Below are 49,315 nucleotides of genomic sequence, written 5' to 3' on the forward strand. Positions count from 1 at the left end.
TCTTCACCTTCGATAAAGGGCATATGCGCTCATCTCCTTAAATACAGAGATTCGACAAAGGTCTTCCATTTTCATGCCCGAAAACGAGGATCTTTAATAATTGTTAGACAGACTGACGTGAGGTTTTCCCTCATACGGCTTTCCGATGTTCGTCATTCATGTGCATGCAGATTACAAAAGCGTTTTGAGTCCACACTGTTTGGCCATAAACTTAACCTCGCCGATGGAACTCATCCATCGCGAGCGTTGCCGTTTCTTTGCATACCATCTCGCAAGCCTCTGTAGGATGTACCAGTCCAGCTTCGCCATCTTCCGCTGGCTGTAAGCGGTGTAGTAATAATTCCGCCAGCCATGTATTTTTGGGGTTCAACCAGTCTACATGTTCAAGAATTGACTTGTGTCGCATACTTGGCGGTGCCAGGCGATCCCTCACAACTTCCCGGATGCGTTCTTCCGCTTTCCGGGTCAGCCATTGCTGAGTGGTGTAGTACACTTTTCCTTTGGAGGTTTCAGCTTTCGTTTTGCGATGATGCATACCGAGAAAGTCGAAGCCTTCTTCCCCTGTCCATAGTCCGACGATGCGCGTTTTGGTCGGGTGCAAGGTGAGTTCCAGGCGCTCCATGATCGAACGAATGAGCTCGTACGCTCGGTCTGCTTCCTTCCTCGTCTTGCATACGACCACGAAGTCATCCGCGTAACGCGTCAGTTCCCCGTGTCCGCTGCCATGCCGTTCCCACAGGATATCGAAGTAGTTTAGGTAAATGTTCGCAAGTAACGGAGAAATAACCCCGCCCTGCGGCGTTCCCAAATCTGAGCGCCTTACCGTTCCTTCTTCCATCACTCCCGCTCGTAACCACTTCCGAACTAGCTTCAAGATACGTCTGTCGCTGATCCGCATTTCAACCAGCTTCATGAGTTTCTCTTGGTTAATGTTGTCGAAGTAGCCTTGGATATCGACGTCGATCACCCAATTCCCTTTGCGGTTGCATGCCTTCCGGATTCGGTCGAGTGCCCCCTTCGCGCTTCGCCTCGGACGGAATCCAAACGAGGATTCCTGAAAATCTGCTTCAAAGATCGGTTCCATGACCAGTTTTGTTGCCATCTGTATGACGCGATCTCGGACGGTTGGTATGCCAAGCGGTCGTTGCTTCCCGTCTTTCTTCGGGATGTAGTGCCGCCGAACAGGCTGTGGGTGATAGCGCCCCTCTTTTAGAAGCCGATGACATTCAAGCAAGAAGAGGTATTCCCCTTGTTTCTCAATGTCCGACAGCGTTTCGCCGTCGATGCCAGCCGAACCTTTATTTGCTCGCACCCTGCGCCATGCTTCCCACAAGATGTCCATCCGGTAGACCTTGTCATACAGGGCGTGGAATCTACGTTTCTTGCTTTCCTTGGCCGCATGACCTAGTTTCTCTTGGAGTTGTTGAACGTTTTCCTTTGGTGTTGTTAGCCGATTGGCATTCACTGACTCGTACCTCCTTAAGAAACGTGAACAAAGCAGGGCTCCTTCCCTCCCGCAGGTTATGTTGTCCTGCGGTTCCTCGGTACTATGAGCCCCTCGGACTCCCTTCCTGCAGACGATTCATTTCACCTTTGGGCTTATAGAACGTCTCGTTACGAAAAAAAAATCTCGTGCAGGGGAGGGTCTCCCCAGTTCACTGCATCCTCTCTCATGCTATGCCGATCCCTCTACGCCGGAGGATTCTTCGCTGTCGCTCCAAGTTCCAAACAGCTTCCTTGGCCTTCGTCCATGTGTGCGGGACTCGGCATCCTCTCTTCCCTTTTGCAAGGCCTTTTTGACGACGCGGCAGGATTCACTTGATGTTACGGCCTGGCATGTTGCTCGCCCTGTCTCTGACAGGTACTTTTGTCGATACGCTTCTACGCACAGATTTCGCCATACGCAGGTATCCTAGCTACGCGGGGGCTTGGCCCCTCCCGCGACCGATCTTTCATCGGCTAGAAGATGCGTGCCTCTGGGCACGCCAAACACAAAAGACGGCCGGGAGGCCGTCTTTTCATCATCTTAGGCACTCCGTCTGTGAATGACGAAACGCTCCCTTTAATTAACGGTTGCATCTTTCAAAGATCCGGAAACGATTGCTCCTCCGGTTAAAACCGCCACGCGCTTCGCCCGTCTCGCAACCGCTTCCGCGGAACAGCTTGCCTGCACGAATACGACGTTGGCTTCATCGCCGACGGCCGGCCATACTCTTTTCCCTTCTCGATTCAGGACGGTTCGGCCGCCTGTAATGAAGCCGAGCGCTTGGGCTAATGGTAATTCGTCAATATAACGGTACAGTTCCGCTAACCATCCGGCCTTCTCCAAATTGTCGCCGATGCCGAACGGCGACCAGTGGTCGGTGATGCTGTCATTGCCGAGCTCGACTTTGACACCTTTCTCGCGCAGCATCGGAATTGGCATCTGAACCGCGCCCATCGGAACGGTGGATGTAATCGAAATGCCGAGTGCGGCAAACCGCTCCGCAAGCTCGGCGGCCGCTCCCGCAGGGGCCCCTGCAAAACCGAAGGCGTGGCTCACCGTCACTCTCCCTTGCCAGCCGGCTTCCTCCGTCAGATCGGCGAGTCTGTTCATTGTAAATATGCCCAAATGATCCCGGTCGTGAATATGGACATCGATCCTTGCATTCGCCTCGACGGCGATGTCCATGATCGTCTGCAGCGATTTTTCGATGTTCTCGTCTATGGTTGCCGGGTCGACGCCGCCCACGAAGGAGGCGCCTTGATGCATCGCTTGCCTAACGAGATCAACGGACTGGGAACGCAGCAGTCCGTGCTGCGGGAACGCGACGACTTCGGAAGACATTTTACCGGAGAACGACTCCAGCGCCCGCATCGTCGCTTCCAGGTTTTTCAGACCGATCACAGGGTCGATGTTGCAGTGGGTACTGACATGCGTGGAACCAAATCCGAGCAGCAGATCGAGCATTTTTTCGGCTCTTTCCTGCGCCGTAGGCAGCAGCTTCGGAAGGAGTTCCCTCTCTTCTTCAATCCGCCCGAATATGCCTGCTACCGGTCTGACAGCTCTCCATGGTCCGCCATAATACGTTTTGTCGATGTGAATATGCATCTCTTTAAACGACGGCAGCATCAAATGCTGCTTTGCATCTATGATCGGCAGGTTGCCCCCATGCGGAGGCGCTTCGGATGCGATTTCCGCGATTTTTCCGTCCTCAATCCGAATATGGCAAACTTCCGTCTCCGTACCCGTCACTCTGCCGTTCTCGTATTGATATCCGCTCTCCAACCGTACATTTGTCAGCCAATAAGACAAGCTCATGATTCCATATCATCCTCTCACAAATCTTGGTTTTATCCGGGTAACTATCGAAGGCTCGTCAGACAAGGGTCCCTGAAACAACCATCCCCTTGTACATAACAGCTGGCCGATTCGCCCTTCTGGCTACCGCTTCGGCGGAGCAGCTTGCTTCGGCGAACACCATGCTCGCCTCGTCCCCAACCTTCGGCCATATACGCTGTCCTTCTGTATTCAGCGGCGTTATACCGCCTGTAATGAATCCCAGCGATTGCGATAAAGAAAGCTCGTCAACCCAGCAGTAACGCTGGGACAGTCGCTGCGCTTTCTCCAAAACATCGCCATTGCCGAAAGGAGCCCAGGAATCATAGAACCCGTCGCAGCCTAAAGCGACTTGGACTCCCCTTTCCCTAAGCAGCGGAACCGGGGGGATCAGCCTGTTAATGGGAGCCGTGGACATGACGGAAATGCCCAATTCCGCAAATATGCGAGCCATTTCGTCCGAACGCTCATGCGGCACTTCACCGAGGGCGAATGCATGGCTGACCGCCACTCTGCCTTGCCAGCCGGACTCTCGCGTCAGCTCGGATAATTTTTTCATCGTATACCATCCCAGATGGCCCGGATCGTGCAGATGCATATCGATATCCGCTCCGCTCTCGACCGCAATGTTCATCATTTGATCCAAAGACGCTTCGATTTGGCCGTCGACTCCAGCGGGATCAAGCCCGCCAACCAGAGTGGCCCCTTCCCGCATCGCTTCCTTCATTAAACGAACCACCTGGTTGCGCAACAATCCATGCTGCGGGAAAGCGACGATCTCGTAGGTGAGCTTATCCTCGAATTGTTCCAATGCCTGCCGCACAGACTCCAAGTTTTTTAGGCCGATGTACGGATCTATGTTGACATGCGTGCGCACATGGGTCACTCCCGATTGAACAAATAGAGTAAGAAGCAGCTCCGCTCTTTCTTTCATGGTCTTTACTAAACTTGGAAGCTCCTTAGCCTCCAGCTCCAATCGTTCGACCAAATTTTTTACGGGCGTACACGATTTCCAGGGTCCTCCCAAATACGTCTTATCCAAGTGGTTGTGCATTTCTTTAAAAGGCGGGAGTCCCAAAAGGCCTCTTGCATCTTGATTGGGAAAATCCGTTTCTACATCTTGCGCAGCGGGCACGATGCGGGCAATGACTCCGTCCTCAACCCGAAGATGGCAAATCTCGCTCTCCGTCCCCGTGACGATGCCGTTTTCGAACCGATACCCGCTTTCCAGGCGAACATTCGTTAACCAATATCCAACAGGCTTCATGCGGTATATAGCCTCCTTTTGCTGAACAGAACGATCTTCGTTCAAGGTGAAACGGGTTGCGCTATGTTATCGTTCAAGCGAACCGGCAACAATCTTTCCTTTATACATGACGGCGGGCCGATTCGACCTTCTGGCCACCGCTTCGGCGGAGCAGCTTGCTTCGGCGAACACCATGCTCGCCGAGTCTCCAACTTTCGGCCAGACACGCTGTCCTTCTGTATTAAGCGGCGTTATGCCGCCGGTAATGAAACCCAGCGTCTCGGCCAGCGCCCGTTCCGTGCCTCTTCCGAAACGATCCGCCAAACGGCCCGCACGCTCCAAAATATCGCCGTTCCCGAAAGGAGACCACGAATCGAAAATGTTATCGCACCCTGCCGCCACCGCCACCTTCTTCTCGTGAAGGAAGTTTACCGGAGGAATCGTTCTGCCGATCGGCACGCTCGTAATGATCGTCATTCCGAGATCGGCAAGCATTTGCGCCACTTCATCGGCTTCCTGCCCTGCCATATCCCCTAAAGCGAAAGCGTGGCTCACTGAGACTCTGCCCTGCCAGCCCGCTTCTTCCGTGAGCGCTGCCAGCCGCTTGATAGTCGCAAGCCCCAGCGCGCCCCCATCATGCAGATGCAAATCGACATCCGCATTCGCTTCCACAGCCAGTTCCATCATCTTCTGCAGCGATTTTTCCATATCGCCGTCCACGGTTGCCGGATCTACGCCGCCGATCAACCCGCAACCGCTGCTCAGTGCCTCCTTGACAAGTCCAGCGGATGGCGTCCGGAGAAGTCCGTGCTGCGGAAAGGCGACGATCTCGTAAGACAATTTGCCTTCAAAGGCGGCGAGCGCTTCCTGTACGGCCTCCAAGTGACGAAGCCCGACTTCCGGGTAAATGTCGACATGCGTGCGAACATGAGTCGAACCGGCTCGCAGCAAGATGCCGAGCAGCGTTTCGGCTCGTTCCTTCATCGTTGTTGCCAGCTTGGGCAGCGTGTTCTTCTCGATCTCGAATCGTTCAAATATTGTAGCCGCCGGATGAACCGGCCGCCAACGATCGCCAAGCAGCGTTTTGTCCAAATGGCAATGCTTCTCCACGAATGAAGGCAGCGCGAGCAAGCCGCGCGCATCTATAACGGGCCGCGCCCTATTTGATTTCGCATCATCGTGATCTGCTTCATCCGGCGTATCACTTGCGAGCGCGATTTCCGCAATCGTGCCGTTATCGATCCGCAGATGATATAAATCCGTCGTCGTTCCTGTAATGGAACCGCTTTCTTTTAAATGCCCGTTTTCCAAACGAACATTCCTCAACCAATAATCCTCATTCATCTCCTTCGCCTCCCAGTGAGCGTCGCTCCTTTTTCCCTTCATACAATTATGCTAACATGAAGAAAACTATATGAAAAATATATAAACAATAAGTTTTACTTAAGTTTTTCATATACAAAATGGAGGAGTGTTTTCGGCGATGGACATCAGACAACTGCGCTATTTTATAGCGATTGTAGAGGAAAGGAAAATTTCCGCAGCCGCGAAGAGACTCCATATCTCTCAACCTCCATTAAGCCAGCTTTTAAAAGCAATGGAAGAGGAGCTCGGCTCAACATTAGTGGAGAGAAGCGGAAAATTTTTAGAGGTAACGGAAGCAGGAAAAGCTTTGTATAAATATGCTTTGCAAATAAACCAATTGATGGAAGAAGCCAAAATGGAAGTGAAGGAAGTCGGTAACGGGGCAAACGGCAGGCTAAAGATTGGCATCAATACGTTTTCGGTTGCTGAGCTGCCTGAACTCCTCCATCGATTTCGCAGCCAATACCCAAAGGTAACCTTTCAAATTCAGCAAAATGAATCGGCTCATCTTTGTAACTTAGTGAGAGAACGGGTAATCGAACTGGCAATAATTCGCATGCCACTTGAACTAAGTCACTTTTCAGTTCTTCACCTGTACACCGAGCCGTTTTACTTCATTACATCCAAGAATCAGAAACGGTTTGACCGTGAAGTGTCGCTTGCAGACATTCACAACCATCCGCTCATCTTGCCAAGCACCCAAGGATTGGGCGTGCATTATTTAATTTTGGAGGCTTTTTCCAGGCTCCATCTGCAGCCCAATATGATCGGCGAATGTTCCGACATTATGCTTTTGATGGATTTAGTTTCATCTGACTTTTGTGCATCGATCGTTCCGGAAACACTGCTTAAACGGCATAAAGGGTATTCTATGCATGTGCACAAAATTTCCAACGCTGCAGAGCTGTCTTCCCCTGTCGGATTCATATGGCTAAAGGATCATTGCTTATCCAAGGCTGCCAACAACTTTATCGATTTGTTCAAAGAAGAAGGGAATTATGAAGCAATTGACGACGATTTTCCTCCTAACCGTCTAACCGATACGAAGCTGCACACAAGCAGCACGAATGCGCCGAACAGATAAGGCAAATCGATATGGATGTCGTATAGAATACCTGCCAGCATCGGTCCAAAAATCGTCCCTAGGCTTGCATAGGCATTGTTCATTCCTGCTACAAATCCTTGCTCCTCCCCCGCCTCTTTGGACAGCAGGGTATTGATCGTTGGCCGCAAAATATTATTGAACGTAAAGAATAACATCGTTACGAACATGACATAAAGGAAATGGCCCGAGAAAAGCAAGAACACGAGGGATATAGCCGATAACAAAAGCATGGCGCCGATAACTTTCTTTTCCCCGAATCGTTGCGATATCCGATCCGTCAGTACAACCTGATTAAACGTGCCAATTAACGAACATACGGTAAGCAGAATCGCGATTTCACGTGTAGTGAATCCGTAGCCTTGCACGACAAATAGCGGAAAAATCGCCTCAAAATGCGTCAAACCGAACGTACTGGCGAAAACAATAAGCAACAGCATGAAGTAGCGAGATCGAATGGAAAGCGCGATTTGATGAAAAACATTCGGCTTCTTCTCCTTCGTTTGCCGGCGCATCAAGCGAATTTCCGGCGACAGCGATTCAGGCAGCATCCACAAGCTGCATACCATGGCCAGTAAACCCACAAATGCGGATGCATAAAATGGCGCTTTGATCCCTAACTCGGCAAGCAATCCGCCTACTCCCGGCCCGATAATAAAACCCGATGTCATCGATGCGCCTAACCACGACATCGCCTTGCTTCGCTGATCATCTGCCGTAATATCGGCAATATAAGCGACAATGGCTGGGATCAAAGCCGCAGAGCCGATTCCGCCAATTAATCGCGACACAAACAATAAAGTTAAATCGCCTGCTAAAGCAGCCAATAAGTTGGAGATCGCGAACAAGATCAGTCCAGCTATAATCATCGGTTTGCGACCGTATTGATCAGACAAATTGCCTGCAATGGGCGAGAAAAGAAACTGTGTCAGACCGAAGCAGGATACCAAATATCCCGCCGCTTGACCACCTGCCCCAAACTCCTTGAGAAGTTCGGGTAATATCGGAATGACAAGACCCATGCTTAAATTAGCGAGAAACATGTTCAATAGCAATAACGGAAACGACGACTTGGATAGCATCAGTGATCTCCTCTGTGGACAAATAAAAATAAGACTTTCCGAATCTTGTTTATGTTAACATGCGGTTGTTCCGTAAAGATAATATGTAAAAACTTAAAAATACGAATATATTTCATATACAAAGAAGCCGAATTCGATGAATTCGGCTTCTTTTGCGCTTGTTCGTTTAAGGAGTCCAAACGCGCAGTTCGTTGAGCGCTATATTGCCCCATTGACGGTTTCCGTTATTGACCTTAAGCCTTATTTTGGTGCCGGTGACCGGACTAAAGAAAATATCTCTTGTTTCGACCGTGCTATTGTTTAACGACCAAGTTATGGGCACATTCGTTAATGCCGTCACCCAGTTGGAACCATTGAAATACTCCACGTCGATGTTCGTAATGCCTTGCCCTATCCCAAAGTGGGTCAATAAACTGATCTTATTCGCGGTAATGGCAGTGCTTCCGAAATCGAGCGTAATATATTGCGGGAAGGTTATCGATGCGGCGCTAGCCCAAGACGTCGATTTTCTATCGTCGTTGACCGCTGCGATTGCTCCTGCATTTCCTAGTGGAAACGTAGTGCTTGCCGCCGCGGCTGGCGCAATATTGGCTGGCGCGCTCACCGGAGAATTGTACAATTCTAGCTCATTCACAGCGATATTGCCCCATTGACGATTTCCGTTGTTCACTTTCAGCCTTATCTTCGAAAATGTCGTTTCCGCAAAAGCGATGGTCTTGATTTCTTCCTCGGCTGTATTGGAATTCCAGCTCAGATTAACTCCCGTTTGAATAGGCAGCCACGACGTTCCGTCAAAATATTCGATATCGAAGCTCGTAATTCCCTGTCCTTGGCCGAATCTCGTATTCAACTTCAACGTATCGGCGGTTACGGGGGATGAGCCGAAATCGAGTGTGATATAGTTCGGGAAGGTCGTAGTCGAATGACTTGACCATGCGTAATCGTAATTTCCATCATTAATATTTTGAATATCGGCAGTCGTTTGGTTCAAAGAAACAAATGATGTGCTTGCTTTGGCCGCCGATGCAAGATTGGATGCCGGAGATTGAGGCGCGAGTATATAGGGAACGGAAGCCCTATTCCCTGCGGGAGCTACCGCGCCTGCATATTCATGCGCTCCTATGTCAGGGTTGCCATTGTACAGAGGATTGCCAAAGTAGTCGCGCCCTCCATGATCTGTAATGGGAATACCTGCACCGATCAGCGGCGAGCTCACTTGCAGCTGATAACCGGTAACCGTGTTCATTCCAATTCCCCCGCTTCCGGGATTAATAAATTTCGGATCAGCCGTCACCTTGTGTGGATCCGAGCCTACCACCGTGTTCCCCCCGAAATAGGCATTGTAGTCGAACGTTTGCCCGGTCAAGTTCCAGCCTCGATCTCCAACGCTGTAGTAAGCGTTATTATAATTTCTTATATTATGCGGTGAACCGGAAGCCTTCGTGAAATAATCGCTCATGACCGGATTTCCGGATGCGGCTCCGACATAAACCGTGTTGTTGTGGTTCGTCACATTGTTTATCGATCCGCTGTACCGGAAGATGCTTTTTCTATCATTTTGGCTAATGTTATACCTGACAATCGTATTGGTCGTGTAATAGGTGTCGTTCACAAACAGCATGAAGCCGCCCGCATTATTATGACTGTAGTTAAACTGGACGATCGAACCGATATTCCCCGCGTCCACGTCAAATCCGTGGCCGTCCTCGGCCCCGTTAACGCTCTCGAATGATTCGTTGAATTGAACGAGGTTGTTGTCCGCATAAGCCCACCATATCGAAGCGTTGGTAGCCAGATAAGTCGCTTGCTGCACCGTGTTATGCTCGACAATGGCGCCATCGGTTACGTTCCACGCAATCCCGCCCGTTGCCGCCCTGATGACTGAATTGTTGGAAATTGTCACGTCGGTGGAAGGGGTCCACGGTCCGTACGGCTTCTGTACCCAAGGCCATAGGTCTCCCATTCCGTAGCGCAGAATACAGTTGGAACCGATGTAAATGCCATAAGCGTCAACATCCGTCAGCGTATTGCCGTCAATAAGAATGCCGTCGAACGCGCTTGGAGTGACCGAGCCGACGGAATCGAATATGATGCCTCCGGAGCGAGTCGTATAAGAGCCGTCAACATCATGAATCGTTAAGTTTTTCACTTGGATATGATGCAGGATGCCGGCTTCTTCATTCAAAATGTAGACACCCCGGCGCTGACCGCGAGGATTTTGCCAATCGCGGTCAAAAGGCAAGGATGACCGGTTTGTGACTTCCAAATTGTTGATTTCCCAGTACTCTTGGTTTTTCAAAAATACCGCTTCCAATTGAGATGTTACGCCGGCGATCAGAGGTTTGCCGCCGGAGCCGTATTGGTCTATGACGATTGGACTTCCGCTGGCTCCCGAGCCTTTGGGCCAAAGCCTGCCGTTCCAGCTTCCCCCTGCTTTGAACAAAATTTTGTCGCCTGGAGCGAATGTTGTAGCATTCACTTTGTCGAGCGATTGCCAGGCGCTGCCGGGACTTGTCCCGTTATTGCCGTCATCTCCGCCGATATTATCGATGTAGTAGGTTGTTCCGGCTGCATGGGCCTTCGATGGCGCCGTTATTTCAAAACTGCAAACCATGGAAAGTATGGCCAATATTGCAATGAGTTTCTTTGATGTTCTATTCATCACTATAATCCTCCTCATTTTGTAGCGATTCCGCATCGCGGAGCAAGTATTGGGCAGCATTGGCGGAAATGTGCTTGCCTGCCTGTGCTTTTACTTGATGAATAAAGCTTTTCAAATTTTGTTTTTCCAATTTGGACAATAAACTGTTGGAAATCCCTTTATTGTCAATCCAGCCTTTGTTTGCAAAAGATTTGACCAATTGTTTCAGCGCATGGAGACTCGTTTTCACCTGAAAGGTAATGGATTGACTGGTCGTATTGCCTGCTAAATCGCTGGCTGTAATGATGAGGGTATGTGTTCCAAGCTCTAATGTGTATAGTGGAATCGAATCTCCGTTCATGACAACATGGCCATCCAGCGTCATGACTGTTTTCGTATAGTCGACTCCCGACAACTCATCAATAACCGTAAACTGCGGCTTGAAATCCCCTGTATTGTCTTCTGTCGTCGCGACCGATTCAACCGTAATCACCGGGGCGTTCCGATCGACAACCGCATTGTTCTCCAGAATCAGTTCATTAAGCGCGATGTTCCCCCATTGCCGGTTAGCATCGTTGACCTTCAGTCTGATTTTGCTTGCCGTAACGGTTGGAAACTCAATGGACTGACGCTCTTTGGTACTGTCGTTTAGCTTCCAATCAATTGAGGCATTGGATAAAGCCGTTACCCATTCGGCGCCATCGTAGTATTCCACATCGACATTGGTAATGCCTTGGCCTATTCCGAAATGCGTGACCAAGGTGATCTTGTTGACCGTAACGGGGTTGTTTCCGTAGTCTAGGGTGAAATAGCCCGGGAAAGTAATGTTGGTAGAGCTGCCCCACGTTGACGAGACGTTGTTGTCAATGATATCGGCAATCTTTCCTCCCCCCGTAGGAAATGTTGTGCTGGCGATATCGGTTGCCTCGAAGTACAGCTCCAGTTCTTTTAGCGCAATATTGCCCCGTTGCAGGTTTCCATCGTTTATCTTTAATCTGATTTTTTTGAACATCGTAGTAGGGAATTTCACCGTTTGGATCTCGTCTGCACCGGTATCCGAATTCCATGTCACACGGATACCAGATTGAATGGGAATCCAAACTGAACCATTGAAATATTCGAGGTCGAAGTCCGTAATCCCCCGGCTTTTTCCGAATGATGTGTTAAGTTTCAAAATATTGGCAGTCACTTGGCTTGAGCCGAAATCGAGAGTTATGTAGTTGGGGAATGCGGGCGACATTTCGCTCAACCAAGCGGTTTCGTAAAAATTATCGTTGATGCTTGCAATAGTCGAATCTGTCTGGAACGTCGTGCTTGCGGTCGCCTTTGGCGCCAAATTGCTGTTCGGCGTGCTTGGCAAGTGAATCGTCGTAACGACGATTGGATCCGGCATATCGCCAGCCGGAGGCACGCTGCCCGCATATTCATGGGCGCCGATGTCGGGAGCGCCGTTGTATAACGGATTGCCGAAATAATCTCGTCCCCCGTTATCCGTCATGCGAATGCCCGCGCCAATCAACGGGGAGTCCGATTGCAATTGGTATCCTCCGACTGTATTCATCCCTTTGCCGCCGCTTCCGGGATTTACAAATTTCGGATAGCCGGTTACCTTATGGGCGTCACCCTGCACCAGCGTATTCCCGCCGAAATAGCCGTTGTAATCGAACGTTTGTCCGGTTAAGTCCCATCCTCGATCTCCGACACTGTAGAAAGCGTTGTTGTAGTTCTTAATGTTGATCGGGGATCCCGAAGCCTTCGTGAAATAATCGCTCATGACCGGATTTCCGGACGCTTCTCCCACATAAACCGAATTATTGTAGTTATAGACCGTATCAATCGATCCGCTGTATCGAAAGATGCTTTTCCTGTCGTTTTGGCTAATGTTATATCTGACTATCGTGTTGATCGTGTAGTAAGTGTCATTCACAAACAGCATGAAGCCGCCCGCATTATCATGGCTATAGTTATACTGGACGATCGAACCGAGGTTTCCTGCGTCCACGTCAAATCCGTGGCCGTCCTCAGCCCCGTTAACGCTCTCGAATGACTCGTTGAATTGAACGAGGTTGTTGTCCGCATAAGCCCACCATATCGAAGCGTTGGTAGCCAGATAAGTAGCTTGTTGAACCGTGTTATGCTCGACAATGGCGCCATCGGTTACGTTCCACGCAATCCCGCCCGTTGCCGCCCTGATGACTGAATTGTTGGAAATTTTCACGTCGGTGGAAGGGGTCCACGGTCCGTACGGTTTCTGCACCCACGGCCATAAGTCTCCCATTCCGTAGCGCAGAATACAGTTGGAACCGATGTAAATGCCATAAGCGTCTACATCCGTCAGCGTATTGCCGTCAATAAGAATGCCATCGAACGCGCTTGGAGTGACCGATCCGACGGAATCGAATATGATGCCTCCGGAGCGAGTCGTGTAAGATCCGTCAACATCATGGATCGTTAAGTTTTTCACTTGTATGTGATGTAGGATGCCAGCTTCTTCATTCAAAATGTAAACACCCCGACGCTGACCGCGAGGATTTTGCCAATCGCGGTCAAAAGGCAAGGATGACCGGTTTGTGACTTCCAAATTGTTGATTTCCCAGTACTCCTGGTTTTTCAAAAATACCGCTTCCAATTCGGATGTCACGCCGGCGATCAGAGGTTTGTCGCCGGAGCCGAATTGGTCTATGACGATTGGACTTCCGCTGGCCCCCGAGCCTTTGGGCCAAAGCCTGCCGTTCCAGCTTCCCCCTGCCTTGAACAAAATTTTGTCGCCGGGAGCGAATGTTGTGGCATTGACTTTGTCGAGCGATTGCCAGGCGTTTCCGGGACTTGTCCCGTTATTGCCGTCATCTCCGCCAATATTATCGATGTAGTAGGTAGTTCCAGTTGTAGTTTCAGCTGCATTGACGACAGGCGGGGCTGCCATGACCATGCTGCAAAGCATGGCTATGACAGACACGATTGCGATGAGTCTTTTTGATAGCCGATTGACCACTTTCATCATCCTTTACATGGATTTATGTCAGGCTTCAATCGGGCCCTGATTGAAGCGTTAACATCAATATGTTTGGAAACTCCCTCTTACATCTTTTGATAAGCGCGATACTCGGTCTCGTTCCATAAGATTTGCGCTTCTGAAACGCGTTTATTGACATACTCCTCATATTTGAAGTCGGCATAATCTTTGAGTACTTGATCTTTGACGCTATCGAAATCCAAGAAGCCAGATCCCTCTTTTTGGTTCTCCATACATTTGATCAGATAGAGACGCCCGTTCTCTTCAATAATGCCGCTTATTTCATTCATCGAAAGCTTTTCGGCGGCCTGTGCGACAGGACTTCTGGCATTGCTCCTGACGTTGCTCGAGTTAAACTCCTTCTCCATCATTTGGACGTCCGTATCGAATGCCTTCGGTATATGTTCAAAATCGGTCCCGGAAGCCGCCATGGACAGCGCCTTTTCCATCTGTTTCTTGGCATCCTCCTTGAGCGCTTCGTCAACGCTCTGATTGGAATCCAGAAACGATATCGAAATAAGCTTTACTTTCACCAACCCGTGCGACAGGTACAATTGATTTTTCCGCAGGTCGTAAAACCATTTTAATTGTTGGTCATCCGGCTTCCATTGTTCCTCCATCAGCTGACCTTTGACTAAGCGGGTCGTATTGCTCAAAACATATTCGAAATAGGCGTTTTCCTCGTATTGGCGAGGTCCGTAGATGACCTCACGGTTACGGATGGCCCTTTGCCTTCTCTTGTTTTCCTCATTTAACTGCCGTAAAAAACCTTCATAACTGATGTCCTGCAACATACCCTGTTCCCTAGCAATCAGCTGCCGAATTTTGATCTTAACGCTTTCTTCCAGCGCCTTATTCATAATGGATTCCGCTGGAATTTCGCCTTCAAATGATGTCGTCCAAAATTCGGCTGTCTGCTCGGCGCCGTATTTATTGTAGAAATAATCAATGATTGGAGTTTTATTGGCTTCGATGGCTTTATCAAATTCTTTTGTGCTTATTGGAATGCCGTCTACAAGAGCCATATACTTGTCGTCCGTATCATGATTTGATAGGATGCGGTTTACGACAATGGCTCCCGGCAAAACGATCAGAATCAAAAAGACGACGATAACCCGCCTTCTCAATCCCCATCCCTCCCTTCCCGATCTACGAAATTTCCGACTTGTGCAACCAGAGCTTATTAGCATATAAGAATTGTAATCCTAATAAGAAAACGCTTGCAATTTAAACCTATTGACATGACTTTCATTATTTTTACTAAGCGCAAGACATGTTCGAGAAAACAAGAGCCGCCCCGATGAAACATAAATCCCTGCGCACGTCAAAAGACGCGGGCTCCGAATCCTCGGAACCCGCGTCTTTGCAGTGCTTCTGGAATGCTGATGAAGGGAATTGAACCCCCGGCCTACGCATTACGAGTGCGTTGCTCTACCCCTGAGCTACATCAGCGAATATTTAGTCGACAGGTAATAGAATACAAATTTCCGAAGATGCTGTCAAGCCTTTTTCGCCCTTTTGTGCTCCCGCGAACCGTACGCCCCCCTTCCCATCGGTATGACGCCTTGCGCTCCGGCATACCTATTAATAAACACGGTACTTTACAAGTTCAATGGAAAGAGGTGAAGACGCTTATGTTTTTCCGCCAGAACAAGCTCCAAATCGAGCTGCCCCCCTCGCCGTATCCTGACGCCAATGCGGCTGCCGCCGTGCAAGAGCTGCTGGGCGGCAGATTCGGGGAGATGTCGACGCTGAACAACTATTTGTACCAATCCTTTAACTTTCGCGCCAAAAAAAAGCTGAAGCCCTTCTTCGATCTGGTCTCCAGCATTACGGCCGAGGAGCTTGGCCATGTGGAGCTCGTCTCCGCCGCCATCAACATGGTGCTCACCGGCACGACGAGCTCCGGCGATCCGGATTCCACCCCTCTAAAGGAGGGACTTAACAAACGCAACAGCTACTTCTTCATCGGCACGGCGCAGACATCCCTCGCGGGAGATTCCATGGGGAATTCCTGGCGCGGCGATTACGTGTTCAACAGCGGCAATCTCGTGCTCGATCTTCTTCATAATTTCTTTCTGGAATGCGGCGCGCGCACCCACAAGATGCGCGTTTACGAAATGACCGATCACCCAACCGCGCGAGGCATGATCGGCTATTTGCTCGTACGCGGCGGCGTCCACATTCTGGCCTATGCGAAAGCGCTGGAAATCGCGACCGGCGTCGATATGAAAAAAATGATTCCGGTCCCGAATCTCAGCAATGAACAATTCGAGACGGCGCGAAAGTGGGAAGCGATGGGTCTAGGCAATAAACTGTACACGTTCAGCCCGCAGGACTATAAGGATGTCGTCCTCATCTGGAACGGACAGAACCCGCTGACCGGCGCCAAGCTGGAAGTCATTCAAGGCGCCCCGGAAGGCGCGCCGATGTACGATCTGGAAGAGTTGCCGGAGGAATTCGCGCCGGGTATCTCGCATGAGGATTTCCTGGAGATTGCCGCGCGGCTGAAGAAAAACGCGGGGCTCTAAACGAGCAGTGCCGTCTTCGCTGGCGTACTATGGTATACTGAACCTACTTAATTATGTACCTAGCGAAGGTGATTTTCATCATGCAATTGCTGGCCATGTTAACGATGTTGATCGACCATATCGGCGCCGTGTGGTTCCCGGACGATGCCGTCTGGCGAATTGTCGGCAGACTTGCCTTTCCTCTCTACGCGTACGCCATCGTCATCGGTTATTTCCGCACGAGGAACTTGAACCGTTATCTCCTTCGTATGGCGCTGCTCGCCGGATTGTCGCAGATTCCGTACATGCTGGCGTTCAGGGTCTGGGAAGTGAACGCGATCGCGACCTTGTTCGTCTGCTTGCTCATGTTGACGCTGCTTGACCGTTACCGGGAGCAGCGTCCGCTCCAGCTTCTGCTGTCGGCGGCGGCACTCGCGATGCTTGAACTTATCCCGTTCGATTACGGCGCCTACGCCCTGCTGCTCGTGTACATTTTTCGTTATGCCAAGCCCGGCCATATCGTCTGGCTGCATCTAGGCCTGAATGTGCTGTCCGTCGTGACCAAAGGCTGGGGACTTCAGCTGTTCAGCATGTTCGCCAGCTTGCTTATTTTCTATTTGCCCGATTTCCTTCGCGCGATGGACCGCGTTCGCGTTCCGCGCATGCTCTGGCGAAGCTTCTATCCGCTGCATCTCGCGCTGATCGCCATTGCTTGGCGCATGCTGTCGTAAACCGGCAGCCGCCTAAGCTTCGGCGGCCAGCGAAGCGATAAGCTTGTCGAGCTCCAGCTCGCAAGCTTCCGTCGACGGCCAAGCCGTATCGTCGTTCAACAGCTTGCGAATGAACACCCGCACTTCCGGTTGCAAGCAGAGCTCTTCTTCCCAGCTTTGTTCCGCCTGATCCTCTTCCGCCTCGTATCCCGCATACATGGCGAAGAGGAACAAGTGGCCAAGGCCGAACCAATCACTGGAAGGGTATGGATTCCTCATGCGCTGTTTGAGCGCAGCCGCGCTGTCTCCCGGCGGGCCGCCATCTTCGCCTAACGCCATGCGGAGATCGGCAGGAAGCTCTTCCCCAATGGCGCAAGCTAATCCCAGATCGATCAAATGAGGGCGCCCTTCGCGGATGAGCACGTTCGGGATCCGAACGTCGCGATGAACGTAACCTGCGGCATGAAGCTGTTTCAGCGGCTGCATGAGCTGTTTAAGAAGTCGAAGTGCTTCTTCGGCGCCGAAGGTTTGATTTTGTTCATAGATGGCATACTCTAAGTTATACCCTTCGATATATTCCATGACCAAGGCTTCCTGCTTGCCCATGACGCTATAATCAAGGGCTTTCGGCATTTGCGGATGGCAGGCCGATTGCATGATCCGGTATTCCCTGCGCAGTAGACGAATTCCGGTATTGCCTTTGCTCGGTTTGTTCCTTTTCAGCAGCACGAGCTCCCCGCTTGCCCGATCCCTGCACGCATACGCCTGGCCGTAGCTGCCCATGCCGAGGAAACGTTCAATCACATACCGGCTCCCCCAACCCTTGCCGGGCTGGAGCGGATAATCTCGCCACTCCGTTACGATTTCGGCCCATCTGGCCTTGAAGCCTTTTCGCATACGATCATCTCCTGTTCCTAGATTACCGTCAGCAAGCGATGTTGTCGAGCGCGCAAGATGAGGCTTACGAATGAGAAACCTCCTCTTCGGATTTACGTATAAATAATCAATGCTATTAAATTTCCCTATTTCTATGAAGGAGGAAGTTGCATGTTAAGACGTATTTTGCATTCGTTGACCGGACGTCACGGTCATGGCTATCACCATTACAGCAGCAGCGATTTCAAGAAAGGTTATTATCCGCCGCCGCATTATCCGCCCCATCCGAATCAGCACGGCCATCACCATGGTCCGCCGCCGCATCCGAATCAGCATGGCCAGTATCAGGGCCAGCCGCCTTATCCGAATCAGCATGGCCAATACCAAGGCCAGCCGCCTTATCCGAATCAAGCTGGCCACTATCAAGGACCGCCGCCTCATCCGAACGCGCACGGCCAATATCCCGGACAGCCGCCTTACCCGAATCAACCGCCGCATTACCCGCCGCCGCCAAGATACAACCATCATTACGGCCACGGGTACTATAAGAAAAAATGGAAGTACAGCAGTTCTTAGGACCCGACTTGTCGAATGGTGGCAACGCAAATCGTGACTTTGGCATCTAAAAGTGTTAGGAAAGTGTGAGCAAAGCAAACAATCTCCTTACGACAGTTTCATAAGAGGCTAATCTGTTCTCGGTATAATGGGAAAAACGCAAATCGGAGGTGCATGGCATTATGATGCGAGTCCTAACCTTCAAGAATCGTTCCGTCCCTGTTTATTACCCTAACGAACAATCGGCATCTGTAGAGCTGCTTCACCATAAATTGTACGAGATGGAACTGGACTTCGATTTCAGGAAAAAGTGGAAACGTATTAAATCGGTCGAAATGGTGCGAGACGTCGCCATTTTCCAATATAGCGACGGAACGAAGCTGTACCTGGAGGTCAGCTAACCCATGACGTTCAAAGAAGGGCTGCACCGCAGGAAGATCGGAATCGATCCTCTTGCCGGGCAGCCCATTTTGTTGTCCTGACCTGAGCCCAGTCCGCACGCCACCTCGCTTAAGCGACATTAAAACTCGTCGCTTAAGCGCGGACTTCGGCTGCCGGCGTTTCTTCCTTTTCGTAGGCGCAGCAAGGATCGGCCTGCCTTTCCTCCTCCCGCTCCGTCCGGCGGAACATGGTCGTGTCCATCATGGTCGGCTCCATCGGCTGGCCGAGCAAATAACCTTGCACGAAGTCGCAGCCCCATTCCTTCAGCAATCGGTACTGACCTTCGTACTCCACCCCTTCGGCGACGACCTCGATGCCCAGCTTCTGCACCAGACCGATGATCGCCTCCACGATATGCCGCTCCGCGCCTTGCAGATCGATTTTCTCAATGAAGCTCTTATCGATCTTCAAGCAATGAATCGGCAACTGCTTCAAGTTGCTGAACGAAGAATAACCGGTGCCGAAGTCGTCTAGCGCTATTCGCACGCCTGCCGCTCTTAAGCGGCTCAGAGAGGCTATCGCCGTCTCGGAGGAGTGGAACAAATAATGCTCCGTGATTTCTAGCTCGATGGATCCAGGCTCGAGCCCGTTCTCCTCCAGCACGTTCAGCACCGTCGAAGTGAACGTCATATCCTGCAGCTGCACCGGCGATATATTGATCGACATGCGCAAGTCCCGCAAGCCGTACTTGCGGATGCGCGCCAGCATTTTGCAAGACTCACGGATAACCCATTCCCCGATCGGCACGATGAGCCCGTTCTGTTCCGCGATGGGAATAAATTCGTTCGGCGAGACAACGCCGAGCTCCGGGTGGTTCCAGCGGATTAGCGCCTCCAGCCCTCTCAGACGCCCGTCTTGCAGCCGATAGATCGGCTGATAGCTCAGATGGAACTGGCGCTGGTACAACGCCGGCCTAAGTCCCGTTTCGACCGCGATTCGCCGGTTCATCCGATTCGTATCCTCCGAATGATAGAATGAGATCCGGTTGCCTCCGTCATCCTTCGCTTGCTGGAGCGCCGATTCCGCCCTGCAGATCAACGTTTCGCTCGTCAGGCCGTCCTGCGGGAAATAACATACGCCTATGCTTGATGTGAGATACAGCTCCGAGCTTCCTTCCGGAATCGGACGTTCCACCGCGTACTTGACCGCGTCCGCCGCCTGCCAGCACAGCTCCGAATCGCCGTTTTCCTGCAGGATGTACAAAACAGCGTTGCTTCCCCAATTGCACAGTACGGGCGGCTCGGATCCCGTCAGAAGCTTCCCCGTTTCTCCCAGCCGGTTCATCATAACGTCCAATACGTATTGGCCGAACGCCGTGTCTCTCGTATCGACGACGCGGTAGAACCGATCGAATTGGGCGATCGCGATCATCAATCGTTTGCCTCCGGCTCGCGCTTGCTGGACGGAGAGCTCGATCAGCGCGTACGCTTCCTTCCGGCTCAGCAATTGAGTGGAACATCCCATTTACAATCCTCCCTAATATTCCTCGTTCCCAGTTTCCGTTGAGACTATAGTCGCATAGAAGTATTAGAAATATACGGAATTTCTTTTTAGGAGATTGTTAGAATAACAAAAAAAAGAACCGCCCTTGGTCGAATCCGACCTGCTGGACAGTCCCTAAAACATACAAACGATATGCGTACACCTATGCCTATGCGGTTAAGTGGCGGCTTGCGAAGTGTACTTGTAGCCAAACCCCCATACTGTTCGGATTAGGCGGGGTTCCTTGGGATTGAGCTCGATCTTCTTGCGGAGGTTGACGATATGTACGTCGATCGCCCGGTCGGTCACGAAGGAGTCGAATCCGCGGATGGCGTTGATCAATTCCTCTCGGCTGAACACCTTGCCCGGGTGCGCGAGGAACAACTTCATCAGCTCGTACTCCGAAAACGTGGTTTCCACGAGCTGTCCTCGAACGAGCAGCAGTCTTCTCTCGACATCCAGTTGAATCATCTCTTCCTGATGATCGGATATCTCCGCCGTTGCTGCCGCGGCGCTTGCGGCTTCCCCGTAGATGACGTTCGAGCGTCGGATCAATGCTTCCGCGCGGGCTGTCAGTTCATGCATGCTGAACGGCTTGCACAAGTAATCGTCCGCTCCCGACTTCAGCGCCTGCACGCGTTCCGACACTTCGCTCTTCATCGAGAGAATCATGATCGGAACGTTGGACGTCTTCCGGATCTCCATGCAGACCTCGATGCCGTCCAGATCGGGCAAGATCAGATCAAGCAGGATCAAATCCGGCAAGAAGCTGCTTGCGAGCTGCAGACCCTCGTCGCCACGGAATGCCTGGCTAATCTGGTAGCCCTCTTCCGTCAAATACATGGACAGCATGTTGCTCATCATAACGTCATCTTCAATAACCAAAACTTTATACATCGGCGTCACCCTTTAATAAATTGAAGATCCGTATCGATAGCTTGTAGAGAACACGCAATTATGTAACTCTACTATACATGACTGTTCGCCCGCGAACAACAGATTGTTAGAAAAATGTTAGACGATTCTGTCGAACGATTCGCCCGATTCCCGAAGGCCTTGCAAAAGTGTTGCAAGCTCTTTCTCCAGATTGGAGAGAGCAAGCTGAAGTTCCGCCGACTCCGCCCGTTCCTTTACCAGATCGCTTACCTTGCCCACGGCGTCGGCCAGTTCGGCGGCCGACAAATACCCTGCCGCCCCCTTCAGCGTATGAAGCATCCTTGAGGCTTTGTCCGTCTCCTCCTGCTTAAGCGCGAGGCGGAGCTGATCCATGAACCGCTCGTAGTCCAGCTTGAACTGATCGATCATGTGGCGAAGGATCGGCAGCTTGCCGTTGACCCGCTCCAGCGCGCTCTCTACGTCCATCCCGGCAATCGGGCGCATTGCTGCAGCCGGCGTCCCCTGATTGCCCGGCTTCCTGTCGTGCCAGCGCGTCCGGCTTTCATCCCTTTCGTCCGAGTCGGCCAGGCCGCCCTCGGCTCCCGCCTTCCGCTCCAGCCAATAAGCTAATGCCTCCTGCATCCGTTCAACCGACAGCGGCTTCGTAATGACTTCATTCATGCCGAGCTTCAAGTATCGCTCATGGTCCTTCTTCACCACGTTGGCGGTCACCGCGATGACGGGTATGCCGTCATATTCCTTTTTGCTCCGCATGATCCGGACAGCTTCGGTTCCGTCCATGACCGGCATATGGATATCCATCAGCACCAAGTCCCAGCGGCCTTGCTCCAGCATGCGGAGAGCTTCCTCTCCGTTCTCCGCCAGCTGCGCTTCGTATCCGGCATCCTTAAGCATCTCGAGCGCGACCATCTGATTGATCTTATTGTCCTCGGCTAACAAAATCTTCATTTGGCTCCGCCGTTCCTTGGCCGTCTGCATCGACGCGCCGATACCGGCATCCTTCTTCGCCAAGCTCTTCCTCCCGGTCGCATCCTGGAATGCCCGAAGCAACGCCTTTCTCGTCACCGGCTTCGCGAGAATGCCCGCAGGCCGGTTCTCGTACGGCAGCTGTAGCAGCTCGTCCCGGCCGAACGTCGTCGTCAGCGCGATGATCGGAACGCCGGCTTGGGCCGCGGCCGCATGCATATCCAGCCAAGTCTCGGTGCCGTACATATCCGGCATCTCCATATCGGTAAGCAGAAGCTGCGGACGAGCGCCTTCTCCAACGATCCGAAGCCGCTCGAACATCGTCTGCCAGCTGCCAAAGGCAATGGTCGTCAAGCCGAAGCTCTCCAGCAGCAGCGTCCAATGATCGCGCATCCGCTTGTTGTCTTCCAGCACCCAGACCGTCTGCTCGTTCGAGAATGGCGGAAGCTTGTCGGCAGAATCGATTCGCGCGGGGTCTACGCCGAACGGCAGCGTGAAGTAGAAGCGGCTTCCGGCTCCTTCCACGCTGGTCGCGGATAAGGTCCCGCCCATCAGCTTCACAAGATTTTGCGCGATGACAAGCCCAAGTCCCGTGCCGCCGAACTTGCGGGTCGTAGAGCTGTCCGCTTGCGTGAACGGCTTGAACAGTCTGTCTACCTGTTCCCTGCTCAAGCCAATTCCCGTGTCCGCGATCAAGAACCGGATCCACACCTGCCCTTCTGACTCGCCCTCCATGTCCAAGTCGAGCTTCACTAGCCCTTTGCCCGTGAATTTGATGGCATTCATGCATAAGTTCAGCAGCACTTGCTCCAGCCGCAAGGAATCGCCGATCAGCATCTGCGGGAGTCGATCCGGCGTCTTGATCATGAATTCGAATTGCTCCTTGCCTCCGAGGAATACGCTAAGCTGGTTGGCGATGCGGTGCAGCAGCTCCTCCGGCTTGAACGGAAACCGTTCCGTCTCCACCTTGCCCGCTTCGATCTTGGAGAAATCGAGTACGTCGTTAATAATGCGCAGCAGCGATTCGGATGACAAATGCATCTTGTCGATATAATCCTTCTGAACCACGGAAAGCTCCGTTTTGCGCAAGAGGCTCGTCAAGCCGATAATGCCGTTGAGCGGCGTCCGGATCTCGTGGCTCATCAGCGCGAGGAAGCTGCTTTTCGCTTTGTTCGCTTCTTCGGCCTCGAGGGTGGTCCGGACCAGCTCCTCCTGCACCAGCTTCTGCTCCGAGATATCCCGGGCTATGCAGGAGTAGAACATTTCGCCGGTATATTCGTCCTCGTGAACGACGACGACGAACGAAGCGAAGAGCGGATCGCCGTTCGCTTTTTTCATCTGCAAACTTCCGTTCCAATATCCATGCTTCAGCGCTTGCTCCGTCCCTACTCGCAATTGGTCATGCATGGAAGGATCAATGAAGGCTTTCGCCTTCGCTTTGACATTACCTGACTCCGGCAGTCCCAACATCGTTTTGCCGGCACGGTTCATATAAACGATATCGCCGTCCATATTGACCGAAGCGATGAGATCTTGGGCCGATTCCACGATGTTGAGCAGCCGATTACGCGCGTTCTCGACGTGCTTCCGGTCAGAGATGTCCCTCACCATGCCAACGACGCCCGTAAACTTGCCGGTGCGATCGCGCAGTCCGTTCGAGCTATGAAGCGTCGGAATGCGCGTTCCGTCCTTATGGATGAACGTCCATTCACGCTCATAGGAGAATTGAGCCGTCCGCAGCTCCCGGAACACTTCGATGCCCGGCCTTATTTCGCGCCCCAGCTCGGCGCTCAGACGGGCGGCCTCCAGCTCGATCTCGTCCATATCCATGAAGACGATCGGCGTGGCATGGCCCGCTAGCTCCGCCGTCTTGTAGCCCAGCATCTCTTCTGCGGTTTGATTCAGATAAGTAACCCGATACTGATCGTCCAGCACGATGAACCCGTATTGATTCTGGTTGATGATCGCGCCAAGCCTGTCGAACATTTCCTGAAGATGCTCCATCATCCCGTTCACGGAATGCGCGAGCTGGCCGATCTCGTCGAATTGGGAGGTGTCCAGATGCTCGGCTTCGAATTCTCCCGCGGCCGCCTGCTCCGTCACGGATAGGATTCGCTCCAGCCGCTTGACGATTTTTTCGAAATAAAGGTAAAAGAAGATCCCGATAATGAGCTCCGAGATCGCGATCGTCGTGACCGTTCGCCAGAAGATTGGGGCCAGCAGCGCCTCCATCTTCGATACCGGCTCCGACATCGCGATGCGCCATGGCGTTCCGTCGACCTTGGAATAGAACACCATAAACGATTGACCCGTGTCTTCGACGTTCGATCTGCCTTCGTTCTGATGCAGCATAGCGCCGGAGACCGCCTCGAGCACGGGATCTTCCGTAATGAACTCCGGCGGCTGGGAGGAAGCTTCGGAAGAATAGATGATAGCCCCTTCGTCGTTGTAGAACCGAACCGGATTCGTCTCCTCCGCGAAATCGAAAAACCGGTTAAACGAGGTAAAAGGAATCGACGCGTAAATAACGCCAACGATACTCGTCCCGCTTCCGTAGACGGGAACGACGATATACGATTGGTCCACAAGCGAGAACTCCGGCTTATACGGATCCGTTATCGTAACCTTCCCATCGATCGCGGATTCAAAAAAAGGCTCGCCGCTCATGTCCCGATCCGGACCGTCGCTGCGAACGGCCATGCCGTCCGCGCCGACGAAACCGATGGTATGATAGGCGAAGCCGCTTCGTACCAATTCACGCTGAAAATAGGTTTTGCGCTCGGATGGCGATCCGTAACGTACAACATCCGTCCGGCTCATGACCAGCACTTCGGCCTTGCGAATATCCATCCAGGCCGCGATGTTGTCCGCTTGGCTGCTCAGCCTGCTTCCGATCTTGTCCATCTCCGATCGCAGCATCGCCTTCTTGACCGCCGAATAATTGCCGACGCCGGCAATCAGCAACGGGATGAGCGATATGAGCACGATAAAGATCAAGCCTTTGGTTCTGAGCGACATCTTGTTCATATGGATCATCCCCCTAATCCATCAAAGTGCCGGATGCTGATTGACTGCCGCGACGCGGCGACGGCTGGCAATTAGTTCGCGCTTGCCGCAATCTCGTCGATGCGGGCTAACTCTTCGTCGCTGAACGAGAGATTGTTAAGCGCTGCGACGTTATCGTCGATTTGCTCCACCCGGCTCGCTCCGATCAGAGCCGTCGTCACCCTGCCGCCGCGCAGCACCCATGCCAGCGCCATCTGAGCGAGCGATTGGCCTCTTGCCTCGGCCAGCTCATGCAGCGCCCGGATCCCTCCGAGCTTGCTTTCCGTAATATGATCCGACTTCAGGAATACGCTTGGACCGCCCGCCCTGGAATCCGACGGCACGCCGTTCAAATACCGGTTCGTCAGCATCCCGCCCGCAAGCGGCGAGAAAACGATCGAGCCGATGCCTTGCTCGTCCAATACATCCTGAAGGCCGTCTTCGATCCACCGGTTGAGAATGGAATACGACGGCTGATGAATGAGACACGGCGTGCCCAGCTGCTTCAGGATGCGAGCCGCCTCGGCCGTCTGCTCCGCGCTGTAGTTGGAGATGCCGACGTATAACGCCTTGCCTTGGCGAACGGCATGGTCGAGCGCGCCCATCGTTTCTTCCAGCGGCGTATTCGGATCCGGACGGTGGGAGTAGAAAATGTCCACGTAATCGAGATTCATCCGCTTCAAGCTTTGGTCGAGGCTGGCGAGCATGTATTTGCGCGAGCCCCATTCGCCGTAAGGCCCTTCCCACATCCAATAGCCGGCTTTCGTCGAGATGATCATCTCGTTCCTGTACGCGCCCATATCGTTCTTCAGAATCGCGCCGAACGTTTCTTCCGCGGAGCCCGGGGGCGGCCCGTAATTATTGGCCAGGTCGAAGTGGGTGATGCCGAGGTCGAATGCCCGTCTCACCATCGCCTTGCCATTCTCGTACCTATCGATGCCTCCGAAGTTATGCCATAGTCCGAGAGAGATGGCCGGAAGCTTCAGTCCGCTCCTGCCTACCCGATTGTATATCATGGTTTCATATCGATTATTCGCGGCCGTATATGGCATATTCATTACCTCCGATTTATGTTTTACAAATGATTGAACTTGCGATGTTTCCGATTCGCCTGTCTGCGCCATTCATCCTGTTTTCCCGTCCGAATCCAGCCTTACGTAATCGCTGTTCTTCGAAGTCTCCAGGATAAACTGCTGCTGCTCCTTCACCAGCTTCTCCCATGCCGCGATGCAGCGCGGGTCGAAATGCCTGCCGCTCTCTCGGAGCAGAATGTCCATCGCTTCTTCATGCGTCATCGCCTTCCTGTAAGAGCGAGACGAAGTCAACGCGTCGTAGACGTCCGCTACCGCCGTAATGCGCGCCACGAGCGGAATGTCCTCCCCTGCCAGCTTATCTGGATAGCCGCTGCCGTTCCACTTCTCGTGATGGGAGCGAATGACCGCAAGCTCCTCCAGCATGAAGCCGAGCCGCTTGCACATGTCGTATCCGGAGACGGGATGAGTTTCGATGACGACTCGTTCCTCGTCCGTCAGCTTGCCCGGCTTGTTCAGAATGCCGTCCGGAATGGCCAGCTTGCCGATATCGTGCACGAGTCCGCCTTGCGCGATCGCGCGCAATTGCGACAAGGACAGCCCAAGCTCTTCGCCTAACTTAAGCGCATACAAAGCTACTCTGTAGTTATGCCCGGCGGTATAGGCGTCCTTCGCCTCCGTGGCGAACACGAGCTCCTTCACGCTGGGCGATATGTAGGTGTGGATCCAATCCTGCGGTGCGGCCCGAAACAACCTTCGAATCGAGGAGGTTAGCGACCCCGTGCTCAGATGTTCCCTTGCGATGCCGATGACCATCACGATGACCGAGGCGAGGAGCAGGACATGGTACAGCCACCAGCTAGCCCGCCAAGACTGTCCGGTTACCATGATCAATTGGGCGACGAACATCCAACCTGTGCTGTACGCGATCGCTAGCTGCAGAGGGAGTCTCGAAGCGCTGTACGTTTGCAGGTTCCGATAAACCGTCCAGCCGTTAAGCAGCAGGACGACGGCCGTCACGACCCATTTGCCCAGCTCGTCCCTGAGATTGAGCCAATGGACGAGTTCGGGATTGCGCCAGAGGAACGACCCGAAGAGCAGCAGGATAACGGACCATGCCGGCAGCAGCCATAGCTGGCGTTCCGACAACCAGCGCACGAGCCGATGATCGCCGGATATGGAGCACATCCATAACCAGAATGCGGCCAGCAGCACGCTGAGCTGGGCGGCATTGCCCGCAATGGCGGAATGATGCATGAGGAAGCCCGGCGTGGACAATCCGTGCAGGATGAACATGCCGGCAAGCGATACGTAGGCAAGCGACAAGAAGCTGACCTTGCTGTTGCGAATCCGGATGGCGACGATCCCGACGGCCGCGGCTACCGCAAGCGCGAGAACGGAAACAAGGCTGACGACATAAAAATGCTCGTGCGGAGCCTTGATCATCCCGTCGTAGGGCGTCGATTGCAACCATACATAGAGAACCAGCGGTAATAGCAGCCAGAACGCCAGCCAAGCAAACACTTTCCTATGCTTCCCCATGGTAATCCCTCCTTAATCGCGGCGAACGGATGAACGGATCAAACCATCAAGCAATTAACTCCGCGAGCCAAGAATCCACTTCTTCCTTCGGCATCGGTTTCTTAAAATAGTAGCCTTGCATAATGGAGCAGCCGGCGCTTCTGAGAAACTCCAGCTGGCTTTCCGTTTCGACCCCTTCCGCGATCAGCTCGATCTCGAGCTGCTTCGCGAGCGTAATGATCGTGCCCACGATCGCGCGCTTGGATGGCGATTCGTAGTCTTGCATATACAGTCTGTCGATCTTGAGCGTCTGGAACGAAATGCGGTCGATGGAGCCGAGGAAGGAGTAACCGGAACCGAAATTGTCCATCGTAACCCTTACTCCATCCCGCTGCAGCGGAGCCAATTGCGCCTCCGCTTCCGTCGCATAGTACATGACGGTCGCCTCCGTAATCTCGAGCTCCAGCATGCTTGGCGGAATGCCGGACCGCGTCAGCGCTTCGTTAACCATATCCGGCAAGCTGCTGCTTTCGAATAGGTGGGCCGATAGGTTGACCGACACGCCGAGCCCTGCGTCCATTCTTTCGTTCCATGATCTGCAGTCGCTGCACGCCTGCTCGAGCACCCACCTTGTCATGGGGATGATCAGCCCCGTCTCTTCCGCCACGGGTATAAATTCGTCGGGCGCGATTGGGCCAAGCCTAGGATGCTCCCATCTGAGCAGCGCTTCGAAGCCGATCGGCCTGTTCGTCGCATCGTTCCACTTCGGCTGGTAATACGTCGTGAACTGCTGGAGAATCAGCGCGGTGCGCAGCCCCTTCTCGATTTCCATGCGCCTCGACAATCGTCGATCCAGCTCTTCGTTATAGGCGCAGAACTGGTTCTTGCCGAGACTCTTGGCGTAATACATCGCGGTATCGGCCGCCTTCAGCAAGGAAGATCGGTTCGTTCCGTGCCGTGGGGCGTAACTAATGCCGATGCTGACGGTGACGTAAAGCTCGTTGCCTTCGAGCCAATACGGACGACGAAGCTCCTCCAGCATTTGGGAAGCGAGCGCTTCGACTTTCTCTTCCTTCAGGTCGTTAACGAGTAGAAGGAACTCATCGCCTCCAAGCCGGAAGACGAACCGGCTGCGGTTCACGAACTGGTTCAGCCTGTTCGCGACCTCCTGCACCAGCAAATCGCCCATGTCATGCCCGAGCGTGTCGTTGATGAGCTTGAACTGGTCGAGATCGATATACATAACGGAGCTGCCGCCGGACAACTTCAGCTTCTCTTCGAATATATGGTTCATGGCATGGCGATTCGGCAGCCCCGTAAGCGAATCGCTATAGGCAAGCCGCTTCAGCAGCACGCGCTCCCAGTGCAGGGCGAGCCAGGTGACCGATACCATAATCGCCATGACGAAGGAAATGGACATCAACATGGAAGAATCGAACCGCTCGGGCGTGCTGCTCCCCGTCGACTCGGTCGGGAAGCACCAGAATTCAGCTGCCTCCATTCCCGTATAATGCATGCCCGAGACGGCTATGCCCATCAGGATGGCAGCTAGCCATTTGAGCCAGAAGGTAATCGAGCCTTCTTTGAATCTCGTTAACAAATACAACGCGGCGCAGGAAGCGATGACCGCGACGAGGGCAGACGCGCCCCATAGAGTAGAATCATATGTAATTTGAAGAAACTCCGATTCCATTGAAGCCATTCCCGTGTAGTGCATCGTCACGATGCCGGCTCCCATGAGCAGGCTGCCGGCAGCAAGCTTCGCGCGGGTTACTTTTCTCGACATGGTCACATAGAACGCTAGCAAAGAGGCCATAATACTAGCCAGTATCGAAATAGCGGTCGTCGGCACGTGATAGCTCACTTCCACGTCGACATGGAAGGCGATCATGCCGACAAAATGCATGGTCCAAATGCCGCAGCCCATTACAACGCCGGACACGATCAGCCAGCCCATGCGGGCAATTCCGCTGGAATGGGATGTTTTGTAGGCTAGGTTAAGCGCGGAATACGACGTAATTAAGGCGATGACGAACGAAATGAATACGATCCATCCGTCGTAGCTTCCTTGTAGACTATTCAAACGATCCCTCCGTGTCAGCAATTGTCGTTTTTATTCTAACACTAGTAACGCTAGACATGAATAGGACGCGACACGAAAATATGGGCTTTTTTTATTTAAGATTAAGGTTTTTGGGACAAGCATTTGGTATAGTAGTTGAAGAATTGCATTTTGAAGGGAGTTACGAACGAATGAGCAGTCATGACGAAACGCGTCCGAACGAGAAGAAAACAGATATCGGAGCGGAGAAGGAAGAACGTTATACGTACGACCAAGAACAAGAAGAGAACGAATTGACCGAAGCGGAAGAGCTTACGGACGAAGAGTTCTATGAAGACGAGGCGGACGATGATGCTCGCAAAGAAACGGCGGCTGCCGCGGCTGCGGTAGCAGCTCCAGCGGCGTTGGCGTCGACTCCGGCATCGCCGGCCAAGAAAGGCGGAGGATTAGGCTGGATCGTGTTGTCCGCGGTGCTCGTCATCGCGTTGATCGTCGTGCTGATCAAGCCTCCTTTCGGCGGAGGCAGCAATGATGCCGTCGCGACGGTCAACGGAACAAAAATCACGAAAGATCAATTATACGATACGCTCGTGAAAGCGAACGGCGCCGCAGCGCTCGACAACCTGATTCTCGAGAATCTCGTGCAGCAGGAAGCAGACGCGGCAAGCATCTCCATTACGGATCAAGATATCACGGACGAGATCGAAGCGATCAAGCTGCAATTCGGCACAGAAGAAGCTTTCCAGGGCGCGCTTGCGCAGAACGGTTACACAATGGAGGCACTTCGTGCGGATATGAAGATCAGCGCGATGATCCGCAAGGTGCTTGAATCGAAGACGGACGTAACGGACGAAGAGGTAAAAGCATACTTCGACGAGAACAAAGCGACGCTTGGCGGCAACGCGGAGCAGGTTCGCGCTTCCCACATTCTCGTGGATACAAAAGAAGAAGCCGACGCGATTCTTGCTGAGCTGAAAGCAGGCGCCGACTTCGCGGAGACGGCCAAAGCCAAGTCGAAGGACGGCTCCGCCGCGAACGGCGGCGATCTGGACTTCTTCGGCCGCGGCCAGATGGTTGCCGAGTTCGAAGAAGCCGCATTCGCGCTTGAAGTTGGGCAAATCTCCGAAGTCGTGAAGAGCGAATTCGGCTACCACATCATTAAGAAAACGGATTACAAGGCTGCGGTCGAGCCGAACTTCGAAGAGAAAAAGGCTGCCATCCGCACCCTTCTTGTCGGACAAGAAGCGCGCACGCTGTCCGAGACATGGATTGAAGAAATCCGCGGCAAAGCGAAAATTACGAACACGCTTGAGCCTGCCGCTTCGGACGCTCCGGCGGCAACGGACGCTCCGGCCGGGGAAGGCGAAACAACGACTACCGAATAGAGAATCGAGGGGCCTGCTTCCAAGCCAATGCTTGGGGCAGGTCCTTTCTATTTCCGGCGCCTCCCCTTCTTTCCCAGTCCCTTTACTCCTGCGCCGCTTTCATCTAATTCGCACAGGATACTCCCGCTTCTGCAAGCGGGGGAGGAATGTGCGTCAGGCGTTTGCCTGAATGGTTTTTTGGAATGTCGTTACCTTCAATTCCATGCTATAATTAGCATGGAAAGGAGTAGAACGTATGATCGCAACCATCACTGCGAAGATCAAGATTATGCCGACGGAAAGCCAAATCCAAGCGTTGCAGGAAACGATAGTTGCTTATCGGCAAGGCTGTAACCTTGTCTCTGCCCTTGTGTTTGAGACCAGAGAAGTCAAGCAGTCTGCCTTGCACCGCATGGCCTATCGAGCCCTGCGCAACATGTTCGGCTTGCGATCCCAAATGGCTCAGTCGGCGATGAAAACCGTCACCGCCAGATACAAGACTATTCAAAGCAATGGCCACGATTGGATGCACGTGCAGTTTAAGAAACCGGAATATGATCTCGTATGGAACAGGGATTACTCATTGGTCTCGCATTTGTTCTCCGTGAATACGCTTCAAGGCCGCATCAAAATTCGCTTCGAGACAAAAGGAATGCAGCGATACTTCGACGGCTCTTGGACATTCGGGACAGCTAAGCTTGTCTGTAAAAAGCGCAAATGGTTCCTGCATATTCCGATGTCAAAAGACATACCCGCACCGCAGCTGAAGGAGATCACACAAGTTGCGGGGATCGATCTGGGCATCAACTTTGTTGCAACCGCCTATGGCAGCGATGGCAAAGCCGCTTTCTTCCGAGGCAGGGCGCTGAAACGAAAGCGGGCGAATTATAAACGCTTGCGGGCGCAGCTGCAGCGAAAACAAACGCCTTCGTCCCGCCGTAAGCTCAAACAAATCGGGCAACGAGAAACCCGTTGGATGACCGATGTAAATCATCGGGTCAGCAAGGCACTCGTTACCCGTTATGGAGCAAATACGCTTTTTGTGCTGGAAGATCTGACAGGAGTCCGAAAGCGGACGGAAAAGACCAGGCTCAAGGATCGGTATGTCATGGTATCGTGGGCGTTCCATCAATTGCGCAAGATGGTGGAGTACAAGGCGCAGCTTGCGGGATCGATGATGATTGCGGTGGATCCGAAGTACACCTCGCAAGCCTGTCCGGTATGCGATCATACCGCAACGGCTAACCGGGACAAAAAGAGCCATCACTTTCGTTGCCAAAACTGCGGTTATCAAAGCAACGATGACCGTATAGGCGCAATGAATCTCTATCTGTTGGGAAAAGAGTACCTTCTTCAAGGTGCAGGCGTAGCATGACTAGGCTTGCAGGGCAGCTGTCAATCTGCCCATCGGTAGGCGAAAGCTTATCGTGGATGTAACACTACGTTCTGTCCGAATGCTAAAAGATCGGAGTCGCAAGACGTTACCACGATCGGGTAGTTACAAGCTCCCACTTCGAACGATAGTTAAGTGGGCGTCATTGACGCACAATGGAAGAAATCACTTCATAACGGAGGTTACAATCAACATGAGCCAGTTTGCGGTTACGAATTACACGGATACATACACGATTTACGAACTTACGGAAGCAGGAACGGATTCGCGCGTGCTGGTATGCCCGGAACGCGGCGGCATCGTCATCGGCTGCCAGCTGCGCGGCAAGGAATTGTTTTATTTGGACAAGGCGACTTTCGAAGACCCGAAAGCCAACATTCGAGGCGGCAATCCGGTTCTCTTCCCGATCTGCGGACCGGTGCAGGATTCCGTCTACGAATGGAACGGCAAGACGTACCGCATGGGCCAACACGGCGTAGCCCGCAACGCTTCCTGGGAAGTGGCAGGCATCTCCACGGAAGGCGAAGCCTCCGTCACGCTGCGTCTTCGCGCGGGCGAAAGCACGCTTGAGGCGTATCCTTTCGACTTCGAGCTGGAATTCACCTATGCGCTGGTGGACGGCCGACTTCATACCCGCCAGACATACCGCAATCTGGGCGATAACGGACCGATGCCGTTCTACGCGGGCTTCCATCCTTACTTTGCTATTGAAGGCGGCAAGGATATCCCTTACGAAACCGACGCAACGCGTTACGTCGACTATAACGACAACGTTGTGAAACCTTATAACGGCTCGGTCGACCTTGAGCCGATGGTGGAGTCGTTCTGTCTGCTGGATGCGAAAAAAAGCGAAATCGCCTTTCCGGTCGGGGGCGGCACCCGCGTCCGCCTGACGTACGATCCGATATTCAAGTACGTCGTCATCTGGTCGCTCAAGGATCGCCCGTTCGTCTGCGTAGAGCCGTGGATGGCGCAGCCTCTCGAAATGAACCGCCGCGAGGAACTGGTCATGCTCGCGCCCGGCGAAGAGCTTCAAGCCGGCATGACGATCGGCTGCGAGAGCTGAGGCGACGACTTCTTCGCGATTCATTCGTCCGTCGCCGGCCGCAGCAGCTGGCCGTGTATCGCAAAGAAGCCTCCAAATTCCGCATGTTTCACGGGATTTGGAGGCTTTTTTAAGTCGATCGCATCGAATTATTTCCCGCGCAATGACGTTTTCCGGAATTTTAAGTCGATCGCATCGACTCTTCTCCCGCGCCTTGTCGAATCATTGAGAGCTGTTCGAAGGCTTAGTATCCCTCTCCCTTGCCGCCGGTTACGATTGCGACGCTCGAGCTTGCTCCGATCCGGGTGGCGCCGGATGCGATCATCCGCAGCGCCGTCTCCAGATCGCGTACGCCGCCGGAAGCTTTCACGCCGAGATCCGGGCCGACCGTCTTGCGCATCAGCGCGATATCTTCCGCGGTCGCTCCGCCTTTGCCGAAGCCCGTGGACGTCTTCACGAAGTCAGCGCCCGCCTTCACGCACAGCTCGCACGCCACGACCTTCTCTTCGTCCGTCAACATGCCCGTCTCCAGAATGACTTTCAATGGCGCCTTGCCTTTGCATGCCGCCACAACGCCTTCGATGTCGCGCAGCGTGCCTTCCGTATCGCCGGACTTCAACAGGCCGATATTAAGCACCATGTCGATTTCGGTCGCGCCGTCTTCGATCGCTTGCTTCGCCTCGAACGCCTTGGATGCCGTGCTTGTGGCGCCGAGAGGGAAACCAACGACTGTCGTAATGCCGACGCCGCTTCCCTTCAGCTCTTCCGCCGCCAGCGGCACCCAGCCCGCGTTCACGCATACCGTCGCGAATTTGTGTTCTCTTGCTTCCGCGCAAATGTGCAGAATTTCGTCTCTCATGGCGTCCGCCTTGAGAATTGTATGGTCGATCATCGCCGCCACTTGGGCGGATGATAGGTTTGTATCATTGTTCATGGAATATGGCCTCCAATTAGGTGATGTGAGTTGCTCGTTCCCATTATACGAAGCTTTGGGCGAAACAACAACTTGCCCCCGCTTCGCCGGCTTTCGCCTCGGTTTACTTTCCCCTAACGGATAGGCTATTATGGGAATGTTTCGCACAAACCTGTCAAGCAACGAATAAAGGGAGATGTTGAGCGCATGGACAACGTGTTGGCCAAAATAAAAGAAGCAGCCGCTTATATCGAAGATAAGCTCCAATCGAAACCCCAAATCGGCCTCATCCTCAGCTCCGGCCTTGGCGTCATGGCCGATGAGGTCGAGAATGCCGTCGTTATTCCATACGAAGCGATTCCTCACTTCCCCGTCTCTACGGTCGAAGGCCATTCCGGCGAACTCGTCATCGGAGATTTGGAAGGCAAGACCGTGCTCGTCATGAAGGGCCGGTTCCACTATTACGAGGGATATTCGATGAAAGAAGTCGTGTTCCCCGTCTACGTCATGAAATATTTGGGCATCGACACGCTGCTCGTCACCAACGCCGCCGGCGGCATGAACCGCTCCTTCTCGGCCGGCGACCTGATGCTTATCACGGACCATATCAACAATACGGGCAGCAACCCGCTGATCGGGGCGAACGTGGCCGAGCTGGGTCCTCGTTTCCCGGATATGTCGCAAGCCTACAACAGGGAGCTGCGCTCCATCGTGGCCGGACAGGCCGAAGCCTTGGGCATTCAGCTGCAGCAAGGCGTATACGTCAGCATCTCGGGACCGACGTACTGCACGCCGGCGGAGCTCACGATGATGGCCGGCTGGGGCGCGGATGCGGTCGGCATGTCCACTGTGCCCGAGGTCACGGCCGCGAATTATTGCGGCATGAAAGCCGTCGGCATCACGTGCATTACGGACATGGCGATCGGCGACGAGCTGGAGCCTCTTACCCACGAGCAAGTCGTGAAAGTCGCCGAGCAGACGCGGCCGAAGTTCATTTCGCTAGTGAAAGCTTCGGTTCGGGCATTCACGGTATAATCCAATCGATCGCCAAAGCGCTTCGTTCGCCGATGATTTTTATCGGTAATCGGAGCGCTTTTATTTGATTTATGGCTTGCCGAGGACAAGCCTTGCTCTTTTTTCGTTATGGAAGCACAGGATATCCTATCCATATTGCCGAATATGTTCCTGTCGGATGCTTCAGACTATACCCATAGCGATGAAGGGATGATGGAGAAATGGCCAAGAGATGGAAGTGGATGATGTCCGCCGCGCTTAGCTTGACCTTGCTGGCCGGCACGGCGGGCGGCGCGGCCGCGGAGGAGGCTGCCGCGACGAAAGAACCGTCCGGAACGCGCATTACTTTGCTGCATACGAACGATATGCATGCGCGGGCGGTAGACGGACTGGGATTTGCGAAACTCGCCGGCATTTTCGACAGCTACAGGGCGAGTAACCCGAATACGCTGGTGCTTGATGCCGGGGATGCCATCCACGGCACGACCTTCGCCACGCTCGTTGACGGCAAGAGCGTCGCGGACGCGATGAACCTGATGGGCTACGACGCCATGGCCCCGGGCAACCATGAATTCAATTATGGCGTTGATCGTCTGCTTGAACTTGCCGGAGGCATGAAGTTCCCGGTCCTTAGCGCCAACGTGAAGGACAAGGAAGGAAAGCCGCTCTTCAAGCCTTATGTCGTTAAGGAAGTGGACGGAGTGAAAGTTGGCATATTCGGCTTAACGACTCCGGAGACGGCCTACAAAACCCATCCCAAAAACGTCGAAAACGTTGTCTTCACCGATCCGGCCGCCGAGGCGCAGACCATCGTGGACGAGCTTGAAGACGAGGCGGATATTATTATCGCGCTCGGCCATCTCGGCGTCGACGAATCGAGCGTCGACACGAGTCTGAAGGTCGCGAGCGAGGTCGAAGGCATCGATATTTTCGTGGACGGCCACAGCCATACGGTGCTTGAGGAAGGGCTCGAAGCCGAGAACGGCACGCTTATCGTCAGCACGGGCGAATATACGCAGCATGTCGGCGTCGTGGATCTATGGGTCGAAGACGGGGCCGTGACGTCCCGGAAGGCGAAGCTGCTTAACGCAGAGAGCACGGCCGATATCGAGCCGAACGAGGCGGTGGGCGCGCTGATCGCGGACATTCAGGCGGAACAAGCCGAGCTGCTGAGCGAGGTCGTCGGCACGGCGGGCATCACGCTTGAGGGAGCCCGCGAGAAGGTTCGCGCCGGAGAGACCAACCTCGGCAATCTTGTCGCCGATGCCCTCCTGTTCGTCACCAAAGCGAATGTCGCCATTACGAACGGCGGCGGCATACGCGCATCGATCGACAAAGGCCCGATCACGAAGGGCGAGATTATTACAGTGCTGCCGTTCGGCAACCAGATCGTGACGCTGAAGGTAACCGGAGCGGACATTAAAGCCGCGCTGGAAAACGGCGTATCCGATTACCCGAATCCGAAGGGCGCGTTCCCTCAGGTCGGCGGCATGAGCTTTAAGATCGACCCGGCCGGCGAGAAAGGCAGCCGCGTCCATTCGATTCTAATCGGCGGGAAGAAGCTCGATCCGGCCGCCGAGTATACGCTCGCGACGAACGACTTCATGGCCGCCGGCGGCGACGAATACACGATGTTCGGCAAGCACCCGCAGGCCGGCATGTTCGGGTCGCTGGACGAGGCGCTGATCGCCTACATCGACGAACTTGGTTCCGCCAAGCCCGTTCTGGAGGGCCGCATTGCCGAGGGATCGCTGCCGAGCGCGACAAAGCCGGAGCCGAAACCCGAGCCGAAGCCGGAACCAAAGCCGGAGCCGGAGCCGGCGCCAAAGGTGTACGTCGTGAAGAAAGGCGACACGTTATGGGCGATTGGCCGGAAGTTCGGCACGACCTGGCAGGAGCTTGCGAAACTGAACAAGCTGAAGAACCCGGACCTCATCTTCCCGGGTCAAAAAATTATTTTGCCATAAACGGCAGTTTACGAATCGACCACCATGACATGAAAGAGAGCGGCATCCCTCAGCGGAGCCGCTCTCTTCGCTTTTTTGACCTCGCTTCAAGATAAACCTTCTATATTGTAATATTGGGAAGCCGCCATTAGTTTATGTTCGCGTCAAGCTAGGCTATAATGGAGTAATGATCTTATTCACGATACAGGGTCACTAACGAAACGAAGAAAGGAGGACGAGAGATGTTCCGCACGCGCCTAACCTACGCAACCGGGTTATCCGATACCCGCAACGAAAAACCGAAAACGCCGTTTGCGCTTTTGCTGCTCTTCGCGCTGCTCGTTACCGCTTCCTTTGCTTATCAAGCCGGCAACAACTTCGAGCTTACAGCGAGCGTAAGTAAAACGCCGCAATCGGCCGTCTCTCATGCCTCCCACTCTTCGTTTCCGGGGAAGCACCCTTCCGATACGAACGCCTTGCTGCCGAACAGCCCCGACGTGCTTGCGGCTGCCGTCAGTCTATTAATCATCTATATTCTCGCGGCGCGAGCGTCGATTTTCCAGACACCATTCCGGCAAAGGTTGAAGTCGTCGCTGCTGCTGCCGCTCAAATTTTCGTGCATGTACGTGGATTCCTCCTATCCTTCATTCCGGGCAACGTTTCAATCTACAACTTAAGGAGGAACACAACATGAACATCAGAGAATCGGATTTGCCGGGCATCGGCAAGAAGTATCAAATCATGACCAGAAGCGGCGACAAGTTTGTCGTAATTATCCACGATGACGGGCGGCGCGAGCTGTACCACTTCGACTATGACGACCCGGACGACAGCATCTCCATGGTCACGCTGGAGGACGAGGAAGCCCGCCAAATGGCGGCGATCATCGGAGGCATGACTTACAAGCCAAAGGCGCTGGAGACGATCGAGGTCGCTCTTGACGATCTGACGATCGAATGGTTCAAGGTCGAACCGGGCGCTTCCTGCATCGGGCTTACGATCGGCGAAGCCGATATCCGGCAGACGACGGGCACGACGATCATCGCCGCGGTCGAGAAGGATGCCAAACACATTAATCCCGGACCGGACTACAGGTTCAAGGCGGATACGACGTTAATCGTGGCCGGCGAGCGTCAGCAGCTTAAATTGCTGAAGGCGATGCTGCAGACCGGGAGACGATAACGATGGACCACATGGTGCTTGAGATCGGCTTAGCCGTCATATTGATTGCCCTAGTCGGATTGTTGGCAGCGAGAATCCGTTTCTCCGTTATCCCTTTCTACATTCTGATTGGTATGGCAGTCGGGCCCCATGCTCCTAAAATCGGCGTACTTGATTTTACCTTCGTCGAAAGCGCGGAGACGATCCATTTTTTGGGTCGGCTCGGGGTTCTATTTCTGCTGTTCTACCTCGGTCTGGAATTTTCCGTCGGCCGGCTCATCAAGTCGGGCCGCAACATCGCCGTTGGCGGAACCATCTATATTTTCATTAATTTTTCGCTTGGTTTGATCTACGGCTTCGCCACCGGATTCCCGTTCGCCGAGACCATGGTGCTCGCCGGCATTACGACCATCTCCTCTAGCGCGATCGTCGCGAAAGTGCTGGTCGACCTCAAGCGCACCGCCAATGCCGAGACGGAAATGATTCTAGGCATCATCATGTACGAGGATATTTTCCTAGCGGTGTACTTGTCCGTCCTATCCGGGCTCGTGCTCAGCGATCAATCGTCGCTCGGCGGCGTGTTGCTGTCCGCTTCCTACGCCCTCGGATTCATGCTTCTGTTCTTGATCATCGGGCGCAAAGCCGCTCCGCTGCTCAACAAGCTGCTCGACATTCGTTCGAACGAGCTGTTCATTCTACTTATTTTCGGCTTGTTGTTCTTCGTCGCTGGCCTTGGAGAAACGATCCACGTCGCGGAGGCGATCGGCGCGCTGCTGTTCGGCCTCGTGCTTGCGGAGACGAACCACATGAAGCGGATCGAGCATCTCATCCTGCCGTTCCGCGACTTCTTCGGCGCGCTGTTCTTCTTCAGCTTCGGCCTCACCATCGAGCCGCATAAGCTGGGAGGCGCCGTCTGGCTGACGCTTGGCGCCGTAGGCGTCACGCTGCTCGGCAACTTCGTCGCCGGCATGCTCGCGGGCAAGAGCGCCGGACTGTCGCCGAAAGCTTCGTCCAACATCGGCCTTACGATCGTCTCGCGCGGCGAGTTCTCGATCATCGTCGCAAACGTTGGACTAGCTGCCAACCTGGACGAGAAACTCCAGCCGTTCGCCGCGCTTTACGTGCTCATTCTGGCGATCCTCGGCCCTCTGCTTACGAAGGAATCGAAGCTCATCTTTAATGGGCTTAACAAGGTGTTCAAGTGGGAAAAACCGAAGCCGTCCAAGGAGCGCAAGCGCCAGCCGGCCGAAGGGTAAGGCTGAAGGCGGCGCTTGGCGCGCTGCAGGTCCGTTTCGCGGACCTGCAGCGGCTGGCGGCGGCGCTCGACGCGCTGTAGGTCCGTTTCGCGAACCTAAATCCGCCGAATGAGCTTCTCCGAGCAATTTAGATTCGCCTCGTGTACCTATTACCGCCATACGAGCACCTCTGAGTAATTTAGATTCGCCTCGCGTACCTATTTCCGCCAAACAGGCGTGACGCATGCGCAGAGCACAACAAAAAAGGGCAGTTCCCGCGGGAGCAAGCATTAGCTTGTTCCCCACTGGGGACTGCCCTTCTCTATACCACTCTGCTTGTTCCCCTCCGGGGACTACCCTTCTCTATGCCGCGCATCGCCAAGCGCCAGCAGCAGCACAGCGCTTACTCGAGTCCTACGCGCGGCCGAATTGCGCTTCGTGCAAGCGGCTATAGATGCCGCCGGATGCGACGAGCTCCTCGTGACGGCCTTGCTCGCTGATGCCGTCTTCGGTCACGACGATGATCCGGTCGGCGTTCTTGATCGTCGCGAGCCTATGCGCGATGACGAGCGTCGTACGGCCGACGGACAGCTCGGCCAGCGATTGCTGGATCGCCTGCTCCGTCTCGGTATCGAGCGCTGAAGTCGCTTCGTCCAGGATCAGGATCGGCGGATTCTTCAGGAACATCCGCGCGATCGCGAGTCGCTGCTTCTGTCCGCCGGACAGCTTCACGCCGCGTTCTCCGACGACCGTCGCGAGTCCATCCGGAAGCGACGTAATGAACGCTTCAAGCCTTGCCCGGCGGGCCGCCTCCATAATTTCCTCGTCGCTCGCCCCGAGCTTGCCGTAGGCGATATTCTCGCGGATCGTGCCCGCGAACAGGAACACGTCCTGCTGTACGAGACCGATGCTCTTGCGGAGCGACTCCAGCTTCAGGCCGCGGATATCGTGACCGTCGACGGTGATGCTGCCGTTCTGGATTTCGTAGAAGCGCGGAAGCAGGCTGCAAAGCGTCGTTTTGCCGGCACCGGAAGGACCGACGAACGCAATCGTTTCTCCGGCGCGAATCGTCAGGTTAATGCCGTTAAGCACCTTCGACTCGCCTTCGTAGCCAAACGTAACGTTCTGGTAGCGAATATCGCCGCGAAGGCGATCAACCGTAACGGCATTCGGTGCATCCGCCACGTCGGGCTCCGTATCCATCAGTTCGATATAACGCTTGAAGCCGGCAATGCCTTTCGGATAACTTTCGATAACGGCGTTAATTTTCTCAATCGGCTTGAAGAAAATATTGGTCAGCAGCACGAACGTGATGAAGTCGCCGTAAGACATGTCTTTCGTAATGACGAAATAGGCGCCCGCGATAAGCACGAACAGCGAAACGATCCGCATCAGCATGTAAGAGACGGAGGCGTTCATGCCGATGATTTTGTACGAAATCAGCTTCGCTTCGCGGAACCGCAGGTTATTGCCCTTAAATAGTTTGCCTTCGTGTTTCTCGTTCGCGAAAGCTTGAACGACGCGAATCCCGCCGACCGTATCTTCGACTCGCGCGTTGAAGTCAGCCATGTCGCTGAACAGGCGATTCGCCGCTTTGGTCATGCGTCCGTTGAAATAAAGCACGAGCCAGATAATGATCGGCACGATGATGAACGTCATGAGCGCCAGCATCGGATGGATGTACAGCATGATGCCGAACGCGCCGACCAGCGTCATCGCCGCAATGAACATATCCTCCGGGCCGTGATGCGCCACCTCGCCGATTTCGAACAAGTCGTTCGTCATGCGGGAGATCAGGTGGCCGGTCTTCGTATTATCGAAAAACCGGAACGACAGCTTCTGCACGTGGTCGAACAACGCGCGGCGCATGTCCGTCTCGATGTTAATGCCGAGCATATGCCCCCAATAGGTGACGATATAACTCAGCAATGTATTAATGACATAAATAAGCAGCAGGACCGCGCTCGCGGTGACGATCAATCCCCAGTTCTCGTCCGGGAGCAGCGTGTTCACGACGTAACCTACGGCGAGCGGGAAGCCAAGCTCAAGCACGGCAAGCAGCACGGCGCAGATAAAATCAAGGAAAAACAACCTCTTGTAAGGTTTGTAATACGAAAAAAAACGACGCAGCATGGCAGTTTCCTAGTCTCCTGTTCTTGAACCTCTGTCTATTTGGCACTGGAACGGGTTCATCTCTTTGCATTTTGACCCAGCGGGTTCGACCTGTCAAGACGTTCCATTGCTTATAATCAAACGTTCCCGGTGCGTATATACGCTGAGCCGCTTTCCCCTGATGAATCCGACGCAAGTGATGCCAAGCTCTTCTGCCAGATTGAGCGCGAGATCGGTCGGAGCGGACTTGCTGAGCAGGATGCCGCAGCCCATTTTGGCCGCCTTCAACACGACCTCGGAAGACAATCTGCCGCTGAACGCGATCAGCTTATCCCCCATCCTCTCGTTCCCCAGCAAGCTGTAGCCGTACAGCTTATCAAGCGCGTTGTGTCTGCCGATGTCCGTCCGGACCGCGAGCATCTCATCGGGCGTGCATAACGCCGCATTGTGGACGCCGCCCGTGCTTAGGAAGTCTACCGAGCTATCCTGCAGCTGCTTCATCAACGACCAACACTGCTCGGCCGTCACCGTGATCCGGCTCATGACCGTCCTTGCGGTCAACATATCCCCGTGAAAATAAAACTGCCTGCTCTTCCCGCAGCAAGACCCGATAAACCGCTTGGACGACCGCTCTTTCGCGACGGAAGGCTCGCCGTTCAGCTCCGCGTACGCATATCCTCGATCTGAATCGATCGTTAGTTTCTTAACCTGGGATGCCGACCGGATTGCGCCTTCGGATGCCAAAAACCCGTAAACCAGCTCCTCCAAATGGGTCGGCGAACAGACGAACGTGCCGAACTCTTCGCCGTTCAACCGGACGGTAAGCGCGAACTCGGTCGCGATCTCGTCCTCCAGTTCATGGCAGCCGCCGTCTTCGTCGACGTGCAGCGTTTGCCAGGTCGTCCGGTTGCTCCGCTCTTTCTCCATGCCGCATCGCCCCTCTCCCCGCCTATTCCGGCGCCTCGATATCCAGATCCGCGATCCGGCTCTCCACGTACTTGGAATCCTTAAGGGCATGAAAGACATCGGCCCGCTCCACCGCGACCGAAGCGTTATATTCCGGAATGCCCGCGTGAGGCTCGTAATTACCCGCGGCGAACAACACATTGCCTTCCGGCCAGAACAGCTCGATATTGCCCGGGGCAACCGGCGCAAGCTTCGCCCTCCCGTGGAAGACGCCTCCCCTGTTATAGACGACGATCGCATCGCCTTCACGGATGGCCAGACCCGCCGCGTCCTCCGGATGGATCAGCACGTCGTAACGGTCGGCCGCGTTAAAGCTGTCCTTCTCTCCGTAAATCATGGAGTTGAACTGCTTCCCCCGTCTGGTCGTCGCGTAGAACCGCCCTTCCGCCTTGCGAAGCTCCGGCAGCTCCACGGCGATCAGGTTCGCTTTGCCATCTTTCGTGGGGCATTCGCCGCCCTCGCACAGCCATGCGCCGCCCCATTGGAACACGTCACCCCGCTCTCCCAGCCTCTCGATTCCTTTATAATAAGGAGCCGCTTCCGCGATTTCTGCCCGGATCGAACCCGCATCCTTAAACCAGACCCGTGCGGCTTCCGACCCATCCGGACGAACCCGAGACGCCAGCTCGCCGAAAATATCCCACTCCGCCCTCGCTTCTCCGATGCGCGGTCCGCGAATTTCGGGCGAATAGTAGACCATCCGCTCCGTAGACGTCGACGTGCCGCCGCCCGGCTGCTCGTACCTCGTCATCGCAGGCAGCAGAATAACATCCTCCCTCGCATCCAGCAGCGCCGAACTGTTCAGCACGATATCCTGATGAACGCGCAGCTCTACCGCCTCCAAGCTCGCGCGAATGGCATCGGGATCAGGCATCGTCTCGAGGAAGTTCCCGCCCGACGTATAGAAAAGCTTAAGCTTCCGTTCGTGTCCCTCCGGCAGTAGCGCGTTCTCCAGCGAAACGCCGACGATGTCGCCTTGCCAAGCCGGCGGCGCGAAGCCCCAGAGTCGCTTCAACCGGTCGGCTTCTTCTGGCGCGAATTCGCCGCCCGGCAGGCTGAACGGATCGGCGCCCATCTCGCCGGAGCCCTGTACCCCGCTATGTCCGCGAATCGGCATCAGGCCGCAATGCTCCCGTCCCAGAAAGCCGCGCAGCAGCGCCAGATTGGCAACCTGCGAAATATTGTCCGTGCCGAACCGGTGCTGCGTCAGCCCCATGCTCCATACGAACACGCCGCTTTTCGCTGCCGCCAGCAGCTCGGCGAACTCGCGCATCCGCTCCCTCGGGAGGCCGGAGGAGGATTCAAGCTGCTCCCACGTCTGTCGCGTCGCATGAGCCTTCAGCTCCTCGTACCCGTGAACGTGGCACGCCACGAAATCATGGTCGATCGCGGAGCCGGGCAACGCCTCCTCCATCTCGAACCATGTCTTCATCACGCCGTGCATGAAGGCGATATCCCCGCCGATGTTCACTTGATAGAAATCGTCGGCCAGCTTCGTCCCGAACAACGCGGACTCCGGGATCGACGGAATCCAGTACCCGTCCATCGCCGGCTCCCGGTATGGGTTCACCACGATGATCCGCGTCCCCCGGCGTTTCGCCGCGTACATGTATTTGGTCGAGACGGGCTGGTTGTTCGCCGCCACGCTTCCCCAGAACACGAGCACGTCCGTTCCGATCCAATCCTTGTAGCTGCAGGTGGACGCTCCGACCCCGATCGAGCGCTTCAGCGCTGTCTTGGAAGGCGAGTGGCAAATGCGGGAAGCGTTGTCGATGTTGTTCGTGCCGATCCACCGGGCAGCCTTCGCCGCCGCGTAATACGTTTCATTCGTAATGCCGCGGCCGGTCAGGTAGAAGGCGATCGACTTCGGATCGACGGCGCGCGCCTTTTCGGCTATGCGCGACAACGCGTCATCCCAGGATACCCTGCGGAACCGCGCCTCGCCTTTGCTTCGCATCATCGGATAAGGCAAGCGGCCGAGCTGGCGCAGTTCCGCGCTGCTCAGCTTGCGCAGCTCGCCGATATCCGCATGCAGCCACCGCTCCGCCATGCCCGGCATCGTATTCAGGCGCAGCACGTTTAGCCGCGTCGTGCAGACATGCGGCCCTTCGAGCGTCTGGTCGTACAAGCCGGATACGCCAAGCGCGCAACCGTCGCATACCCCTTCGGTCAAAATTCTGTAAGCGTATGCAAGATTGTCCCGATTATCCCATGCCGCCTTCATCGTATCCCGGATGTGATGCGGCTTGATCTTCCCCAATCCGAACGGGCGTTTGCTGACCCACAGCCCCGGGTCCGGCCTTTTCGGCAACTTGATGCGCCCCGTATGCAACGTTTTTCCCATGCGCTCGCCCCTCTTCCCTCGATCGAAAAAAAAGCAAAAGGACCGTCTTCGAACATGTCCCCCGATGTCTAAACCTCGTAAGTTCATTCGAACGATCCTTCTTCTTGCCTTGCCTGAGGTCAGTGTAACAAGAAAACAGCGGCCGAGCAACGGTTATCGGGCCTGCATCGTCAGCCTGCGACGCATCCGCGGGTACCGGCGAGCATCGCGCGCCCCTTGATGTAACGCCGAATAAGGCGTACGCAGGCGTGCGCCGACGGGCCTGCGGTCATGTACCGCCGATCGCCACAGCCGACCGGAGTCAAGCACCCTTACGCGGGCAGCATCTCCACCGCCGCCTGCTTGCCGCTGAGCTGAATGCCCGTCGCCTTCTTCCCGCTTCCCGCCAGATCGGCGATCATGCGTTCCAGCAGCGATTTCGCCTTGGCGCCTTCCTTGCCGGAGACGCGGACGACGAACAGCACGCGGTTGCCCGCTTCCAGCAGCTTGGCGGCCTGCCGCAGCTTCGTATCGTAATCATGCTCCTCGATATCCGGAGTCAGCCTAAGCTCCTTCACTTTGCCCGGCTGCTCCTTCAGTCTGGCTTCCTTGCTCTCCCGATCTCTTTCGGCTTTGGCCGCGCCCCGGCTGACCAGCTTGCAGGGAGGCGGGCTGCTCATCAGAGAATTGCAGACCAGATCCGCCTTCAGCTCCTTCGCCGTTGCCAGCGCTTCCGCGCGCGATAACACGCCTAACGACTCGCCGTTCAACCCGGTCAGCAGTACCTCGGAGCTTTTGATTTGTTCGTTCATAAGCAATTTGCTTGCCATCGATGTCCATCCCTTTCCTTGCGTGCCTGCGGAGAAGGCCCCGAGCTCTTGGCTCTTGGCTCTTGGCTTTTTGCGCAATGCACAGGACCGGCTCTCCCTTCATGCCATTATACGTCAAGCGCCCCTTCATGACGAACGCTTCTTACGACAGCGGCCTCTTCCGCCATGTCGCCGCCGGCTTCCCGCAGCTTTTTCCGCCCCCGCCATCTCATCAGCGATAACGCTCCCCGGATGTATTCGTCCATGATCATCGCGACGTAGATGCCGGTCAGCCCCCAGCCCAGCCCGATGCCGAACCAATAGGAGACGCCGGATGCCACGATCGATAACGAACCGAGGGAAACCCACATCGTAAACCGGGTGTCGCCAACCGCGTTCAGGGCGTTCTGGAGGGCCATATTCATCATTTTTCCGGGCTGGAGCAAAATATTGAGTCCGAGAAGCGATACCCCGAACGCGATGATCGCGGGATCCTGCGTGAATAACCCGAGCACCGGCTTGCCAACCAGATAAATGACGGCCGCGTTTACCATGACAAGCGCAAGACCGATGCCGAGCGCGCGATACGCCGTCCGGTAGGCCTCCTTCGTTCGGCCTGCGCCGAAGAGATGGGCGATCTGGATCTGAAGCGCCAAAGCGATGGAGTAGCCGAGCATGAAGCAGAAAGACTCCAGCGTGTTCATATAGGTGCGCGCAGCCAGCTCCGTCGAACCGATCATCGCGATGTAGGAGAATATCGCCAGCTGCGAGAACACCCAGCAGGACATGTTGACGCCAAGCGGCCATCCGATGCGCATCACTTCACCGAACAGTCCGCGGTCGAACAGCTTGAAGTCGCGCAGCGAGATCCGCCGCTCGAACGCATGCAGGAACATGAACAGCAGCACGACGACCGCTAGCAGCCTGCAGATGACCGTGGACAGGGCGACGCCGAGCAGTCCCCATTTCGGGAAACCCCACGCTCCGAAAATAAACGCATAGTTAAGCGCCACATGGATGACGTTCATACCGATGGCGATATACATGGGACCTTTCGTGTTGCCGGTGTTGCGGATCGCCGTGCTAAGGGCCGACATAAGCGCGACCAGCACCATGCCTCCCCCAACGACCGACACGTACGTCTCCGCAAGCGGAAGCAGCTCGGCGGGCAGCTGAAGCCAGGCCGAGATCGGCCGCGGGAACAAATAAAGCACCAAGCTGATCGCAAGTCCGATGCCGCCGCTGACCGTCAGCGACATGATGCCGATCCGCCGGGCATCCTCGCCTTTTCTCGCCCCGAGCTTCTGCGCGATCAGAATGCCCGCGCCGCTGGCTACCGTCACGAACAGCGTCATCACGGCCGAAAACAATTGATTGGAAAACCCGACGACCGCGACCGCGTCGTCCGATATGCGGCTGACCATCAACGTATCTGCCGCTCCGAGCATAAACTGAAGGAACAGCTCGATGAAAATGGGCCAGGCGAGCGCCCATAAGGTTAGTTTTTTGGCATTTCCTTTCATGACCAATCCTCCAGTTGGGACCGAAGATCCGCTCCCGATTCGCTCGATGTCTTCTTGCATTATAGATGGTATACTGAAAAAAGTGGTTCATTTTTTCAACCGAAACTTTCACTATTCCAACCTCTCATCCAAGGAGGCTAAGCCAGTTATGAGCATCATCGAGCTAACGGTTCCGCCCCTTCCCCACTACATGATCGGCGGGCATACCGTTATGCCGCCGGGACGTAAACACCCGAGCCGAAGGGCGATTGGCGTCTTCGATCTTATCGTCGTGGTGAAAGGCTGTCTCTACATGGGGGAGGAAGACCGGCACTACGAGGTTCGGGCGGGTCATATGCTCATTCTGCGGCCGGATGCCGAACATTACCCGACCCGCGCTTGCGAGGAGGATACGGAGTATTATTGGGCTCACTTCCGTACGCTGGGGGATTGGTCGATCGCGGACTACCCGCTTGCCCCGGCCCGCCTGAACGACTCGGCGGAGCCCGTGCCGGTCGCCGAGCAATTCGCGCCGCGTCCGTTCGTCAAGCGGCTTCCCCAATTCGCGAAGCCGGCCAAGCTGACCTTGCTCGAGAGCAAGCTCCAGCAGCTCTCGCAGATGAGCATCAACGACCATATCCACGGCGTCCGCTGGAAGCAGCAGCTCGTGTTCCAGGAGGTCGTCGACTTGCTGTCCGCATCGGTCGAGGCAAGATCGCCGACGCCCGCGCTCGCCTGCGCCGAGAAAGCCGCCTCCTACCTGCGCCAGCATTACCGGGAGGACATTACGGCTCAGACGCTCGGGGAGAGCATCAACTTCCACCCCGTCTACATCGCCCGCTGTATGAAACGCGAATTCGGCTGCTCGCCGTTCGACTACCTGCTGCGGTTCCGAATCCAGCAAGCTAAGCTGCTGCTGCTGCAGACGGATCTGTCCGTCTCGCGCGTCGCCGAAGAAGTCGGCTTCAACCAATCGGCTTATTTCGCCACTTGCTTCGCCAAGTTCGAAGGGCTGTCGCCGCGACAGTATCGACAGCGGTTCTCGCTTAGTTGAGCGGGCTGCATCGCTAATTGAAGCCTTGGTGGGGCGATTGAGATGAGCGTAATGGCGGAATGGTGGAGATGAGCGTCATGCTGGGACAGTGGAGATGTGAGTAATGGTGGGAAGGTTGAGATGAGCGTAAGGTCGGTGCGTGGTGAAGATGAAGACGAGCTTCATGGTGGTACGGTGGAGATGAGCGTAGGGCGGTGCGCGGTGAAGACGAGCTTCATGGTGGAACGTTTGAGATGTGAATCATGGTGGTAACGGTGGAGATATGCGTGCCGGGATTCTGTACGAAATTTCGAATAGAATCGACAGAAAAACGCTAAATGAGGGAAATGTATTCGATTTTTCGTATACAATTGTCCAATTCGCCGAATTGGGGAGAATTCAATACGAAAATCCATACAGAATCCGTTGGCCGCACGCCGAGAATACGAAGCTTTGAAGCCTACAGCAATGAGCCCCAATACGCAAAAAAATGCCCCCTGCCTTTTTCTGGTCAAACCCCCATTTTGTAGACATTGAAAAAAGCCCTAGGCTGAAAGCTGGCGTCGGTACTCTACCGGCGTCAGCTTGTTTAATTTTCTTTGAATCCTTTCATGGTTATAAAAATGTATAAATTC

37 protein-coding genes, 1 tRNA gene and 1 pseudogene are annotated in these 49,315 nt (G+C 54.4%); 15 read left to right on the forward strand and 24 right to left on the reverse strand.

Features of this window, described 5'->3' with window-relative positions:
* Positions 1 to 171 precede the first annotated feature (171 nt).
* The 5 genes and pseudogenes from RB620_RS27460 to RB620_RS27480 all read right to left on the reverse strand — a co-directional run bounded on the left by RB620_RS27460 (position 172) and on the right by RB620_RS27480 (position 5,909).
* Entirely contained in the window at positions 172 to 309 is a 138-nt protein-coding gene (locus tag RB620_RS27460) for a hypothetical protein (RefSeq protein ID WP_308100007.1), read from the reverse strand.
* 166 nt (positions 310 to 475) lie between these two features.
* Positions 476 to 1,342: pseudogene (gene ltrA, locus RB620_RS27465) on the reverse strand (group II intron reverse transcriptase/maturase); the annotation flags it as partial.
* 720 nt (positions 1,343 to 2,062) lie between these two features.
* A complete protein-coding gene (locus RB620_RS27470) occupies positions 2,063 to 3,301 on the reverse strand; it encodes an amidohydrolase family protein (RefSeq protein WP_308100009.1) in 1,239 nt (412 codons plus the stop codon).
* Positions 3,302 to 3,359: 58 nt separating this feature from the next.
* The gene (locus RB620_RS27475; RefSeq protein WP_308100010.1) at positions 3,360 to 4,586 is read right to left on the reverse strand and encodes an amidohydrolase family protein; all 1,227 of its coding nucleotides are present in this window, start codon (positions 4,584 to 4,586) and stop codon (positions 3,360 to 3,362) included.
* A gap of 66 nt (positions 4,587 to 4,652) precedes the next feature.
* Positions 4,653 to 5,909, reverse strand: coding sequence for an amidohydrolase (locus RB620_RS27480; RefSeq protein WP_308100011.1), 1,257 nt, complete (start codon positions 5,907 to 5,909; stop codon positions 4,653 to 4,655).
* Positions 5,910 to 6,048: 139 nt separating this feature from the next.
* On the opposite strand from RB620_RS27480, the gene RB620_RS27485 reads away from it, so the two are divergent.
* Positions 6,049 to 7,014 (forward strand): LysR family transcriptional regulator, encoded by a 966-nt coding sequence (locus tag RB620_RS27485; protein ID WP_308100012.1) that lies wholly within the window; start codon positions 6,049 to 6,051, stop codon positions 7,012 to 7,014.
* Here the strand turns inward: RB620_RS27485 and RB620_RS27490 are convergent.
* The 5 genes from RB620_RS27490 to RB620_RS27510 form a co-directional block, all read right to left on the reverse strand.
* Positions 6,927 to 8,114 carry an MFS transporter gene (locus RB620_RS27490; protein ID WP_308100013.1) on the reverse strand — a complete coding sequence of 396 codons (1,188 nt, stop codon included), beginning with the start codon at positions 8,112 to 8,114 and terminating at the stop codon, positions 6,927 to 6,929. The genes RB620_RS27485 and RB620_RS27490 overlap by 88 nt on opposite strands.
* A 166-nt stretch (positions 8,115 to 8,280) precedes the next feature.
* Positions 8,281 to 10,776: a discoidin domain-containing protein gene (locus tag RB620_RS27495; protein ID WP_308100014.1), complete on the reverse strand. Its 2,496-nt coding sequence runs from the start codon at positions 10,774 to 10,776 to the stop codon at positions 8,281 to 8,283.
* Positions 10,769 to 13,747 (reverse strand): discoidin domain-containing protein, encoded by a 2,979-nt coding sequence (locus RB620_RS27500; RefSeq protein ID WP_308100015.1) that lies wholly within the window; start codon positions 13,745 to 13,747, stop codon positions 10,769 to 10,771. The genes RB620_RS27495 and RB620_RS27500 overlap by 8 nt, the downstream gene beginning before the upstream one ends.
* 86 nt (positions 13,748 to 13,833) lie before the next feature.
* Positions 13,834 to 14,868, reverse strand: a complete 1,035-nt coding sequence (locus tag RB620_RS27505; protein WP_308100016.1) for a peptidylprolyl isomerase — start codon at positions 14,866 to 14,868, stop codon at positions 13,834 to 13,836.
* A 280-nt stretch (positions 14,869 to 15,148) separates the two neighbouring features.
* Positions 15,149 to 15,220 (reverse strand) — tRNA-Thr (locus tag RB620_RS27510).
* Between the two features lie 182 nt (positions 15,221 to 15,402).
* On the opposite strand from RB620_RS27510, the gene RB620_RS27515 reads away from it, so the two are divergent.
* Both RB620_RS27515 and RB620_RS27520 read left to right on the forward strand, forming a co-directional pair.
* The gene (locus RB620_RS27515) at positions 15,403 to 16,299 is read left to right on the forward strand and encodes a manganese catalase family protein (protein ID WP_308100017.1); all 897 of its coding nucleotides are present in this window, start codon (positions 15,403 to 15,405) and stop codon (positions 16,297 to 16,299) included.
* An 80-nt stretch (positions 16,300 to 16,379) separates the two neighbouring features.
* The gene (locus RB620_RS27520; protein WP_308100018.1) at positions 16,380 to 17,009 is read left to right on the forward strand and encodes a TraX family protein; all 630 of its coding nucleotides are present in this window, start codon (positions 16,380 to 16,382) and stop codon (positions 17,007 to 17,009) included.
* A gap of 12 nt (positions 17,010 to 17,021) precedes the next feature.
* On the opposite strand, the gene RB620_RS27525 is transcribed toward RB620_RS27520, so the two are convergent.
* Entirely contained in the window at positions 17,022 to 17,885 is an 864-nt protein-coding gene (locus tag RB620_RS27525; protein WP_308100019.1) for a serine/threonine protein kinase, read from the reverse strand.
* A gap of 150 nt (positions 17,886 to 18,035) precedes the next feature.
* On the opposite strand from RB620_RS27525, the gene RB620_RS27530 reads away from it, so the two are divergent.
* Both RB620_RS27530 and RB620_RS27535 read left to right on the forward strand, forming a co-directional pair.
* Positions 18,036 to 18,440 (forward strand): hypothetical protein, encoded by a 405-nt coding sequence (locus RB620_RS27530; protein WP_308100020.1) that lies wholly within the window; start codon positions 18,036 to 18,038, stop codon positions 18,438 to 18,440.
* Between the two features lie 161 nt (positions 18,441 to 18,601).
* Complete coding sequence (locus RB620_RS27535) at positions 18,602 to 18,820, forward strand: hypothetical protein (protein WP_308100022.1); 219 nt, start codon at positions 18,602 to 18,604, stop codon at positions 18,818 to 18,820.
* Between the two features lie 133 nt (positions 18,821 to 18,953).
* Here RB620_RS27535 and RB620_RS27540 read toward each other — a convergent pair whose 3' ends face one another.
* From RB620_RS27540 to RB620_RS27565, 6 genes are all read right to left on the reverse strand, one after another.
* Positions 18,954 to 20,324: a bifunctional diguanylate cyclase/phosphodiesterase gene (locus RB620_RS27540; RefSeq protein ID WP_308100024.1), complete on the reverse strand. Its 1,371-nt coding sequence runs from the start codon at positions 20,322 to 20,324 to the stop codon at positions 18,954 to 18,956.
* A 195-nt stretch (positions 20,325 to 20,519) separates the two neighbouring features.
* Positions 20,520 to 21,239 (reverse strand): response regulator transcription factor, encoded by a 720-nt coding sequence (locus RB620_RS27545; RefSeq protein ID WP_308100026.1) that lies wholly within the window; start codon positions 21,237 to 21,239, stop codon positions 20,520 to 20,522.
* 117 nt (positions 21,240 to 21,356) lie between these two features.
* Positions 21,357 to 25,232, reverse strand: coding sequence for a response regulator (locus tag RB620_RS27550; protein WP_308100029.1), 3,876 nt, complete (start codon positions 25,230 to 25,232; stop codon positions 21,357 to 21,359).
* 71 nt (positions 25,233 to 25,303) lie between these two features.
* On the reverse strand, positions 25,304 to 26,302 hold the full coding sequence (gene mgrA, locus RB620_RS27555) for an L-glyceraldehyde 3-phosphate reductase (RefSeq protein ID WP_308100031.1): 999 nt from the start codon (positions 26,300 to 26,302) through the stop codon (positions 25,304 to 25,306).
* 72 nt (positions 26,303 to 26,374) lie between these two features.
* Positions 26,375 to 27,823: an HD-GYP domain-containing protein gene (locus RB620_RS27560; protein ID WP_308100033.1), complete on the reverse strand. Its 1,449-nt coding sequence runs from the start codon at positions 27,821 to 27,823 to the stop codon at positions 26,375 to 26,377.
* Between the two features lie 46 nt (positions 27,824 to 27,869).
* Positions 27,870 to 29,885: a putative bifunctional diguanylate cyclase/phosphodiesterase gene (locus RB620_RS27565; protein WP_308100035.1), complete on the reverse strand. Its 2,016-nt coding sequence runs from the start codon at positions 29,883 to 29,885 to the stop codon at positions 27,870 to 27,872.
* 170 nt (positions 29,886 to 30,055) lie between these two features.
* Between RB620_RS27565 and RB620_RS27570 the strand changes: the two genes are divergently transcribed.
* From RB620_RS27570 to RB620_RS27580, 3 genes are all read left to right on the forward strand, one after another.
* The gene (locus RB620_RS27570; protein WP_308100037.1) at positions 30,056 to 31,249 is read left to right on the forward strand and encodes a foldase protein PrsA; all 1,194 of its coding nucleotides are present in this window, start codon (positions 30,056 to 30,058) and stop codon (positions 31,247 to 31,249) included.
* Positions 31,250 to 31,484: 235 nt separating this feature from the next.
* On the forward strand, positions 31,485 to 32,603 hold the full coding sequence (locus RB620_RS27575) for an RNA-guided endonuclease InsQ/TnpB family protein (protein WP_308100039.1): 1,119 nt from the start codon (positions 31,485 to 31,487) through the stop codon (positions 32,601 to 32,603).
* Positions 32,604 to 32,814: 211 nt separating this feature from the next.
* A complete protein-coding gene (locus tag RB620_RS27580; RefSeq protein WP_308100041.1) occupies positions 32,815 to 33,687 on the forward strand; it encodes an aldose epimerase family protein in 873 nt (290 codons plus the stop codon).
* A gap of 223 nt (positions 33,688 to 33,910) precedes the next feature.
* Here RB620_RS27580 and deoC read toward each other — a convergent pair whose 3' ends face one another.
* Complete coding sequence (gene deoC, locus RB620_RS27585) at positions 33,911 to 34,600, reverse strand: deoxyribose-phosphate aldolase (protein WP_308100043.1); 690 nt, start codon at positions 34,598 to 34,600, stop codon at positions 33,911 to 33,913.
* Positions 34,601 to 34,786: 186 nt separating this feature from the next.
* Between deoC and RB620_RS27590 the strand changes: the two genes are divergently transcribed.
* From RB620_RS27590 to RB620_RS27615, 6 genes are all read left to right on the forward strand, one after another.
* Positions 34,787 to 35,614, forward strand: a complete 828-nt coding sequence (locus RB620_RS27590; protein ID WP_308100045.1) for a purine-nucleoside phosphorylase — start codon at positions 34,787 to 34,789, stop codon at positions 35,612 to 35,614.
* Positions 35,615 to 35,814: 200 nt separating this feature from the next.
* Complete coding sequence (locus tag RB620_RS27595) at positions 35,815 to 37,560, forward strand: 5'-nucleotidase C-terminal domain-containing protein (protein ID WP_308100047.1); 1,746 nt, start codon at positions 35,815 to 35,817, stop codon at positions 37,558 to 37,560.
* 221 nt (positions 37,561 to 37,781) lie between these two features.
* Entirely contained in the window at positions 37,782 to 38,216 is a 435-nt protein-coding gene (locus tag RB620_RS27600) for a hypothetical protein (RefSeq protein WP_308100049.1), read from the forward strand.
* Between the two features lie 13 nt (positions 38,217 to 38,229).
* Positions 38,230 to 38,721, forward strand: coding sequence for a cation:proton antiporter regulatory subunit (locus tag RB620_RS27605; RefSeq protein ID WP_308100051.1), 492 nt, complete (start codon positions 38,230 to 38,232; stop codon positions 38,719 to 38,721).
* A 2-nt stretch (positions 38,722 to 38,723) separates the two neighbouring features.
* Positions 38,724 to 39,956 (forward strand): cation:proton antiporter, encoded by a 1,233-nt coding sequence (locus tag RB620_RS27610; RefSeq protein WP_308100053.1) that lies wholly within the window; start codon positions 38,724 to 38,726, stop codon positions 39,954 to 39,956.
* Positions 39,902 to 40,036, forward strand: coding sequence for a hypothetical protein (locus tag RB620_RS27615; RefSeq protein ID WP_308100054.1), 135 nt, complete (start codon positions 39,902 to 39,904; stop codon positions 40,034 to 40,036). The genes RB620_RS27610 and RB620_RS27615 overlap by 55 nt, the downstream gene beginning before the upstream one ends.
* A 313-nt stretch (positions 40,037 to 40,349) precedes the next feature.
* Here RB620_RS27615 and RB620_RS27620 read toward each other — a convergent pair whose 3' ends face one another.
* From RB620_RS27620 to RB620_RS27640, 5 genes are all read right to left on the reverse strand, one after another.
* Positions 40,350 to 42,068 carry an ABC transporter ATP-binding protein gene (locus tag RB620_RS27620; protein ID WP_308100055.1) on the reverse strand — a complete coding sequence of 573 codons (1,719 nt, stop codon included), beginning with the start codon at positions 42,066 to 42,068 and terminating at the stop codon, positions 40,350 to 40,352.
* Positions 42,069 to 42,161: 93 nt separating this feature from the next.
* Entirely contained in the window at positions 42,162 to 42,974 is an 813-nt protein-coding gene (gene fdhD, locus RB620_RS27625; protein WP_308100057.1) for a formate dehydrogenase accessory sulfurtransferase FdhD, read from the reverse strand.
* 22 nt (positions 42,975 to 42,996) lie between these two features.
* Positions 42,997 to 45,357 (reverse strand): FdhF/YdeP family oxidoreductase, encoded by a 2,361-nt coding sequence (locus RB620_RS27630; protein WP_308100059.1) that lies wholly within the window; start codon positions 45,355 to 45,357, stop codon positions 42,997 to 42,999.
* A gap of 311 nt (positions 45,358 to 45,668) precedes the next feature.
* Complete coding sequence (gene infC, locus RB620_RS27635) at positions 45,669 to 46,166, reverse strand: translation initiation factor IF-3 (RefSeq protein ID WP_308100060.1); 498 nt, start codon at positions 46,164 to 46,166, stop codon at positions 45,669 to 45,671.
* Between the two features lie 107 nt (positions 46,167 to 46,273).
* Positions 46,274 to 47,668, reverse strand: coding sequence for an MATE family efflux transporter (locus RB620_RS27640; RefSeq protein WP_308100061.1), 1,395 nt, complete (start codon positions 47,666 to 47,668; stop codon positions 46,274 to 46,276).
* A gap of 148 nt (positions 47,669 to 47,816) precedes the next feature.
* On the opposite strand from RB620_RS27640, the gene RB620_RS27645 reads away from it, so the two are divergent.
* On the forward strand, positions 47,817 to 48,701 hold the full coding sequence (locus tag RB620_RS27645) for a helix-turn-helix transcriptional regulator (protein ID WP_308100062.1): 885 nt from the start codon (positions 47,817 to 47,819) through the stop codon (positions 48,699 to 48,701).
* Positions 48,702 to 49,225: 524 nt separating this feature from the next.
* Here RB620_RS27645 and RB620_RS27650 read toward each other — a convergent pair.
* Positions 49,226 to 49,309, reverse strand: a complete 84-nt coding sequence (locus RB620_RS27650) for an IS3 family transposase (RefSeq protein WP_308100063.1) — start codon at positions 49,307 to 49,309, stop codon at positions 49,226 to 49,228.
* Positions 49,310 to 49,315 lie beyond the last annotated feature (6 nt).

It is taken from the genome of Paenibacillus sp. LHD-117 (genome assembly GCF_030929555.1).
Taxonomy (GTDB): Bacteria; Bacillota; Bacilli; order Paenibacillales; family Paenibacillaceae; genus Pristimantibacillus.

Bases quoted from the DNA above. Each gene is read 5' to 3' on its own strand.
- RB620_RS27460 (WP_308100007.1), bottom strand. From the start codon at position 309: ATGGCGAAGCTGGACTGGTACATCCTACAGAGGCTTGCGAGATGGTAT.
- RB620_RS27470 (WP_308100009.1), bottom strand. From the start codon at position 3,301: ATGAGCTTGTCTTATTGGCTGACAAATGTACGGTTGGAGAGCGGATAT.
- RB620_RS27475 (WP_308100010.1), bottom strand. From the start codon at position 4,586: ATGAAGCCTGTTGGATATTGGTTAACGAATGTTCGCCTGGAAAGCGGG.
- RB620_RS27480 (WP_308100011.1), bottom strand. From the start codon at position 5,909: ATGAATGAGGATTATTGGTTGAGGAATGTTCGTTTGGAAAACGGGCAT.
- RB620_RS27485 (WP_308100012.1), top strand. From the start codon at position 6,049: ATGGACATCAGACAACTGCGCTATTTTATAGCGATTGTAGAGGAAAGG.
- RB620_RS27490 (WP_308100013.1), bottom strand. From the start codon at position 8,114: ATGCTATCCAAGTCGTCGTTTCCGTTATTGCTATTGAACATGTTTCTC.
- RB620_RS27495 (WP_308100014.1), bottom strand. From the start codon at position 10,776: ATGAATAGAACATCAAAGAAACTCATTGCAATATTGGCCATACTTTCC.
- RB620_RS27515 (WP_308100017.1), top strand. From the start codon at position 15,403: ATGTTTTTCCGCCAGAACAAGCTCCAAATCGAGCTGCCCCCCTCGCCG.
- RB620_RS27520 (WP_308100018.1), top strand. From the start codon at position 16,380: ATGCAATTGCTGGCCATGTTAACGATGTTGATCGACCATATCGGCGCC.
- RB620_RS27525 (WP_308100019.1), bottom strand. From the start codon at position 17,885: ATGCGAAAAGGCTTCAAGGCCAGATGGGCCGAAATCGTAACGGAGTGG.
- RB620_RS27530 (WP_308100020.1), top strand. From the start codon at position 18,036: ATGTTAAGACGTATTTTGCATTCGTTGACCGGACGTCACGGTCATGGC.
- RB620_RS27535 (WP_308100022.1), top strand. From the start codon at position 18,602: ATGATGCGAGTCCTAACCTTCAAGAATCGTTCCGTCCCTGTTTATTAC.
- RB620_RS27540 (WP_308100024.1), bottom strand. From the start codon at position 20,324: ATGGGATGTTCCACTCAATTGCTGAGCCGGAAGGAAGCGTACGCGCTG.
- RB620_RS27545 (WP_308100026.1), bottom strand. From the start codon at position 21,239: ATGTATAAAGTTTTGGTTATTGAAGATGACGTTATGATGAGCAACATG.
- RB620_RS27550 (WP_308100029.1), bottom strand. From the start codon at position 25,232: ATGAACAAGATGTCGCTCAGAACCAAAGGCTTGATCTTTATCGTGCTC.
- mgrA (WP_308100031.1), bottom strand. From the start codon at position 26,302: ATGCCATATACGGCCGCGAATAATCGATATGAAACCATGATATACAAT.
- RB620_RS27560 (WP_308100033.1), bottom strand. From the start codon at position 27,823: ATGGGGAAGCATAGGAAAGTGTTTGCTTGGCTGGCGTTCTGGCTGCTA.
- RB620_RS27570 (WP_308100037.1), top strand. From the start codon at position 30,056: ATGAGCAGTCATGACGAAACGCGTCCGAACGAGAAGAAAACAGATATC.
- RB620_RS27575 (WP_308100039.1), top strand. From the start codon at position 31,485: ATGATCGCAACCATCACTGCGAAGATCAAGATTATGCCGACGGAAAGC.
- RB620_RS27580 (WP_308100041.1), top strand. From the start codon at position 32,815: ATGAGCCAGTTTGCGGTTACGAATTACACGGATACATACACGATTTAC.
- deoC (WP_308100043.1), bottom strand. From the start codon at position 34,600: ATGAACAATGATACAAACCTATCATCCGCCCAAGTGGCGGCGATGATC.
- RB620_RS27590 (WP_308100045.1), top strand. From the start codon at position 34,787: ATGGACAACGTGTTGGCCAAAATAAAAGAAGCAGCCGCTTATATCGAA.
- RB620_RS27595 (WP_308100047.1), top strand. From the start codon at position 35,815: ATGGCCAAGAGATGGAAGTGGATGATGTCCGCCGCGCTTAGCTTGACC.
- RB620_RS27600 (WP_308100049.1), top strand. From the start codon at position 37,782: ATGTTCCGCACGCGCCTAACCTACGCAACCGGGTTATCCGATACCCGC.
- RB620_RS27605 (WP_308100051.1), top strand. From the start codon at position 38,230: ATGAACATCAGAGAATCGGATTTGCCGGGCATCGGCAAGAAGTATCAA.
- RB620_RS27610 (WP_308100053.1), top strand. From the start codon at position 38,724: ATGGACCACATGGTGCTTGAGATCGGCTTAGCCGTCATATTGATTGCC.
- RB620_RS27620 (WP_308100055.1), bottom strand. From the start codon at position 42,068: ATGCTGCGTCGTTTTTTTTCGTATTACAAACCTTACAAGAGGTTGTTT.
- fdhD (WP_308100057.1), bottom strand. From the start codon at position 42,974: ATGGAGAAAGAGCGGAGCAACCGGACGACCTGGCAAACGCTGCACGTC.
- RB620_RS27630 (WP_308100059.1), bottom strand. From the start codon at position 45,357: ATGGGAAAAACGTTGCATACGGGGCGCATCAAGTTGCCGAAAAGGCCG.
- infC (WP_308100060.1), bottom strand. From the start codon at position 46,166: ATGGCAAGCAAATTGCTTATGAACGAACAAATCAAAAGCTCCGAGGTA.
- RB620_RS27640 (WP_308100061.1), bottom strand. From the start codon at position 47,668: ATGAAAGGAAATGCCAAAAAACTAACCTTATGGGCGCTCGCCTGGCCC.
- RB620_RS27645 (WP_308100062.1), top strand. From the start codon at position 47,817: ATGAGCATCATCGAGCTAACGGTTCCGCCCCTTCCCCACTACATGATC.